This window comes from Kitasatospora indigofera, from assembly GCF_014655955.1.
GTDB lineage: Bacteria > Actinomycetota > Actinomycetes > Streptomycetales > Streptomycetaceae > Kitasatospora > Kitasatospora indigofera.
In genome coordinates this window covers 171,349-228,849 of record NZ_BNBO01000005.1, presented here as the reverse complement: position 1 = coordinate 228,849, position 57,501 = coordinate 171,349, and the positions used below count along the sequence as shown (strand labels likewise).

The 57,501-nt window shown below is 73.4% G+C and carries 51 protein-coding genes and 2 tRNA genes (2 of these 53 cut by a window edge); 40 read left to right on the top strand and 13 right to left on the bottom strand.

The window, feature by feature from the left end:
• The 3 genes from IE329_RS07670 to IE329_RS07660 all read left to right on the top strand — a co-directional run.
• Window positions 1-96 carry the 3' portion of a ribose-5-phosphate isomerase gene (locus IE329_RS07670; protein WP_190210044.1) on the top strand. Its footprint begins 390 nt before the window's first position, so only the last 96 of its 486 coding nucleotides appear in the window; its start codon lies beyond the left edge, outside the window; its stop codon occupies window positions 94-96.
• A 502-nt stretch (window positions 97-598) separates the two neighbouring features.
• The gene (locus IE329_RS07665) at window positions 599-1,831 is read left to right on the top strand and encodes a PP2C family protein-serine/threonine phosphatase (RefSeq protein WP_190210043.1); all 1,233 of its coding nucleotides are present in this window, start codon (window positions 599-601) and stop codon (window positions 1,829-1,831) included.
• Window positions 1,832-2,480: 649 nt separating this feature from the next.
• Window positions 2,481-2,675: a hypothetical protein gene (locus tag IE329_RS07660; protein WP_073927841.1), complete on the top strand. Its 195-nt coding sequence runs from the start codon at window positions 2,481-2,483 to the stop codon at window positions 2,673-2,675.
• Between the two features lie 42 nt (window positions 2,676-2,717).
• Here IE329_RS07660 and IE329_RS07655 read toward each other — a convergent pair whose 3' ends face one another.
• Complete coding sequence (locus tag IE329_RS07655; RefSeq protein WP_190210042.1) at window positions 2,718-3,503, bottom strand: DUF6348 family protein; 786 nt, start codon at window positions 3,501-3,503, stop codon at window positions 2,718-2,720.
• A 121-nt stretch (window positions 3,504-3,624) separates the two neighbouring features.
• On the bottom strand, window positions 3,625-4,026 hold the full coding sequence (locus tag IE329_RS07650) for a VOC family protein (protein ID WP_190210041.1): 402 nt from the start codon (window positions 4,024-4,026) through the stop codon (window positions 3,625-3,627).
• A gap of 192 nt (window positions 4,027-4,218) precedes the next feature.
• Here IE329_RS07650 and IE329_RS07645 point away from each other — a divergent pair, with 192 nt between their 5' ends.
• The gene (locus IE329_RS07645) at window positions 4,219-4,764 is read left to right on the top strand and encodes a DUF6197 family protein (RefSeq protein ID WP_190210040.1); all 546 of its coding nucleotides are present in this window, start codon (window positions 4,219-4,221) and stop codon (window positions 4,762-4,764) included.
• 165 nt (window positions 4,765-4,929) lie between these two features.
• Here IE329_RS07645 and IE329_RS07640 read toward each other — a convergent pair whose 3' ends face one another.
• A complete protein-coding gene (locus IE329_RS07640) occupies window positions 4,930-5,193 on the bottom strand; it encodes a hypothetical protein (protein ID WP_190210039.1) in 264 nt (87 codons plus the stop codon).
• 268 nt (window positions 5,194-5,461) lie between these two features.
• Window positions 5,462-5,532: transfer RNA gene (locus IE329_RS07635), tRNA-Gly, on the bottom strand.
• Between the two features lie 163 nt (window positions 5,533-5,695).
• Here IE329_RS07635 and IE329_RS07630 point away from each other — a divergent pair.
• The 6 genes from IE329_RS07630 (at window position 5,696) to clpX (ending at window position 12,415) form a co-directional block, all read left to right on the top strand.
• A tRNA-Pro gene (locus IE329_RS07630) sits at window positions 5,696-5,769 on the top strand.
• A gap of 242 nt (window positions 5,770-6,011) precedes the next feature.
• The gene (locus IE329_RS07625) at window positions 6,012-7,502 is read left to right on the top strand and encodes an MDR family MFS transporter (RefSeq protein WP_190210038.1); all 1,491 of its coding nucleotides are present in this window, start codon (window positions 6,012-6,014) and stop codon (window positions 7,500-7,502) included.
• A gap of 249 nt (window positions 7,503-7,751) precedes the next feature.
• Window positions 7,752-9,158, top strand: a complete 1,407-nt coding sequence (gene tig / locus IE329_RS07620) for a trigger factor (RefSeq protein WP_190210037.1) — start codon at window positions 7,752-7,754, stop codon at window positions 9,156-9,158.
• Window positions 9,159-9,461: 303 nt separating this feature from the next.
• Window positions 9,462-10,079, top strand: coding sequence for an ATP-dependent Clp protease proteolytic subunit (locus IE329_RS07615; protein WP_286158465.1), 618 nt, complete (start codon window positions 9,462-9,464; stop codon window positions 10,077-10,079).
• Between the two features lie 59 nt (window positions 10,080-10,138).
• Window positions 10,139-10,831 (top strand): ATP-dependent Clp protease proteolytic subunit, encoded by a 693-nt coding sequence (locus IE329_RS07610; protein WP_073927835.1) that lies wholly within the window; start codon window positions 10,139-10,141, stop codon window positions 10,829-10,831.
• Window positions 10,832-11,125: 294 nt separating this feature from the next.
• Window positions 11,126-12,415, top strand: coding sequence for an ATP-dependent Clp protease ATP-binding subunit ClpX (clpX, locus tag IE329_RS07605; protein WP_073927834.1), 1,290 nt, complete (start codon window positions 11,126-11,128; stop codon window positions 12,413-12,415).
• Between the two features lie 74 nt (window positions 12,416-12,489).
• Here the strand turns inward: clpX and IE329_RS07600 are convergent, their stop codons facing one another.
• Window positions 12,490-13,251, bottom strand: coding sequence for a hypothetical protein (locus IE329_RS07600; protein WP_190210036.1), 762 nt, complete (start codon window positions 13,249-13,251; stop codon window positions 12,490-12,492).
• Window positions 13,252-13,462: 211 nt separating this feature from the next.
• On the opposite strand from IE329_RS07600, the gene IE329_RS07595 reads away from it, so the two are divergent.
• Entirely contained in the window at window positions 13,463-16,123 is a 2,661-nt protein-coding gene (locus tag IE329_RS07595; protein ID WP_190210035.1) for a valine--tRNA ligase, read from the top strand.
• 576 nt (window positions 16,124-16,699) lie between these two features.
• Window positions 16,700-17,227: a hypothetical protein gene (locus tag IE329_RS07590; protein WP_190210034.1), complete on the top strand. Its 528-nt coding sequence runs from the start codon at window positions 16,700-16,702 to the stop codon at window positions 17,225-17,227.
• 131 nt (window positions 17,228-17,358) lie between these two features.
• Here IE329_RS07590 and IE329_RS07585 read toward each other — a convergent pair whose 3' ends face one another.
• Window positions 17,359-18,915, bottom strand: coding sequence for a chitinase (locus IE329_RS07585; RefSeq protein ID WP_190210033.1), 1,557 nt, complete (start codon window positions 18,913-18,915; stop codon window positions 17,359-17,361).
• A gap of 510 nt (window positions 18,916-19,425) precedes the next feature.
• On the opposite strand from IE329_RS07585, the gene folC reads away from it, so the two are divergent.
• From folC to rodA, 8 genes are all read left to right on the top strand, one after another.
• Window positions 19,426-20,817: a bifunctional tetrahydrofolate synthase/dihydrofolate synthase gene (gene folC / locus IE329_RS07580; protein WP_190210032.1), complete on the top strand. Its 1,392-nt coding sequence runs from the start codon at window positions 19,426-19,428 to the stop codon at window positions 20,815-20,817.
• A 1-nt stretch (window position 20,818) separates the two neighbouring features.
• Complete coding sequence (locus tag IE329_RS07575) at window positions 20,819-21,172, top strand: DUF4233 domain-containing protein (RefSeq protein WP_073927830.1); 354 nt, start codon at window positions 20,819-20,821, stop codon at window positions 21,170-21,172.
• A 172-nt stretch (window positions 21,173-21,344) separates the two neighbouring features.
• Complete coding sequence (ndk, locus tag IE329_RS07570; RefSeq protein WP_190210031.1) at window positions 21,345-21,758, top strand: nucleoside-diphosphate kinase; 414 nt, start codon at window positions 21,345-21,347, stop codon at window positions 21,756-21,758.
• A 295-nt stretch (window positions 21,759-22,053) separates the two neighbouring features.
• Window positions 22,054-23,079, top strand: a complete 1,026-nt coding sequence (locus IE329_RS07565) for a rod shape-determining protein (RefSeq protein WP_073927935.1) — start codon at window positions 22,054-22,056, stop codon at window positions 23,077-23,079.
• Between the two features lie 125 nt (window positions 23,080-23,204).
• On the top strand, window positions 23,205-24,137 hold the full coding sequence (mreC, locus tag IE329_RS07560) for a rod shape-determining protein MreC (protein ID WP_190210030.1): 933 nt from the start codon (window positions 23,205-23,207) through the stop codon (window positions 24,135-24,137).
• Between the two features lie 3 nt (window positions 24,138-24,140).
• Window positions 24,141-24,788: a rod shape-determining protein MreD gene (gene mreD / locus IE329_RS07555; RefSeq protein ID WP_190210029.1), complete on the top strand. Its 648-nt coding sequence runs from the start codon at window positions 24,141-24,143 to the stop codon at window positions 24,786-24,788.
• Window positions 24,789-24,858: 70 nt separating this feature from the next.
• On the top strand, window positions 24,859-27,099 hold the full coding sequence (gene mrdA / locus IE329_RS07550; RefSeq protein ID WP_190210028.1) for a penicillin-binding protein 2: 2,241 nt from the start codon (window positions 24,859-24,861) through the stop codon (window positions 27,097-27,099).
• On the top strand, window positions 27,099-28,298 hold the full coding sequence (gene rodA, locus IE329_RS07545; RefSeq protein ID WP_190210027.1) for a rod shape-determining protein RodA: 1,200 nt from the start codon (window positions 27,099-27,101) through the stop codon (window positions 28,296-28,298). Before mrdA ends, rodA begins: the two co-directional genes overlap by 1 nt.
• 187 nt (window positions 28,299-28,485) lie before the next feature.
• Here the strand turns inward: rodA and IE329_RS07540 are convergent, their stop codons facing one another.
• The gene (locus IE329_RS07540) at window positions 28,486-29,784 is read right to left on the bottom strand and encodes a M14 family zinc carboxypeptidase (RefSeq protein WP_190210026.1); all 1,299 of its coding nucleotides are present in this window, start codon (window positions 29,782-29,784) and stop codon (window positions 28,486-28,488) included.
• A 104-nt stretch (window positions 29,785-29,888) separates the two neighbouring features.
• Window positions 29,889-30,032 carry a hypothetical protein gene (locus IE329_RS07535; protein WP_190210025.1) on the bottom strand — a complete coding sequence of 48 codons (144 nt, stop codon included), beginning with the start codon at window positions 30,030-30,032 and terminating at the stop codon, window positions 29,889-29,891.
• A 142-nt stretch (window positions 30,033-30,174) separates the two neighbouring features.
• Here IE329_RS07535 and IE329_RS07530 point away from each other — a divergent pair, with 142 nt between their 5' ends.
• Both IE329_RS07530 and IE329_RS07525 read left to right on the top strand, forming a co-directional pair.
• Window positions 30,175-31,299: a HesA/MoeB/ThiF family protein gene (locus tag IE329_RS07530; RefSeq protein WP_229927241.1), complete on the top strand. Its 1,125-nt coding sequence runs from the start codon at window positions 30,175-30,177 to the stop codon at window positions 31,297-31,299.
• Between the two features lie 56 nt (window positions 31,300-31,355).
• Window positions 31,356-32,639: a hypothetical protein gene (locus IE329_RS07525; RefSeq protein WP_190210024.1), complete on the top strand. Its 1,284-nt coding sequence runs from the start codon at window positions 31,356-31,358 to the stop codon at window positions 32,637-32,639.
• On the opposite strand, the gene IE329_RS07520 is transcribed toward IE329_RS07525, so the two are convergent.
• Window positions 32,636-32,956 carry an ArsR/SmtB family transcription factor gene (locus tag IE329_RS07520; protein WP_190210023.1) on the bottom strand — a complete coding sequence of 107 codons (321 nt, stop codon included), beginning with the start codon at window positions 32,954-32,956 and terminating at the stop codon, window positions 32,636-32,638. The genes IE329_RS07525 and IE329_RS07520 overlap by 4 nt on opposite strands.
• Before the next feature lie 174 nt (window positions 32,957-33,130).
• The gene (locus IE329_RS07515) at window positions 33,131-33,784 is read right to left on the bottom strand and encodes a nitroreductase family protein (protein ID WP_190210022.1); all 654 of its coding nucleotides are present in this window, start codon (window positions 33,782-33,784) and stop codon (window positions 33,131-33,133) included.
• Between the two features lie 116 nt (window positions 33,785-33,900).
• On the opposite strand from IE329_RS07515, the gene IE329_RS07510 reads away from it, so the two are divergent.
• The 14 genes from IE329_RS07510 (at window position 33,901) to IE329_RS07450 (ending at window position 51,314) form a co-directional block, all read left to right on the top strand.
• On the top strand, window positions 33,901-34,626 hold the full coding sequence (locus IE329_RS07510; protein ID WP_229927240.1) for an SGNH/GDSL hydrolase family protein: 726 nt from the start codon (window positions 33,901-33,903) through the stop codon (window positions 34,624-34,626).
• Window positions 34,581-34,943, top strand: coding sequence for an SGNH/GDSL hydrolase family protein (locus tag IE329_RS40350; RefSeq protein WP_229927239.1), 363 nt, complete (start codon window positions 34,581-34,583; stop codon window positions 34,941-34,943). The genes IE329_RS07510 and IE329_RS40350 overlap by 46 nt, the downstream gene beginning before the upstream one ends.
• A gap of 114 nt (window positions 34,944-35,057) precedes the next feature.
• Window positions 35,058-36,986, top strand: coding sequence for a TIGR03960 family B12-binding radical SAM protein (locus IE329_RS07505; protein ID WP_190210021.1), 1,929 nt, complete (start codon window positions 35,058-35,060; stop codon window positions 36,984-36,986).
• Window positions 36,987-37,180: 194 nt separating this feature from the next.
• Window positions 37,181-38,479, top strand: a complete 1,299-nt coding sequence (locus tag IE329_RS07500; protein ID WP_190210020.1) for a hypothetical protein — start codon at window positions 37,181-37,183, stop codon at window positions 38,477-38,479.
• Window positions 38,480-38,693: 214 nt separating this feature from the next.
• Entirely contained in the window at window positions 38,694-39,494 is an 801-nt protein-coding gene (locus tag IE329_RS07495) for a TIGR03936 family radical SAM-associated protein (RefSeq protein WP_190210019.1), read from the top strand.
• Window positions 39,495-39,888: 394 nt separating this feature from the next.
• Window positions 39,889-43,497 (top strand): Rne/Rng family ribonuclease, encoded by a 3,609-nt coding sequence (locus IE329_RS07490; protein WP_190210018.1) that lies wholly within the window; start codon window positions 39,889-39,891, stop codon window positions 43,495-43,497.
• Window positions 43,498-43,756: 259 nt separating this feature from the next.
• Window positions 43,757-44,071, top strand: a complete 315-nt coding sequence (gene rplU / locus IE329_RS07485; RefSeq protein WP_073927817.1) for a 50S ribosomal protein L21 — start codon at window positions 43,757-43,759, stop codon at window positions 44,069-44,071.
• A 16-nt stretch (window positions 44,072-44,087) separates the two neighbouring features.
• Window positions 44,088-44,345 carry a 50S ribosomal protein L27 gene (gene rpmA / locus IE329_RS07480; RefSeq protein WP_057238555.1) on the top strand — a complete coding sequence of 86 codons (258 nt, stop codon included), beginning with the start codon at window positions 44,088-44,090 and terminating at the stop codon, window positions 44,343-44,345.
• A gap of 143 nt (window positions 44,346-44,488) precedes the next feature.
• A complete protein-coding gene (gene obgE, locus IE329_RS07475) occupies window positions 44,489-45,970 on the top strand; it encodes a GTPase ObgE (RefSeq protein WP_190210017.1) in 1,482 nt (493 codons plus the stop codon).
• Between the two features lie 221 nt (window positions 45,971-46,191).
• Entirely contained in the window at window positions 46,192-47,328 is a 1,137-nt protein-coding gene (proB, locus tag IE329_RS07470; RefSeq protein WP_190210016.1) for a glutamate 5-kinase, read from the top strand.
• Window positions 47,329-47,456: 128 nt separating this feature from the next.
• A complete protein-coding gene (locus IE329_RS07465; RefSeq protein WP_190210015.1) occupies window positions 47,457-48,002 on the top strand; it encodes a hypothetical protein in 546 nt (181 codons plus the stop codon).
• A 152-nt stretch (window positions 48,003-48,154) separates the two neighbouring features.
• The gene (locus tag IE329_RS07460; RefSeq protein ID WP_190210014.1) at window positions 48,155-49,477 is read left to right on the top strand and encodes a glutamate-5-semialdehyde dehydrogenase; all 1,323 of its coding nucleotides are present in this window, start codon (window positions 48,155-48,157) and stop codon (window positions 49,475-49,477) included.
• Between the two features lie 78 nt (window positions 49,478-49,555).
• Window positions 49,556-50,167, top strand: coding sequence for an SCO2584 family spore wall biosynthesis protein (locus IE329_RS07455; RefSeq protein WP_190210013.1), 612 nt, complete (start codon window positions 49,556-49,558; stop codon window positions 50,165-50,167).
• 85 nt (window positions 50,168-50,252) lie between these two features.
• Window positions 50,253-51,314 carry an SCO2583 family membrane protein gene (locus tag IE329_RS07450; protein ID WP_190210012.1) on the top strand — a complete coding sequence of 354 codons (1,062 nt, stop codon included), beginning with the start codon at window positions 50,253-50,255 and terminating at the stop codon, window positions 51,312-51,314.
• 26 nt (window positions 51,315-51,340) lie between these two features.
• Here the strand turns inward: IE329_RS07450 and IE329_RS07445 are convergent, their stop codons facing one another.
• From IE329_RS07445 to IE329_RS07435, 3 genes are all read right to left on the bottom strand, one after another.
• Window positions 51,341-52,981 carry an ATP-binding protein gene (locus tag IE329_RS07445; protein ID WP_190210011.1) on the bottom strand — a complete coding sequence of 547 codons (1,641 nt, stop codon included), beginning with the start codon at window positions 52,979-52,981 and terminating at the stop codon, window positions 51,341-51,343.
• 4 nt (window positions 52,982-52,985) lie between these two features.
• Window positions 52,986-53,663, bottom strand: coding sequence for a response regulator transcription factor (locus IE329_RS07440; protein ID WP_190210010.1), 678 nt, complete (start codon window positions 53,661-53,663; stop codon window positions 52,986-52,988).
• A 228-nt stretch (window positions 53,664-53,891) separates the two neighbouring features.
• The gene (locus IE329_RS07435; RefSeq protein ID WP_190210009.1) at window positions 53,892-54,977 is read right to left on the bottom strand and encodes a M48 family metallopeptidase; all 1,086 of its coding nucleotides are present in this window, start codon (window positions 54,975-54,977) and stop codon (window positions 53,892-53,894) included.
• A gap of 277 nt (window positions 54,978-55,254) precedes the next feature.
• On the opposite strand from IE329_RS07435, the gene IE329_RS07430 reads away from it, so the two are divergent.
• The 4 genes from IE329_RS07430 to IE329_RS07415 form a co-directional block, all read left to right on the top strand.
• Window positions 55,255-55,401 (top strand): hypothetical protein, encoded by a 147-nt coding sequence (locus tag IE329_RS07430; protein ID WP_190210008.1) that lies wholly within the window; start codon window positions 55,255-55,257, stop codon window positions 55,399-55,401.
• 150 nt (window positions 55,402-55,551) lie between these two features.
• Window positions 55,552-55,707, top strand: a complete 156-nt coding sequence (locus tag IE329_RS07425) for a hypothetical protein (protein WP_190210007.1) — start codon at window positions 55,552-55,554, stop codon at window positions 55,705-55,707.
• Window positions 55,708-55,855: 148 nt separating this feature from the next.
• Entirely contained in the window at window positions 55,856-56,488 is a 633-nt protein-coding gene (nadD, locus tag IE329_RS07420; RefSeq protein WP_190210006.1) for a nicotinate-nucleotide adenylyltransferase, read from the top strand.
• Window positions 56,489-56,504: 16 nt separating this feature from the next.
• On the top strand, window positions 56,505-57,501 hold the 5' portion of the coding sequence (locus tag IE329_RS07415; RefSeq protein ID WP_190210005.1) for an LCP family protein. 971 nt of this gene lie beyond the right edge of the window; the window shows 997 of its 1,968 coding nt (coding positions 1-997); its start codon is at window positions 56,505-56,507; its stop codon lies off the right edge, out of view.

The window sequence follows — 57,501 nt, the reverse complement described above, 5'->3', positions numbered from 1 at the left end:
GGCGCCGACCGGCACACCCGCCGGATCGAGATGCTCAGCGACTACGAGATCACCGGCGAGCTGCCCCCCGTCCCGGCGCACCACCCGCAGGGCTGATCCCCCCTCACGACCACGTACGTACGGCCGGCCGCTCGTCCGCAGCGGCCGGCCGTCGCCGTTCCCGGCCGGCGCGGTGGCCGGGGCCGTCGCGCCCGACCGCCGCGCCCGCCGCGCCCATCCGTCCGGCCGCCGGCGCTCCGCTCCGCCGCCCGCCCGTCCGGCTGCCCCGGTGTCGCCCGGTGGCCCGTCCGGGCAGCCGGAGCTGCCCTTCCGTCCGCCCGGCCCTGCCCTTCCGTCCACCGCCCGGAGCTGGCACGGCAGGGCGTGACTGTGGCGTGCGACACAGCAGCGGCAGCGCCCGGGGGGCGTGCGGGTAACAACGCGCGCGTCCCGCGCACACCGTGCTCCTGTTCCGCCGGCCCACCCGTCCAAGCCTGTTGACGGAACGGTTGGCCGGTGCGGCACTCGGCCGAAACCGGTTGGAGCCCGGCAGGAACTCCCGACGGCACTCGCGCACCCCGTCGACGGCGGCCAGTGCCGGTGGATATGGTCGGACCCCATGGCTGGCAGACCTCCGGGCGCACCGCCCCAGACGACCGCGACGAGGCCCGACGCCGCCCAGGTGGCCACGGACCCCGTCGCGGCCCGGCTGCGCAAATGGCAGCGCAAGGTCCGTCGGAAGCTCCGCACGGCCGGCGTCGACTACTTCCGCGGCGGCGCCGCCGACTGGCCCGTCCTCGGCGCGCTCGCCCTGCTCGTCCCGGTGCTGGTGATGCTCAACGTCTGGGCCCCGGCCTGGGCCCCGCCCACCGCGCTGGTGCTGCCGATCCTGGCCGCCGCGCTGCTGCTGCGCCCCGGCTCCCTGGTGGTCCTCTACGCGCTGGCCGCGGTCGGGCTCTCCGCCGAGTCCGTCATCCACACCGGCGAGCGGGTCGCCAGCGAGAACCCCGACGCCTACACCTACGGCGTCACCCCGGGCGCCGCCCTGGTGGTCGGCGCGGCCGGGGTGGCCGGCCTGCTGCTGGCACAGTTCCGCAGCCGGGTCGGCGTGCCCTGGTGGGGCGGGTCCACGATGCTCTTCGACCTCCGGGAGCGCCTGCGGGTGCAGAGCAGGGTCCCCGAGCTGCCGGCCGGCTGGCACGCCGACATGGCGCTGCGCCCGGCCGGCGGTCAGTCCTTCTCGGGGGACTTCGTGGTCGCCTCCCGCACCGGCTCCGCGCAGCGCGTGCTGGAGGTGGTGCTGGCGGACGTCTCGGGCAAGGGCATGGACGCCGGCTCCCGGGCCCTGCTGCTCTCGGGCGCCTTCGGCGGCCTGCTCGGCTCGCTGCCCGCGCACGAGTTCCTGCCCGCGGCCAACGGCTACCTGCTGCGGCAGTCCTGGGAGGAGGGCTTCGCCACCGCCGTCCACCTGGTTCTGGACCTGGACACCGGCGAGTACGAGCTGCTCTCGGCCGGGCACCTGCCCGGCATGCAGCGGCTCTCCGGCGCCGGGCGCTGGGAGGTCAAGGAGACCACCGAGGGCCCGCTGCTCGGGATCTACGACGGCGCCAAGTTCGAGGGCGTCCGGGGCCGGCTGAACCGTGGCGACGTGCTGATGCTCTGCACCGACGGCATGGTCGAGGCGCCCGGCCGGGACCTCTCCGAGGGCATGGACCGGCTGATGGGGGAGGCGGACCGGCTGGTGCCGGGCGCCGGCCCGGCCAGCCGGCACGGCGCTGCCGCCCGCCTGATCGAGACGGTGGCCAAGGACATCAACGACGACCGCGCGGTCCTGCTGCTCTGGCGCGACTGACCCGGGCGGCGGCCGGCCCGGCGCGGCCGTGCGCGGGACGGGGCCGCCCCGGCCCGCGTCACCGGCCCGCCCGCTCGCGGCGCCGCATCGCCGGTGGCGCTCCGCGGGCCCTCCGACCTGGCCGGACGGGTGTCGTCGAGGCGCCGCCGGCCGCCCCTCGCGGGCCGTTCGCCCCGCTGCATGTGCCGCTGTCAACCCCTGTTCGCCGGCGCAGCTGATCTTCGGCCATTCCTGGTCGGCGGTCAGGGGCGCGCCCGCGCCCGGCGCGCGCTCCTGCGGACCGGCGCCGGGCGGTGCCCCCGCACCGTTCAGCGCCGCCCCGCCGACGATCCGTCAGCACCGCTCCGCTATCGTCTCGGTCGGCGGAAATTCGTCTCACATCGCAGGATCTCGGGCTCCTGCTGCCGGTAACACCTTTACGCAACCCGCACGGTCGACCACACTGAGTCCGGGCGGGACTGGTTGTGACTCGGGGACTCGGGGGATTGGGGGCGTCAGGTGCGGCGCGGTATGCACCGTAGGGCCGCCGGGCGCGCCGACCGCGATGCGATCGACCGACTTCCGCCTCGGGACCGTCGGACAGACCGGGGTCCGGCTTCGCACGGAGCTTCTCGGCGAGGCTCCCAATGAAACGAGGAAGTGAGTCCGGGTGGCACTCTCCGTCTCCGCGCTGGTCCTGTTCGGCGTCATCTGCATCATCTTCATCCGCAACAAGCAGCTGAAGATCGGTCACGCGATCCTGGCCGCGCTCTTCGGCTTCATGCTCAACCAGAGCACGGCTGCCAAGCCGATCCAGGACTTCCTCAGCCAGTTGGCCAAGACCATCTCCGGCGTGGCCAGCTGACGGGTCCGCAGGCCCCGGCGGCCTGGACGGGGCCCGACAGGGCTACTGGCCGGCCCGCCGGGCCTGGCGCCACCGGCTGAGCAGTCCGCGCGGGCGCACCCGCGCCGGTCCCGTCACGGGCACCGGCGTCGCTCCGTCATGCCCGGGGGCGGCGGGGGAGAGGCCTTCCGCCGTGCTGAGCAGGACGAACAGGCGGGCCCAGCACAGCCGTTCGCCGCGCGGCCAGTCCAGCGCGCGCAGGGCCGCCGACGCGGCCTCGGAGACCTCACCGTCGACCCGGACCTCGGCCACGTCGTCGCCCGCCTTGCCGCCCAGGAACAGCTTGACGCCGTGGACCGGCGGACCGGTCAGCGCCGGCAGCAGCGCGGGGGCGAGCGCCGGCAGCACCTGGTGCTCCGACAGCCACTGGGCCAGCCGCTCGTTGCCGAAGCCGAACACCGCCGCCGGGCCCTGGACGGCCTGCCAGCCGGGCAGTTCCCGGGGTTCGTAGTGGTCGCCGTGCTCCCCGCGTCTCTCCTGCACCTCGACCAGCGTGGCGGCGGTGGTGGTCGCCCACATCCGGACGGCGTTGGCGAGCTTCTCCTCCTCGGTCTGCCCGAGCCCCGCCGCGCAGTCCCAGACGACGGGGGCGTCCGCCCGGCCGAGCCGCAGGACGAAGCCGAGGTCGACGTGCCCGGCGCCGTCCTGGCCGGGGTGCTCGCGGACGGCCACCGCCGTCCTCCCGGGGCCGCGGACGACGCTGCCCTCGACCGTGAACTCCTGCCCGAGCCGTGCCATCTCCCGGACCACGCTGCGCTGTATGACGTCCAGTCGCTCCTGGGGACGCACGGGACACTCCTCACCCTTGAGGCTCGAACGCCCGGGTGGGGCTCGAACGTACGGTCCGGCGTCGAACTGACGTCGGACGCCAGCGAGGCTATCGGCCGTGGCCCCGGCCGGGAAACCGTCCTCACACGGGCGGCGTCAGCCACTCCTGGAGTTCCACCAGGTTCCCCTCGGGGTCGGTGAGGTACGCCACCCGGAGGCGTCCCCACTGCACCTGGGGCTCGGCCAGCAGCCCGTGCCCCCGGGAGGCGATCCGGGCGGCCGCCTCGTCCACGCTGTCGACCTTGAGCACCACCAGGGCCCGCGGGCCGCCCGGGGCGCCGGCGGCGAGCGCCCCGGCGGGCAGGGCCCGGGCGAAGTGCTCCCGCTGCTGCAGGGTCACGGCCGCCGCCCCGGCCGGCGGGCTGAGCTTGCCGTACGGGCCGCTCTCGTCGTCCTGCTGCGGGGTCAGCCCCAGCACGTCCCGGTAGAAGCGGAAGCAGCTGCCGAAGTCGTCCACGAGCAGCCGTACTTGTGTCAGTTCCATGCTGTCCTCCCCGAGTCCGGCGGCGGCCGGCCGCCGGACGGGAGCCTACGCCCGGGGCGCGGGCCCGGCAGGGGCGGCCCGGGGCCGGGGAGGGCCGGGGAGGGCCGGGGTGGGGCGCCCCGGCTAGCGGGATGCCCCTGTATGCACCATTTTGGGTAGTAATACCCGCCGGCCCGCGCAGGAGCAGACGCCATGACCCGCACCACCCTGAGGCCCCCGCCCCCGCCGTTCGTCCTCACTCCGGACGGCTCCGGCCTCGCCGAGGAGATCGAGGCCTACCTCGCCACGCTCCCCGCCCCGGCCCGGCACCCGGTCGTCCCCTACGTCGCGCCGCTCGGCAGCGTCGTCCAGCCGTGGAACGCCGCCCACCCACTGCCCCGGCCGACTCTCCTGGACCGGATCACCCGCCGCCCGCCCCGGCCCGTCCGCCTGACCGCGGCCGGCCACCTGCGGCTGACCTCCCGCTACATCGGCGCCTTCGGCTGGCTCCAGGGCGCCATGTGGGACGCGGACGGCCGGGTCTGCCTGCTCGGCGCCCAGGCGGCGGTCCTCGCCCACGGCTACGGCACCCCGGCGACCGTCCAGACCGCCCGCGTCCAGGTGATGGAGATCCTGCACGCCACCGGACGCCCGGTCAGCTCGCCCGACGAGTACAACGACCGCCCCACCACCCGCCAGGCCGACATCCACCAGCTGCTCGACCGGGCCGCCGCCCGCGCCCAGTCGCTCGGTCTCTGACCGGCCTGCGGCGAAGGCGCCCGGCCGGACTCCCGCCCGGTGCGCCGGTGGCGGGTGCGAGGGCTCCGGTCGGCTCGTGGCGGCGGCTCCGGGTGTCCGCGGACCGGTGGGGCGCTCGGCTGCTCCCGGTCTCTCGCCGGCCGCTGCGGGAGCTCTTCCCGGCGCTCAGTGCCCCTGCGCGCGGGAGAGCGCGACGACGAAGATCCCGACGGTCGCGAGTGCCGCGAATCCGCCGCCGATGATGCGCACCGTCCTCGGCGTGGCCCCGGAGACCAGGGAGAAGCCGTCGAGAACATCGAAGATCCTCTCCGCCGACCCCCCGACGTTGCACGCGACGAGGAGCCCACCGCCGATGGCGACGGCGAAGGCGAGAACCGCGAGAACCAGCGTGGCCACTTCTGTCTCCAACTGTTCGCCGGGGTCGGTCATTTGTCTGCGGGGGAGGGTACCGCGCCGGTGGCGTGGTGGTCCCCGGCCGGTGTCTCTCGGGGTCCGGGGGCGAAGAGCTGTCCACCGGTACGCGGTCGCCGAGCGGGCCCGTTCGGCGACCGGGGGCGCCGGTGACCTGCCGAGGAGGGGCCGGCCGGAAGGAGATCGACCGAACGGGCACGGCGCGGGCACGCAGCCCTGACCGACCGTGGGAACGCCAGAGGCCCAGGTCGGGGAACGATCCCCTGACCTGGGCCTCTGTCAGCTGAGCGGGCGACGAGAATCGAACTCGCGTGGCTAGTTTGGAAGACTAGGGCTCTACCATTGAGCTACGCCCGCACGCGTGCCCGGGAGCACGCACCCCGCGCCCGTTGCCGGTCGCGAGGACGGGGGCCAGCCTACCTGGTCCGGTCGGGTGTGTGCACACTCCTTTCGCCGTGGCGGCCTCGGAGAATGTCGGCGAGCCGTGAGGGCCCGGCGTGTACGCTTCCTCTCGGCACCACGGGGTGTGGCGCAGTTTGGTAGCGCGTCCGCTTTGGGAGCGGAAGGCCGTCGGTTCGAATCCGGTCACCCCGACAGTGCGGCAGGGTCTCGTCGGACAGGCGGGGCCCTGTTGTCGTTCCCCGGTGCGGGCGCCGTCCGGCGGGGTGTTCCGGGGGCGGTTCCAGGTGCGAACCCGGGGGTGGCCGCGTCCCCCGTGAGGCATTCTCCGCACCGGGTCGAACGTGCACGTCCAGCCGGTCCGGTCGCGGACTCGCGTTTCCGGCGCCGGTCGGGCAAGGTGGAATGTTGATTGTTCACCAAAAGCTGGAGACCGGATGCCCGCCCCCGACCCCACCGCCCCACCGCGCCGGGGGATCAGCCCGAAGACCGCCGTCGGCGTCGTCTTCGTGGCCTCGCTGTTCATGTCGATCATGGACACCACCATCGTCAACGTGGCGCTGCCCTCGATCGGGCGGCAGTTCGGCGTGGACCCGGCGGGCGTCGGCATCGTCAACGTCGGGTACCTGGTCAGCCTCGCGGTCTTCGTGCCGCTGTCCGGCTGGCTGGCCGACCGCTACGGCACCCGCCGGGTCTTCCTGGTCTCGCTCACCCTGTTCACGGTCGCCTCGCTGCTCTGCGGCGCCGCCGACTCGATGGCGCAGCTCACCCTCTACCGGATCTTCCAGGGCGCGGCCGGCGGCATGCTCACCCCGGTCGGGATGACCATGCTCTTCCGGGCCTTCCCGCAGGAGGAGCGGATGCGGGCCACCCGGGTGCTGATGCTGCCGACCGCCGTCGCGCCCGCGCTCGGGCCGGTGCTGGGCGGCTGGCTGGTGGACGGCTGGTCCTGGCACTGGGTGTTCATCGTGAACATCCCGGTCGGCGTCGCGGCCCTGGTCTTCGGTCTCCTCTTCCTGCCCGACTACCGCGTCGAGCGGGCCGGGCGCTTCGACGCGGCCGGGTTCCTGCTCTCCGGGGCCGGCTTCGGCCTGCTGATGTACGCCCTCGCGGAGGGCGCCGGCCAGGGCTGGGCGAGCGCCCGGATCCTGGTGTCCGGCGTGACCGGGGCCCTGGCCCTGGCCGCACTGGTGCTGGTCGAGCTGCGCCGGCCGGAGCCGATGCTGGACCTGCGACTGCTGCGCGACCGGATCTTCCGGACGATGAACCTGCTCTCCCTCTTCTCCGGGGCGGCCTTCCTCGGGATGCTCTACCTCTTCCCGCTGCTGATGCAGGACGCGCTGGGGATGGACGCCCTGCACAGCGGCCTGATGGTGTTCCCCGAGGCGATCGGCGTGATGATCGCCTCACAGGCGGCCGGCCGGCTGTACCCGAGGATCGGCCCGCGCCGGATCCTCGTCGCCGGCGCCACCGTGGTGGCGCTCTGCCTGGCGGCGATGACGGCGATCACGCCGGACAGCAACCTGTGGGCGGTGCGCGGGCTGATGTTCGTCACCGGGTTCGCGATGTCGCACGTCTTCATGCCGTCGCAGACCGCCGCCTTCGCCACCGTCCCGGCCCGCGCGACCGGGGCGGCCTCCACCCTGTACAACGCCCAGCGGCAGCTGGGCTCGGCGCTCGGGGTGGCGGTCCTCGGCACCGTCCTGACCGCGGCCGGGACGGTCACCGTGGACGCCGCGGGTACGCCCGTGGCGAACCTGGCCGCGTACCGGGCGGCTTTCCTGGTGGCCTCCGGGCTGGCCCTGGTGGCGGCCGTCATCGCGTTGTCCGTGCGGGATTCCGATGCGGCGGCGACGATGCGCAGGGTTCCCGGGCCTGCCGCGGAGCCCGCCGGGGAGGCCCTCCAGGACGCCCCGCGGGGGGTCTGAGAGCGCTTTGGCGGCGGCGTCCTGGCGTCCGCCTTTCGTGGTACCGGTAGGATGGGCCGCTGGTGGTAGTGCCTGTGGTGTATACCCAGGTCAGCCACCCGAGGGCGAGGAGTCACTCTCAGCGTCCACCCCCACGGGAGATGCAGCCCCAACCGCCCATCGCCCGTCTCGCCCGACCTGACCGGCCCATGCCGGCCGCCGGGAACGGCGGAGACAACCCTGACCGCAAGCCCAATAGGAGACCCAACCGTGAAGAGCGCCGTCGAGACTCTGAACCCGACCCGGGTTCGACTCACCGTCGAGGTGCCCTTCGAGGAGCTCAAGCCCAGCCTCGACGCGGCGTACAAGAAGATCAACCAGCAGGTCTCGGTCCCGGGCTTCCGCAAGGGCAAGATCCCGAACCGTGTCATCGACCAGCGCTTCGGCCGTGCGGCCGTGCTGGAAGAGGCCGTCAACGACGCCCTGCCGCGCTTCTACACGCAGGCCGTCGACGAGGGCAAGATCGAGGTCCTCGGCCAGCCCGACATCACCGACATCGAGGGTGTCGAGAAGATCGCCGACGGTGGTGACCTCAAGTTCACCGCCGAGGTCGACATCCGCCCCGAGGTCACCCTCCCCGACTTCACCGAGATCTCGGTGACCGTCGACCCGATCGTCGTCTCCGACGAGGACGTCGACAAGTCCCTGGAGCAGCTGCGCGAGCGCTTCTCCTCGGTCAAGGACGTCGAGCGCGAGGCGGCCGCCGGCGACATCGTCGTCGTCGACCTGGAGGCCAAGGTCGACGGTGAGGTGCCGGACGACGGCCTCGCCTCCGGCGTCAGCTACGAGATCGGCTCCGGCCGGCTCATCGACGGCATCGACGACGCCGTCGTCGGCCTGGCGGCCGGTGGCACCGCGACCTTCAGCACCGAGCTCAAGGGCGGCACCCAGGCGGGCAAGACCTCCGAGGTCACCGTCACCGTCACCGCGGTCCAGGAGAAGGAGCTCCCCGAGCTGGACGACGAGTTCGCCCAGCTGGCGAGCGAGTTCGACACCCTGGACGAGCTGCGTGCCGACTCCCGCAAGCGCCTTGAGCGCATGAAGGAGTTCGACCAGGCCACCCAGGCCCAGGAGAAGGTCCTGGACGAGCTGCTCTCCAAGGTCGAGATGGACTACCCGGAGAAGCTCCTCAAGGACGAGATCGAGACCCGTCGCCACAACCTTGAGCACCACCAGCTGGAGCCGATGGGCCTGACCCTGGAGGCCTACCTGGCCACCCAGGACAAGTCCCTGGAGGACTTCCTGGCGGAGACCGAGGAGCAGGCCAAGAAGGGCATCAAGACCCAGTTCGTCCTCGACCAGATCGTGGGCAACGAGGAGCTGGGTGTCAACCAGGAGGAGCTCACCGAGCACCTCATCCGCCGTGCCGCCGGCTCGGGCCTGACCCCGGACCAGTTCGCGCAGCAGGTCGTCCAGGGTGGCCAGGTGCCGCTGCTGGTCGGCGAGGTCGCCCGCGGCAAGGCGCTGGCGCTGGTCGTCGAGGCCGCCAAGGTGGTCGACACCGAGGGCAACGAGATCAACTTCGACGACGACGAGACCGACGAGTCGGCCGAGACCGTCGAGACCGTCGAGGCCGTCGCCGCGGACGAGACCGCGGACAAGTCGACCGAGGCCTGATCACCCCGGTAGACGCCTGACCGAGCAGTGGGCCCGGACGCCGTGCAGCGGCGCCCGGGCCCACTGCCGTCTGTGTGCGGGGCGTGTGCGCACGGCACTCCGGTGCCCTCCGGGGGCCGCCGGACCCTGCGCTCACAGCGAACAGTTCTGCGTGGGGGATTCTGCGGCCCGGCCTGCGCGTTAGGGTCCTTGGACAGCGACATTCACGCAGTGATATCTCAAGCTGTGCGACAAAGTGACGGCCGTGGAGCGACCGTCCAAATCGACTGAGCAGGTGGCTAAGTGACGTTCCCGCAGATGCAGATGCCTGGCCTGATGGCGCCGCACGCCGCCGGTGGTGACGTGCTCGGCGGCCTGGGCGACCAGGTCTACAACCGGCTGCTCAACGAGCGGATCATCTTCCTCGGCCAGGCGGTCGACGACGACATCGCGAACAAGATCACCGCGCAGCTGCTGCTTCTGGCGGCTGACCCCGAGAAGGACATCTACCTCTACATCAACTCTCCGGGCGGCTCGATCACGGCCGGCATGGCGATCTACGACACCATGCAGTACATCAAGAACGACGTGGTCACCATCGCGATGGGCATGGCCGCCTCGATGGGCCAGTTCCTGCTGACGGCCGGCGCCAAGGGCAAGCGCTTCTCGCTGCCGAACGCCAACATCCTGATGCACCAGCCCTCGGCCGGCCTCGGCGGCTCCGCCACCGACATCCGGATCCAGGCCGAGCAGCTGCTCCGCACCAAGAAGCGGATGTCCGAGCTGATCGCGCACCACAGCGGCCAGACCTTCGAGCGCGTCACCGCGGACTCCGACCGCGACCGCTGGTTCACCCCGGAGCAGGCCAAGGAGTACGGCCTGATCGACTCGATCATGCACAGTGCCGCGGATGTCCCCGGCGGCGGCGGCACCGGCGCCTGAGCGCCCCCTCCCGCACCCCACACACAACGGCACGCACGCATTCGGAGGACGGAACTCCCATGGCCAGCAACACTCCCTTCGGCCCCAACACGCCGCGCGCCGAATACTTCGGCGCCCGCTCCGAGTCCACTGCCCCGCGGGCAGAGGGCCGTTACATCGTCCCGCGCTTCGTCGAGCGCACCTCGCAGGGCGTTCGCGAGTACGACCCGTACGCCAAGCTGTTCGAGGAGCGCATCATCTTCCTCGGCTCGCAGGTGGACGACGTCTCCGCGAACGACATCATGGCCCAGCTGCTCTGCCTGGAGTCGATGGACCCGGACCGCGAGATCCAGATGTACATCAACTCGCCCGGTGGCTCCTTCACGGCACTGACCGCGATCTACGACACCATGCAGTACGTCAAGCCGGACATCACCACCGTCTGCATGGGCCAGGCGGCCTCCGCCGCGGCCGTGCTGCTGGCGGCCGGCACCCCCGGCAAGCGGATGGCGCTGCCGAACGCCCGGATCCTGATCCACCAGCCGTACACCGAGACCGGCCGCGGCCAGGTGTCGGACCTGGAGATCCAGGCCAAGGAGATCTTCCGGATGCGCGAGCAGCTGGAGGAGATGCTCTCCAAGCACTCCAAGAAGCCGGTGGAGCAGGTGCGCGACGACATCGAGCGCGACAAGATCCTGACGGCCGAGGAGGCCCTGGAGTACGGGCTGATCGACCAGATCATCTCCACCCGCAAGACCTCGCTGACCGACTGAGGTCACCGGCGGTCCGGGCGGGGCGCACATCCGTGTTCGTACGAGCACCGTGCGTCCCGCTCCGGCGGTCGCGGCACTGCCCGCCCGGCCGCCCCCAGCACGGCCCACGCCTGCCGGACGGCATCTGTTCGGTATCAATTCGCCCAGGGCGTAGGGCAGACCTGCCGAAGACAGCGGAATCAGCGGCCCGGCAGAGTACCGTCGGATAGCGAGACCGAGCGCCATCGGCGTTGACGGTCCACAGCACCAGGCCCCGGAACCCCCGCGGGGCCCCTGGCGAAGGGGAAGCACCTCGTGGCACGCATCGGAGACGGTGGCGACCTGCTCAAGTGCTCGTTCTGCGGCAAGTCCCAGAAGCAGGTGAAGAAGCTCATCGCCGGGCCTGGCGTGTACATCTGCGACGAGTGCATCGACCTCTGCAACGAGATCATCGAGGAGGAGCTCGCCGAGACCTCCGAGGTGCGTTTCGAGGAGCTTCCGAAGCCGCGCGAGATCTACGAGTTCCTCGACCAGTACGTGGTCGGCCAGGACACGGCGAAGAAGTCGCTGTCGGTGGCCGTGTACAACCACTACAAGCGCGTCCAGGCCGGCGAGGCCGGCCGCAGCGGCGGCAACGGCCGTGAGGACGCGATCGAGCTCGCGAAGTCCAACATCCTGCTGCTGGGCCCCACCGGCTCCGGCAAGACGCTGCTCGCCCAGACCCTGGCCCGGATGCTCAACGTGCCGTTCGCGATCGCGGACGCCACGGCGCTGACCGAGGCCGGGTACGTCGGCGAGGACGTCGAGAACATCCTGCTCAAGCTGATCCAGGCGGCCGACTACGACGTCAAGAAGGCCGAGACCGGGATCATCTACATCGACGAGATCGACAAGGTCGCCCGCAAGAGCGAGAACCCGTCGATCACCCGCGACGTCTCGGGCGAGGGCGTCCAGCAGGCGCTGCTGAAGATCCTGGAGGGCACCACCGCCTCGGTGCCGCCGCAGGGCGGGCGCAAGCACCCGCACCAGGAGTTCATCCAGATCGACACCACCAACGTGCTGTTCATCGTGGGCGGTGCCTTCGCGGGCCTGGAGCGGATCATCGAGGGCCGGGCGGGTGCCAAGGGCATCGGCTTCGGCGCCAACATCCGCTCCAAGCGGGAGAGCGACTCCAGCGACCACTTCCGTCAGGTGATGCCGGAGGACCTGGTCAAGTTCGGCATGATCCCCGAGTTCATCGGCCGTCTGCCCGTGATCACCAGCGTGCACAACCTGGACCGCGAGGCGCTGCTGCAGATCCTCACCGAGCCGAAGAACGCGCTGGTCAAGCAGTACCGCAAGCTCTTCGAGCTGGACGGCGTCGAGCTGGAGTTCTCCCGCGACGCGCTGGAGGCGATCGCCGACCAGGCGATCCTGCGCGGGACGGGCGCACGCGGCCTGCGCGCCATCATGGAGGAGGTGCTGATGTCCGTGATGTACGAAGTGCCCTCGCGTCAGGACGTCGCCCGCGTGGTGGTGACCGGGGACGTCGTCTCCAAGCACGCCATCCCGACCCTGGTGCCGCGCGACATGATCAAGCGGGAGCGGCGCGACAAGAGCGCCTGACCCGGTACCTGAAGGGGCCCCGCACACCGTCCGGTGTCGCGGGGCCCCTTCACGTGCGGCGGGCCGTCAGCCGGTCACTTGGCGACCTCGGCGGCCGCGCGCAGTTCACGGGTGGCGGCCGCGGCCCGGTCCAGGTCGGGCTCGACGTCCGGCCCGCCGCTCAGCACCATCACCACGGAGCTGTTGTCGGCCCAGACGCAGACGCTGTCCGTCTCCTCGGGGGCCTTCATGGTCTCGCAGGTCAGGTAGCCGCCGAGCGGACCGGGGTCGAAGGTCCGGCGCGGGCCGAAGGTGGTCCCCTGGGCCTTGCCGCTGGACTCGAAGCCCTCCAGGAACTTCCGCAGTTCCGACTCCGGCATCACGACCTTGCCGTACCCGCCGGCCACGATCACCCCGGTGCCGTGCTCCTGGTCGGGGTACACGCCGGCCACGGCGGTGGGCTTCCAGGCGTTGCTGCCGCTGGAGTACACGTCGGCCAGGCCGCTCTGCAGGGTCCGGGCGGTCGGGTTGTCGTCGTCCCGCTCGACCCCCTGGAAGGTCTGCGGCAGCACCACCTTGTGGGTGCCGGTCCTCGACGCGAGGTCCCAGAGGAACCAGCCGAGCGTGCCGCCGCCGAGCAGCAGCGCGCCGGCCACGCAGCCGAGCACGATCCACAGCGTCCGGCGGGACTTCGCCGGCGGCACGGGCTGCGGGTGGCCGTAGGCGTAGCCCGGCGGGACCGGCCCGCCCTGCGGCGGTACCGCGCCGTACTGCTGCGGGGCGGCGCCGTAGGGCTGGGCCGGGGGCGGGCCGTACGGCTGGGCGGGCGGCGCGCCGAACGGGTTCTGGTCGGACAAGGGGGGCCCTCTCTGCTGAGCGCTCGCACGGCGATCGGTGGTGGTCCGGCCGGGCAGGGACTGCACCCGGACGAAAGCTCGTGCGAGTGCGGCGCACGCTATCGCAGGACGCTCGCGCCGTGCTCGGAATACCGGCCCGGCCGGCCCGCCCGCGCGGCCGGACGGGAAAGCGGTTCGTAACCCGCGTCCGCTGTTACGTAAACTGTGCGTCGTGACCGACACCACGAACCAGCGCCCCGAGAACTCCCACGGGGACGACGCAGCAGCGACCACCGCCAACGGCGGCGGCATCCCCACGACCTACGCCCCGGCGGAGGTAGAGGGCGCGCTGTACGAGCGCTGGGTGGAGCGCGGCTACTTCACCGCCGACGCCAAGAGCGACAAGCCCGCGTACACCATCGTCATCCCGCCGCCGAACGTCACCGGTGCCCTGCACCTGGGCCACGCCTTCCAGCACACGCTGATGGACGCCCTGACCCGCCGCAAGCGCATGCAGGGCTTCGAGGCCCTCTGGCTGCCCGGCATGGACCACGCGGGCATCGCCACCCAGAACAAGGTCGAGCAGCAGCTCGCCGAGTCCGGCCTCTCCCGCCACGACCTGGGCCGCGAGGCCTTCGTCGAGAAGGTCTGGGAGTGGAAGGAGCAGTACGGCGGCAAGATCCTCGGCCAGATGCGCCGCCTCGGCGACGGCGTCGACTGGTCGCGCGAGCGCTTCACCATGGACGAGGGCCTCTCGCAGGCCGTCCAGACCATCTTCAAGAAGCTCTTCGACGACGGTCTGATCTACCGTGCCGAGCGCATCATCAACTGGTGCCCGCGCTGCCTCACCGCGCTCTCGGACATCGAGGTCGAGCACGAGGACAGCGCCGGCGAGCTGGTCTCCATCCGCTACGGCGAGGGCGAGGACTCCATCGTCGTCGCCACCACCCGGGCCGAGACGCTGCTCGGTGACACCGCCATCGCGGTCCACCCCGAGGACGAGCGCTACGCCCACCTGGTCGGGCGCACCATCGCGCTGCCGCTGACGGACCGCCGCATCCCGGTCGTCGCCGACGAGCACGTCGACCCGGAGTTCGGCACCGGCGCCGTCAAGGTGACCCCGGCGCACGACCCGAACGACTTCGCCATCGGCCAGCGGCACAACCTGCCGAACCTGACCGTGATGGACGAGCACGGCGTGATCACCGTGCACGGCCCCTTCCTCGGCCTGGACCGGCTGGAGGCCCGCTCGGCCGTCGTCGGCGCCCTGCGCGAGCAGGGGCGCATCGTCGCCGAGAAGCGCCCCTACATGCACGCCGTGGGCCACTGCTCGCGCTGCCACACCATCGTCGAGCCGCGCCTGTCGCTGCAGTGGTGGGTCAAGGTCGAGCCGCTGGCCGCCGCCGCCGGCGACGCCGTCCGGGACGGCCGGGTCGCCATCCACCCGAAGGAGCTGGAGGGCCGCTACTTCAGCTGGGTCGACAACATGCACGACTGGTGCATCTCGCGCCAGCTCTGGTGGGGCCACCGGATCCCGGTCTGGTACGGCCCCGAGGGCCAGGTCGTCTGCGTCGGTCCCGACGAGGAGCCGCCGGCCGGCGAGGGCTGGCACCAGGACCCGGACGTCCTGGACACCTGGTTCTCCAGCGCGCTGTGGCCGTTCTCCACCCTGGGCTGGCCCGAGCGGACCCCGGACCTGGAGAAGTTCTACGCCACCGACGTCCTGCTCACCGGCCACGACATCATCTTCTTCTGGGTCGCCCGGATGATGATGTTCGGCCTGTACGCGATGGACGGTCAGGCGCCGTTCCACACCATCGCGCTGACCGGCCTGGTCCGCGACCAGTTCGGCAAGAAGATGTCCAAGTCCTCCGGCACCGCCGTGGACCCGCTGGACTGGATGAACGAGTACGGCGCCGACGCCGTCCGCTTCACCCTGGCCCGCGGCGCCAACCCCGGCGCCGACGTGCCGATCGGCGAGGACTGGGTCAAGGGCTCGCGCAACTTCTGCAACAAGATCTGGAACGCCACCCGCTTCGCGCTGATGAACGGCGCCACCGTCGAGGGCCCGCTGCCGGCCCCCGAGGAGCTGACGGCCGTCGACCGCTGGATCCTGTCCCGCCTCAACGCCACCGTGGCCGAGGTCGACGGGCTCTACGACGACTACCAGTTCGCCAAGGTCGCCGACACCCTGTTCCACTTCGCCTGGGACGAGGTCTTCGACTGGTACGTCGAGCTCTCCAAGACCACCCTGGCCAAGGGCGGCCCGCAGGCCGACGCCGCGCGCCGGGTGCTCGGCGAGGTCCTGGACGTGACGCTGCGCCTGCTGCACCCGGTCGTCCCGTTCGTCACCGAGGCCCTCTGGACCACCCTCACCGGTGCCGAGTCGCTGGTCGTCACCGAGTGGCCGACCGCCGACCCGTCCCGCCGGGACGCCGCGGCCGAGGCCGAGGTCGCCACGCTGCAGCAGGTGGTCACCGAGGTCCGCCGGTTCCGTTCGGACCAGGGCCTGCAGCCCGCGCAGAAGGTGCCGGCCACGCTCGACCTGGCCGGGACGGTGCTGCCCCCGCACGAGGACGCGATCCGCTCGCTGCTGAGGCTGACCGCCCCCGAGGAGGGCTTCGCGGCCACCGCCTCGCTGCCGGTCGCGGGTGCCACGGTGGCCCTGGACCTCTCCGGCACCATCGACGTCGCGGCGGAGCGCAAGCGCCTCGCCAAGGACCTCGCGGCGGCCGAGAAGGACAAGGCGCAGACCACCGCCAAGCTCGGCAACGAGGGCTTCCTCGCGAAGGCGCCGGACGACGTGGTGGCCAAGATCCGGGCCCGCCAGGAGGCCGCCGAGGCCGACATCACCCGGATCACCGCCCAGCTCGCGGCGCTGCCGCAGGCCTGATCCACGGCGCCCGGGCCCGCCACGGCGGGCCCGGGCCACCGGACGGTCCCCGAGGGCCGCACCCCGTCACCCGGGGTGCGGCCCTCGGGCGTTCCCGGCGCATTCCCGCGGATTCCGCGGCGAGCCGGCCGCCGGCCGCAGCGCCGTCGCCCCCGGAAGTCCGGACGGAATTCACCCGGACGGCCCGGTTCACCCCCGGGCCTTGCGCTGTTCCGGCGAATATTCATCACGGCTGCCACCGGAAACCCGTTCGGCGGTATTCCGGGAGCAGCGGCAATCGCGAGCGGCGGCATTCGGCCGCATCCGCCCGACGGCGGCCTCGGGAGGCCGGGCCCTGCCGGGCGGGCCGGCCCGTCCCGGGTGAATTCTGCTTCCCGTACGACTGATTCCTGCGGCCATTCGCGGGTGATCGGCCTGCTCCTGGGGGAAGGTGGGGAAATCCGTGCCGCACTCTGGTCAAAACCCGGTCGATTTCCTTCCGGTCTTGTACGGGCGGGTTCGGCGAAGTTCGCAGGTCGGCTGTGTACGGTGGGCAGGAGTTTCTGCGGAGCCGGCTGGCTGACGGGAGGGCATGGCGTGGTGGTGACCGAGGAGTTGGCCGACGAACTGCCTGCGGAAGCGGTGGAGGAGGCCAAGGCCCGCGCGGCCACCCTGCTTCTCGCCTTCCGGCACGGCAACCAGCTGGCGTACGACCACGCCCTGGACCGGCTCTTCGCGGAGCACGCCGAACGCGAGGTGACCACGCTGCTGGTCTGGATCGCGGCCGAGGCGGTGCGCAAGGCCTACGCGCCGGAGGTCGGCGACCGGGTGCTGCGCGGGCTGGCCCGCCGGGCGCCGGCCGACACCTCCCGGGTCGCGATCGACGAGGAGACCGCGGACGCGGCCCGGCTGCTGGAGGCGGTCGGGGCCGGCGAGGTGGGCGTGGTGCGCGCGCTGGTGGCCGCCACCGCCGACACCACCTTCCTGCTCGGCGGGCTGCTGCAGGCGGTGGCGATGATGCTCCCGCTGCTCCCGGAGGGGGAGGCCGGCGAGGTGGTGGCCGAACTGCGCCGCCGCCACTGCGGCCCCGTCCCGGAGATCCCGGAGGCCCGGGGCGAGGCCTAGGACCGGCCCGGTGGGCCCGAACGGCCGTACCGGCCGGCCCAGGGGTGCGGGCCGGCCGGTACGGATCGGTACGGACCGATCGGGACGGTACGGGGTGACACGGCCGCTGCGGCCGGGTCAGCGCCGCCCGGTCAGGGCATCGCGTGCAGGTGGCTGCCGACGGTGCCCGCGATCGGCCCGCCGGCCTTGGCGTCGTGGTTGGTCGACCAGGTCATCGCGCCACCGATGTCGGGCCACTTGGTGTCGGGCTTGAAGGTGCCGCAGTTGGTGCCCGCCGCCAGGCAGTCCAGTGCGTTGTTCACCACGGCGGCGCTGACGTAACCGCCGCCCGCCGCACTGGTGGAGGCCGGCACGCCGAGGCCGACCTGGCTGGGCTTGAGGCCGCCCTTGAGCTGGATGCAGGCCAGCGCGGTCAGGAAGTTCACGGTGCCCTGCGAGTAGACCTGGCCGTCGCAGCCGAGCATCGCACCGGAGTTGTAGTACTGCATGTTGACGATGGTCAGGATGTCCTTGACGTTCAGCGCCAGCTTGAAGTACTCCGCGCCCGTCGACTGCATGTCGATGGTCTGCGGTGCCATGGTGAGCACGAAGCCGGCCCCGACCTTGCCCGCCAGGGTGTGCAGCGCCTGGCCCATGTAGGTGGCGCTGACGCCGTTCTCCAGGTCGATGTCGATCCCGTCGAAGCCGTACTGCTGGATCAGCGTGTACGCGCTGTTGGCGAAGTTGGTCGCGGAGGCCGAACTGCTCACCGAGATGGTGCCGTTCTGGCCGCCGATCGACAGCACCACCTTCTTGCCCGCCGCGTGCTTGGCCGCGATGTCGGCCTTGAACTGGGCGTCGGTGTAACCGCCGAGGCGGCTGGAGAGGGTGCTGTCCAGGGTGAAGCTGATCGCGCCGGGCGTGCTGGTCGCGTCGGCGAAGGACACCGCGATGATGTCGTAGGCCGCCGGGACGTCACTGATCCGCTGGACGGTGGCGCCGTTGTCGAAGTTCTGCCAGTAGCCGGTCAGCTTGTGCTTGGGCAGGCCGGGGCCCGTCGAAGTGGCCGTCGGCGTCGGGGTGGTGGCGGTCGGGGTGGGGGTGGTGGCCGTCGGCGACGGGCTGGTGCTGACGGTCGGGGTGGGGGTGGCCGGCCCGGTCGTGCTGCCCGTCGGGGAGGGCGACGGGGTGCCGGGCCCGATCAGCGAGACGTTGTCCACCAGGTAGGCGCCCTGGCCGTACCAGCCGTGGACGTAGACGGTGACGCTGGTGGTGCTCGCCCCGGTGGTGAAGGTGGTGCTCAGGTTGTTCCAACTGGTGCTGCTGGACCAGGTGCTGGGGTCCGCGCCGCCGGTGCCCCGGGCGCCGAGGTAGACGTACGGGCCCTGCACCTCGGAGCGCAGGGTGTAGGTCGAGGACGGCTTCACCGTGACGGTCTGGGTGCACTCGCCGCTGTCGCTGCTGGTCGGGGTGACCCGCAGCGCGATCGAGGGGTGGTCCGCCGGGGTGGTGGGCGTGGTGCCGGCCGGGCAGTTCCAGTTGGTCAGGTGATTGCCGTACTCGAAGCCGCCGTTGGCGATGAGTTCGACGTCGGCGGCCTGGGCGCCGCCGGTCGACAGGACCAGGCTGGTCAGGCCGAGGGCGACCGCCGCGGTGCCGGCGATCACGGTGTGGACGCCGCGGGCGCGGCGGTGTCGGGCAGGTGGCATGACTCCATCTCCAGTGGGGGAGGCCGGCCGACCCGGTGGGGACGGGTCGTGCCGGGTGTCGATGGTGCGCGTGCGGGAGCGTCCGACAGTTCAAGTCACCGGTAGGTCCGGATACTTGCCTCACAAGGTGGAGTAGACCAATCCGGCTGTCAAGAGCGCGGGGCGCCGCAGCCGGTCCGGGGACGGCCCGCGCGATCCGTTCCGGCCCGGCCCTCCCCGGCCGGGCCGGCCGCGAGGGCCGGAGGCGGGAGCGCGCCGTCCCGGGCTCGGCGCTCTGCGGAGAGCGGAGAGCGGAGGGCGGAGGGCGGAGGGCGGAGAGCGAGAGGGATGGAGAGCGAGCGGGGTGAGGAGCGGGGGAACGGGGACAGGGGAGCGGGGACAGGGGAGCGGCGGGCCGGGAAGGCCGGGTAAGCGCTCCTTTCGCCCCAAAGCGGACAAAGCGGAAAACGGGCCGGTGCGCCCTCCCTCCCAGCGGCGGCCGGCCCCCGGGCGGCTCCGTAGACTGACCCCGTGAGCGACAAGGCCGAGCAGAACCCGTACACCATCCGCCCCGACGGCGCCGAGCCCGCGGAGACCCTGCGCGACGTCGAGCAGGAACTCGCCAAGCGCTGGCCGGAGAACAAGCTGGAGCCCTCGCTCGACCGGATCGAAGCGCTGATGGACATCCTCGGCCAGCCCCAGCGGGCCTTCCCGTCGATCCACATCACCGGCACCAACGGCAAGACCTCCACCGCCCGGATGGTCGAGCAGCTGCTCAACACCTTCGAGCTGCGCACCGGCCGCTACACCAGCCCGCACGTGGAGTCCGTCACCGAGCGGATCAGCCTGGACGGCAACCCGATCAGCGTCGAGCGCTTCGTCGAGACCTACCGCGACATCGAGCCGTACGTGCGGATGGTCGACGAGGGCCAGCCGGTGGCGATGTCCTTCTTCGAGGTGCTGACCGGCATGGCGTACGCCGCCTTCGCCGACACCCCGGTGGACGTCGCGGTGGTCGAGGTCGGCATGGGCGGCTCCTGGGACGCCACCAACGTGATCGACGCGGCCGTCTCGGTGATCACCCCGATCTCGCTGGACCACACCGACAAGCTCGGCTCCACCACCGGCGAGATCGCCGTCGAGAAGTCCGGGATCATCAAGCCGGGGGCGATCGCGGTGGTGGCCCAGCAGCAGCTGGACGCCGCGCAGACGATCCTCAAGCGTGCCGTCGAGGTCGACGCCACGGTCGCCCGCGAGGGCATGGAGTTCGGCGTGCGCCATCGCGAGGTCGCCATCGGCGGCCAGCTGATCACGCTGCGCGGGCTCGGCGGCGAGGACTACGAGGACGTCTTCATCCCGCTGCACGGGGAGCACCAGGCCCAGAACGCCTCGCTGGCGCTGGCCGCCGTGGAGGCCTTCTTCGGCGTCGGCGGCGCCCGCGGCGGCAAGCTCGACATCGACAAGGTCCGCCAGGCCTTCGCGGGCGTCAGTTCGCCCGGCCGCCTGGAGGTCGTCCGGCGCAGCCCCACGATCCTGCTGGACGCCGCCCACAACCCGGCCGGCGCCGAGGCGACGGTCGCCGCGATCAGCGAGTCCTTCGGCTTCACCAAGCTGGTCGGCGTGATCGCCACCAGCGGGGACAAGGACGTCTCGGGCCTGCTCTCGGCCTTCGAGCCGCTGCTCTCCGAGGTCGTCGTCACCGAGAACTCGACCCACCGCCGGATGCCGGTCGACGAGCTGGCGGCGGTCGCGGTCGAGATCTTCGGCGAGGACCGGGTCCAGGTCGAGCCCCGGCTGGACGAGGCCATCGACGCCGCCGTCACCCTGGCGGAGGAGGAGGGTGACCTGGGCGGCTGCGGCGTGCTGGTCACCGGTTCGGTCATCACGGTGGGCGAGGCGCGCCTGCTGCTCGGAAGGAAGTGACATGAGGACGCTCTGTTCCTCGACCCTGATCGGCGAGGTGCTGCTGATCATGTTCGCCGGGCTGGTGGCCACCCGGCTCACCGACGTCTCCGGCGCCACCGTCTGGACGGTCAGCGCCGTGGCGATGGTGCTCTGCGTGCTGCTCTGCGGCATGATCACCCGCCCCGGCGCGGTGGCGGTCGGCTGGGTGCTGCAGATCGGCCTGATCGCCAGCGGCTTCGTGCTGCCGACGATGTTCGGCCTCGGGCTGGTCTTCGCCGGCCTGTGGTGGTGCTCGGTGCACTACGGCCGGAAGATCGACGAGATCAAGGCCGCCCGGGCCGCGCAGAGTGCCGGGCCGGCGGTAGTAGCCTGACGCCGGGCCCCGCTCGCACGGGGCACGCCGACGCTCTCCGACGCCTCGCCGGTGAGGGCAGGGCCGTTCCCGCCGGCCGGCGGGGCGGGCCGATGAGCTGCGGCGCTCACGCAAGGTAACCTTCGGAGCAGCCGCATACACCATGCCGAACCGATTCCCCTGGAGCCGCACCGTGTCCCAGCGCACTCTCGTCCTGCTCAAGCCCGACGCCGTCAAGCGCGGCCTGGCCGGCGAGATCATCAGCCGCGTCGAGCGCAAGGCCGGCTGGCGGCTCGCCGCCGTCGAGCTGCGGACCTTCGACCGGGCGACGCTGGAGCAGCACTACGCGGAGCACGTCGGCCGCCCGTTCTACGAGCCGCTGCTCGACTTCATGACCTCCGGCCCGTCGATCGCGCTGATCGTCGAGGGCGAGAACGTCGTCCCCGGCATCCGCGCGCTGGCCGGTGCGACCGACCCGCTGCAGGCCGGTCCGGGCACGATCCGTGGCGATTTCGCCACCATCACCCGCGAGAACCTGATCCACGCCTCCGACTCCGAGGCCTCCGCCGAGCGCGAGATCAAGATCTTCTTCCCCTCGCACGCGTGAGCGGACACCCCGGTCGGCCGCCCTTGGGCCGGCCGGGGCATTCTTATCGTCAAATACGGAACTCCGGGCTCCGACACGGCGTCCCAATCCTCGAAGAAGCGATCACGCCCCGGACAATGGGTGCTGTCCCGTCCACCTCCGCCCACCCCGGACGGGCGTGGCTACGATGGACACAACTCATGGGCCCGGTACGGCTGCTCAGCTGGTGTCCGCCCTGTCACGGGCGTGCGCGATCGGTCCACCCCCGCCATTGACTCCGAGCCCGGGAAGGCACACCAACCCCATGGCCAACAACCTGTCGTTCATCGGCCGTGACATGGCGATCGACCTCGGCACTGCCAACACGCTGGTGTACGTCAGGGGCAAGGGGATCGTCCTCAACGAGCCGTCCGTGGTCGCGGTGAACACCAACACCGGCGGCATCCTCGCGGTCGGCTCCGAGGCCAAGAAGATGATCGGCCGGACCCCCGGCAACATCGTCGCCATCCGCCCGCTCAAGGACGGCGTGATCGCCGACTTCGAGATCACCGAGCGGATGCTCCGCTACTTCATCCTGAAGATCCACCGTCGCCGCTACCTGGCCCGCCCCCGGGTCGTGGTCTGCGTGCCCTCCGGCATCACGGGGGTCGAGCGCCGCGCCGTGATCGAGGCCAGCTCGCAGGCCGGCGCGCGCCAGGTGCACATCATCGAGGAGCCGATGGCGGCCGCGATCGGTGCGGGCCTGCCCGTGCACGAGGCCACCGGCAACATGGTCGTCGACATCGGCGGCGGCACCACCGAGGTCGCCGTCATCTCGCTCGGCGGCATCGTCACGGCCCAGTCGATCCGGGTGGCCGGCGACGAGCTGGACAACGCGATCGTGCAGCACATCAAGAAGGAGTACTCGCTCCTGCTCGGTGAGCGCAGCGCGGAGCAGATCAAGATGAGCATCGGCTCCGCCTTCGCGCTGGAGGGCGAGAAGGACGAGCACGCCGAGATCCGCGGCCGGGACCTGGTCAGTGGCCTGCCCAAGACCGTGGTGATCTCCGCGGCCGAGGTGCGCGAGGCCATCGACGAGCCGGTGAACTCCATCATCGACGCCGTCAAGACCACCCTGGACCAGTGCCCGCCGGAGCTCGCCGGCGACGTGATGGACCGCGGCATCGTGCTCACCGGCGGCGGCGCCCTGCTGCGCGGCCTGGACGAGCGGCTGCGCCGGGAGACCGGCATGCCGATCCACATCGCCGAGAACCCGCTCGACTCGGTCGCGCTCGGCTCCGGCAAGTGCGTCGAGGAGTTCGAGGCGCTCCAGCAGGTGCTGGACGCCCAGCCGCGGCGCTGAGCGGCCGCACACCGCACACCGGCCCCCGTTCGACACGGACGGCCGGTCAACTGAAGGGCCCTCACCCGCCCACAGCCCGGTGGGGGTCCGGCACAGGACTCGGACGAAGGGGCAGCTCCAGCACCGTGAGGGACACACGAGAGAGCCGCTTGTTGCTCATCCTGCTGGTGGCTGTCGCCTTCGCCCTGATCACCGTGGACATCAAGGGCGGCGAGAGCTCCCCGCTCGGCGGGGCCCGGCGGGCCGCCGCGGGTGTCCTCGGACCGGTCGAGCGGGGCGCGGCCACGGCGGTCGACCCGGTCGCGGACACCGTCCGCGCGTTCCGCGAGGCCGCCACCCACCGCGGCCGGACCGACCAGCTCAACCAGGACAACACCGAGCTGCGCCAGAAGCTGGCCTCCTCGGACGCCGCCGCCGGGCGCACCAAGCAGCTCGACGACATGCTCAGGACGGCCGGCGCCGGCGGCTACACCGTCAAGGCCGCCCAGGTGATCGCGATCGGCCCCGCCCAGGGCTTCTCCTGGACGATCACCATCGACGCCGGCAGCGACGACGGCCTCACCCGGGACATGACCGTCATCAACGGCCAGGGCCTGGTCGGCCGGATCACCACGGTGGCGCCGACCACCGCGACCGTGCTGCTCGCCTCCGACCCCGGCTTCAGCGCCGGCGCCCGGCTGGAGGGCAGCGGCGAGATCGGCTTCGCCTCCGGGCAGGGCACCGGACCGATGAAGGTCTCGCTGCTCAACGGCCGGGCCCAGGTCAAGGAGGGCGACCGGATGGTCACCTTCGGGTCGCAGAGCGGGCGCCCCTTCGTGCCCGGCGTGCCGATCGGCAAGGTGGTGGAGGTCGAGGCGACCCCCGGCCAGCTCACCAAGACCGTCATGGTCGAGCCGTACGTCCAGTTCACCCGGCTGGACCTGGTCGGCGTGGTGGTGGTGCCGCCGCGCACCGACCCCCGCGACGCCGTCCTGCCGCCGGCCGGTGCCGCGGCCGCCCAGGCCCCCGCCGCCCCGGCCGCCGCCGCTCCGCCCGCCAGTCCCACAGGGGGGAACTGACCCATGCGTCTCACCCGGATCCCGGTCTCCGCCGTCCTGATCCTGCTCGGCCTGGTCCTCCAGGTCAGCGTCTTCGGCCGGCTCCAGCTGCCCGGGGCCACCCCGGACGTCCTGCTGCTCGTCGTGATCGGCCTCGCCATGGTCTACGGGCCGACCGGCGGCTGCCTGGTCGGCTTCGCGGCCGGCCTGCTGGCCGACCTCGCCCCGCCCTCGGACCACGCGATCGGCCGCTACGCGCTCGTCCTGTGCCTGATGGGGTACGCCGCCGGCCTGCTCCGGGGCGAGCACGGCCGCCAGCGCTCGGTCGGCGGGGCGCTGCTGGTGGTCGGAGCCGCGGCCGCGGTCTCCACCCTGCTGTACGCGATGGTCGGCGCCCTGGTCGGCGACACCGCCGCCCGGCACGTGGGCCTGGCCGGCCTGGTGGTCAGCGCCCTGCTGTACGACCTGCTGCTGGCCCCCTTCGTGGTGCCGGTGGTGATGCTGGTCGCCCGGCGCTTCGAGCACGACCCGGTCGCCGCCGCGAACGGCGACAGCGCCGGCAGCGGCGGGAACCTGGGCACCCTCGCCCGCTACCGCACCACCCGGGAGGCCTCGCCCGGCCCCGGGTACGGCAAGAAGCGGCGCGGCCTGGGCCTGGCCAAGCGCCCGTAGCGCCCCGCGCGGGAGCCCGCGGGCTCCTCGAACCACCGCCCGAACCCTCGCCCTCTGGAGCGCACGCGACGTGAGCAACATCCCCGAGACCGGACGAACCCGGCGGGTGACGATCCGTCTGGTGGTCCTGCAGATCCTGGTGCTGTCCCTGCTGGCGACGCTCGGCGGGCGGCTCTGGTACCTGCAGATCCGCAGCGCCAGCGAGTACACCGCCAAGGCGACCGGCAACCACATCCGCGAGGTGGTCGAACCGGCGGTCCGCGGCGAGATCCTGGACGCCTCCGGCCGCATCCTGGCCGCCAACGAGGCCCGCCTGGTGGTCTCGGTCAGCCGCACCTCGCTGCTCCAGCAGAAGGACGGCGGCAAGGGCGTGCTGGGCCGGCTCGCCGAGGTGCTCGGGATGCCCGCCAAGGACATCCAGGAGAAGGTCCGGCTCTGCGACGCCAAGACGCCGCAGCCCTGCTGGAACGGATCGCCCTACCAGCCGATCCCGGTCACCAAGGAGGCGACCACCCAGCAGGCGATGCAGATAATGGAACGCCGCGAGGACTTCCCCGGGGTGACCGCGCAGCCCACCGCCGTACGCCACTACACCGGGGTCGAGGGCGCCAACGCCGCCCAGGTGCTCGGCTACCTCTCCCCGGTCACCGACGAGGAGGTCACCAAGAGCGCCGACAAGACCGGCCGGGAGCGCTACCTGCCGGCCGACCAGATCGGCCGGGCCGGGCTGGAGTCGGTGTACGACAGCGACCTGCGCGGCACCGCCGGCATCACCAGCCTGGAGGTCGACAACCTCGGCCGGGTGATCGGCACCGCCGGCACCGTCGAGGCGCAGCCCGGGAACAACCTGGTCACCAGCATCGACGCCCGGGTCCAGAAGGTCACCGAGGACAACCTGCTGCAGGCCATGGCCGACGCCCGCAAGGTGCTCGACAAGAACACCAACCGCAATTACGAGGCCGATTCCGGCGCGGCCGTCGTGATGGACGTGCACACCGGGCGGATCGTCGCGATGGCCAGTGCGCCGTCCTACGACCCGAACCTCTGGCAGGGCGGCATCACCGGCAAGGACTACCAGGCCCTGACCAGCAAGGAGTCCAACTTCCCGCTGCTGAACCGGGCCATACAGGGTCAGTCCGCCCCCGGCTCCACCTTCAAGGTGGTCTCCACCGCCGCCGCCGCGCAGGCCGGCTACTCGCTCACCGGCAACTACCCCTGCCCGAGCAGCCTGACCATCGGCGGCCGCGAGTTCAAGAACTACGAGAGCCAGGGCTACGGCTCGATCACCCTGGAACGCGCCCTGGAGGTCTCCTGCGACACCGTGTTCTACGGCCTCGCCTACGACCAGTGGATGAAGGACGGCGGCATCAAGCCGAAGAAGGACCCGGGCGACTGGTTCTTCAAGACCGCCCACCAGTTCGGCCTCGGCGCCAAGACCGGCATCGACCTCCCCGCCGAGGCCCCCGGCCGGGTGCCCGACCGGCAGTGGAAGCAGTCCTTCTACGACAACAACAAGGACGCGTGGTGCCGGCAGGCCGAGAAGGGCGGCAAGGAGTACAGCGACCTGATCGCCAAGGAGAACTGCGTCGACGGCAACGTGCTGCGCGCCGGTGACGCGGTCAACTACGCGATCGGGCAGGGCGACACGCTGGTCACCCCGCTCCAGATGGCCCGGATCTACTCGGCCCTCGCCAACGGCGGCACGCTCTACCGCCCGACCATCGGCAAGGCCGTGATGAGCCCGGGCGGCGAGCTCGTCCGGGAGATCGCCCCGCACGAGGACGGCAAGCTGCCGACCGAGGCCAAGACCCTGGAGTACATCGACCAGGCCACCGCCGGCGTCGTCGCGACCGGTACCGCCGCCTGGAAGTTCACCGGCGCCGGCTGGCCGCAGGGCAAGATCGAGCTGCACGCCAAGACCGGTACCGCCGAGGTCGAGGGCAAGCAGACCACCTCGTACCTGACCACCTACAGCCGCGACTACGCGATCGTGATGACGATAAGCCAGGGCGGCACCGGCTCCGGCGGTTCGGGTGACGCCGTCCGGCGCATCTACCAGGCGCTGTACGGCGTGGACGACAAGGGCAACGTGGACACCGCGAAGGCGCTGCTGACCAAGCCGCAGGCCGAGCTGCCCAAGTTCGGCCCCGACGGCACCGCGATCGTCAAGCCCGCCGCCTACACCTACGAGCGTCCCGCCTTCGCGGACCCGGCGCAGCCCACCGGCAGCGCCGCGTACTGGACGGCGGCCGGCCCGGCCCTCGAACCCACCCGCAGTACCTGGAACGGCAGCTCCGGAAGGGGGCGGTGATGACCTCCTACGGCTCGTACCGTCAGGTCCGGCTCTCCCCGCAGCGCGGGGCGGTGTCCAAGGCGCTCGCCAAGGACTCCCCGCTGCGCAAGCTCGACTGGATACTGATACTGGCCGCACTGGTGCTGTCGCTCGGCAGCGCCCTGCTGGTCTGGTCGGCCACCCGCGGCCGCGACAACCTGACCCACGGCGACCCGCAGTACTTCCTCTACCGCCACCTCACCAACCTGGTGATCGGGCTGGCGCTCTGCGCGGTGGTGATCGGGATAGGGAGCCGGCGGTTCCGCACCCTGGTGCCGTTCGTCTACGTCGCCGTGATGCTGATGCTGGTGGCCACGCTCAGCCCGCTGGGCTCGACCATCAACGGGCAGCACTCCTGGATCCAGTTCGGCGGCGGGTTCTCGATGCAGCCGGCCGAGTTCGCCAAGCTGGCCATCGTGCTCGGGATGGCGGTGATCCTGTCCGCCCGGGTGGACGCCGGCGACCGGGAGTTCCCCCCGGACCGCAGTGTCTTCCAGGGCCTGGTCGCGGCGACGGTCCCGATGGCGATCGTGATGCTGATGCCGGACGCCGGGTCGGTGATGGTGATGGCCGTCATCGTGCTGGGCATCCTGCTGGCCTCCGGCGCCGCCAACCGCTGGACCTTCGGGCTGCTGCTGGCCGGCATCGGCGGCTGCATCGCGATCTGGAAGCTCGGCGTGCTGAGCAAGTACCAGATCGACCGCTTCGCGGCCTTCGCCAACCCCGCGCTGGACCCGTCCGGCGTGGGATACAACACCGCGCAGGCCCGGATCGCGATCGGCTCCGGCGGGCTGACCGGCAAGGGCCTGTTCCACGGCACCCAGACCACCGGCCAGTTCGTCCCCGAGCAGCAGACCGACTTCGTCTTCACGGTGGCGGGCGAGGAGCTCGGCTTCCTCGGCGCCGCCGCGATACTGCTGCTGCTCGGCGTCGTCCTCTGGCGCGCCTGCCGGATCGCCCGGCACGCCACCGACCTGTACGGCACCATCGTGGTCGCGGGCGTCGTCGCCTGGTTCGCCTTCCAGGCCTTCGAGAACATCGGGATGTGCCTGGGCATCATGCCGGTGGCGGGCATCCCGCTGCCGTTCGTCAGCTACGGCGGATCGTCCATGTTCGCGGTCTGGGTCGCGATCGGGCTGATGCAGGCCGTGCACAGCCAGCGGCCGATAGGGGTCTGACCCCACGCACGGCGCCGTCGGCCCGGACCGGGCCGGCGGCGCCGTTCGCCGTCCCGGGCCCGGTCCGCCCGTGCTTCCTCCCGGCATCCCGCCCGTGCTTCCCCGGGTGCTCCCGCCCGTTCTTCTTCCGAGGGGCGTTCCCGGCCGGTCCGGCCGCCGGGGGAGCGGGCCACGCCGGCGGGGGCGTTCAGACCAGGCACTCGAAGGCCGCGACCGCGCTCCGGGCGTGATGGTCCACCTGGTCACGGACCGGCACCCAGCGGGCCCCGAAGCCCGACCGCAGCAGCTTGCAGTGCTCCTCCACCAACTGCCGGACCCGTGCCCGCAGCCGCTCGGCCCCCGCGCCGCCCGCCGCCGCCAGCAGCCGCAGCAGCGCCGCGGAGACCCGCAGCGGAATCCGCTCGGCGACGATCTCCAGCCCGGTCACCCGCGACACCGACAGCCCGCCCCCGGCCGGGGCGTCCACCACGGCCCGCCACTCCTCGGCCATCCCCGGGCAGACCCCGAGATTGAACTCCACGAACCGCACGGCGGGCCCGTCCGGCTCCGCCGCGTACCGCCGGACCCGCTCCAGCAGGCCGGCCAGCTCCTCCGTGCCGTCCAGCAGCGACCGCGCGGCCGCGTGCACGGCCCGCCGCGGGTCGGCGTGCGGCGCACCGTCCCCGACCGCGTCCACGGCCCACATCGGCGCCTCCAGCAGCGCGGTGACACCGCCGTACCGACCCGGGTAGGACCAGGTCGACCGGGCCGGGTCGTCCGGCAGCGGGGAAGGCCCGCCCCGGCCCTCCGGCGGCGGCATCAGGTACGTCCCCGGCGCCGGACTCGGCCAGCCGAGGGCGTCGTACGTCCCCACGTCCAGCGGGACGCCGGCCCGGGCCGCCGAGCCGGCGAAGCGCGCCGCCAGCCCCGGCACCCCCCGGGTCAGCTGGAGGAAGGTGCCGCCGAAGTCCACCCCGTGCAGCGAGACCTGGAGGAACGGCCGCAACTCGTCGATCACCCGCAGCAGCGCGCGGGTCTCCGGCATCGGCTCCCGGCCCGACCCGGCCGGCGGCAGCCACTCCGGCTGCTCCTCGAAGGCCGGGCGGTGGAAGTGCTCGAAGTGCCGGGCCATCGTCGGCGGGCCGTGCAGCCAGCCGACGTTCAGCGCCGCGCCGTCCGGGTCCAGGCAGAGCAGGAAGTGCCAGCCGACCCCCCGGCCGTCGGCCAGCTCCGGCCGCCCCAGCACCTCCCGGGCGATCCGCAGCGCTCCCGCCACCCCGGACGGCTCGTTCGGGTGCGGCCCGCCGACCACCAGCACGTGCCGGGGGCCGTGGCCGACCGAGAGCAGCACCAGCGGCCGGCCGCCGCGCGACACCCCGACCTGCCGCAGCCGGCAGCGGCCGGGGTGGCGCCGGACCAGCCGGCGGGCGGCCGCGACCGCCTGGGCGACGGTCGGAAAGCGGTCGGCGCCGGGCCGCGGACGGGCCGGCCGGTCGGTGTCGCTCATGACTCTCCCCGGGGACGGGCGCGGACGGCCCGTCGGACGCCCGCACGACATCGCCGCGCGGGTCCGGCCGCGCCGGGCGGGGCCCGCGCGGCCGGACCACCGGCTCAGTTGCCGGTGGAGTTGCTCGCGTTGGTGGTCTCCTTCTTCTCCAGCCGGCGGATCACGATCGCCACCGGCGCACCCGCGGGCTCGTCCACCTCCGGCCCGTACTCGCTCGCTGCGGCGGCCTGGTCGGGCTGTTCCGTCATCTCTGCTCCCGGGACTCGGCGGTGCCTCCGGCAGCCGGCCGGGCTGCTGCGCCGGACGGCCTTGCCAGTACCGCACGCCCCGGAAGAGCATGTCAACATCGCCAACCAGAAGGGATGTTGGGGAATGCCAGAGGTGACGCCGATGCGACGGCCGAAGATCAAACCCGAGCACACCGCCTATCGCACCACCGCCGGGAACGTCCGGATCGGCGGACTGGTGCACGGGATCGGCGCGGAGATCGAGGACCCGGCCGGCTGGGTCTGGACCCTCACGACGCTGACCGACGGCACCCGCCCGCCCGACCGGATCGCGCAGGCCGTCACCGCCCGGCACCCCGCCGTCGGGTCCGCCCAGGTCGCCGACGCCCTGGCCCGGTTGACCGAAGCCGGCTTCCTGGAGGAGGCCGACGCCCCGCCCCCGCCCGCCCTCGGCCCCCGGGAGCGGGAGCGCTACAGCCGTGGCGTCGGCCTGCTCCGCTGGATGGACAGCACGCCCCGGAGCAGCAGCTGGGACGTCCAACTGCTGCTCCGGGAGGCCGCCGTCCTCGTCGTCGGCCTCGGCGGCACCGGCGGCACCCTCGCCCTGGCCCTCGCCGCCTCCGGCGTCGGCCGGCTGCACTGCGTCGACTTCGACACCGTGGACCTCTCCAACCTCAACCGGCAGATCCTCTTCACCGAGGCCGACCTCGGCAGACCCAAGGCCGGGGCGGCGGCCGCCAGGCTGCGCGCGGCCAACACCGACATCACCGTCACCGCCGAGAACCGCCGGATCACCGGCCCCGCCGACCTCACCGCCCTGCTCGGCGCCGGCCCGGCCCGCTACGGCCTGCTGGCCCTCTGCGCCGACCGGCCCGCCGGCATCCGCCGCTGGGCCAACCAGGCCTGCCTGGCCACCGGCGTCCCCTGGGTGGACGGCGGCTACCACGGCCCGCTGGCCACCGCCGCGCTCTACCGGCCCGGCGACGGCGCCTGCTGGGAGTGCCTGCACACCGCCGAGCGGGCGGACCGCGACCTCGGACTCGCCCCCGGCGCCGACACCCCCGGCCTGCCCGCCAGCCCCTGGAACCCGGTCAACGCCGTCACCGCCGGCCTCTCCGGCAGTCTGATGGCGCACGCCGCCCTCTCCCTGCTCACCGGGGTCCCCCGGCCGGTGCCCGGCCGCCGCTTCGGGATCAACCTGATGCTGCCCGGCGAACCCGTGCTGGAGGAGGCCCCGCGCCGCCCGGACTGCCCCGCCTGCGGGGACCACCCGGGCCCCGGCCGGTGACCGCCGGGTGGTCCCCGCAGGCGGCCCCGCCCCCGGACCGCCCGGCCCGTCCGGCCGTGCCACCCGCGACCACGCTCACCCCCGCCAGCACCCTGCGCCTGCACCGGCTCACCACCCGCCAGGACGGCGACGAATGGCTCGTCGGCCGGCTCGACACCGGCGAGGTGGTCGCCCTGCCCGCCACCGGCGAACAGGCCCTGCGGCTGCTCGGACAGGGCCGCACCCTCGCCGAGACCGAGCGGGCCCTCACCGCCGGCACCGGCCGGCGCCCCGACCTGACCGGCTTCGTGCACACCCTGCTCGACCTCGGATTCGTCCGCGAACTCGACGGCCGTCCCGTCCGCACCCCCGCCCCACCCCGCCCGACCCTGCCCCGGCTGCGGCCCCGGCACGTCCGCTGGGTGCTGAGCCCGGCACTCCCGCCGCTGCTCGCCGCACTGACCGCCGCCGCGGCCGCCGCCGTACTGCTCGGCCCCCGGCCGCTGCCCGGCTACCGCGACCTGCTGTGGAGTCCGCACGGCAGCCTGGTCCTGGGCTCCGCCCTGCTGGTCTCCTGGCTGCTCGTCCTGCTGCACGAGGCCGGGCACCTCGCGGCGGCCCGCGCGGCCGGTGTGCCGGCCCGGATCGGATTCGGCACCCGGCTGCACCTCCTCGTCCTGCAGACCGACCTGAGCGGCATCGAACTCGCCCCCCGGCGGCACCGGTTGACCGCCTACCTGGCCGGCATCGGCGTCAACCTCACGGTCGCCGCCACCGCCCTGCTGCCGGCCGCGCTGCTGCCCGCGGACCCGGCCGGCGGCCCGGCCCGGGCACTCACCGCGCTGGCCCTGCTCTCCCTGCTGCAGATCCCGTTCCAGGCCATGGTCTTCCTGCGCACCGACCTCTACTTCGTCCTCCAGGACCTCGCGCACTGCCGTGACCTGCACGGCGACGGCGCCGCCTACGCCCGCCACCTCGCCGGGCGCACCGCCCACCGGCTGCGCCGCCGGACCGGACCGGGCCCGGCCGACCCCAGCCGTGGCCTGCCGGCCGGGGAACGCCGCGTCGTCCGGGCGTACAGCGCCGTGCTCGCCCTCGGCTGCGTCCTGGCCCTCGCCGGACTGCTCGGCGTCACCCTCCCCGCCGACCTCGCGCTGCTCGCGCACGCCGCGGCCGGCCTCGGCCCCGGCCGGCCGCTCACCAGCAGGCTCGACGCCGCCGTGGTCCTGCTGGTGCTGGGCGGCACCCAGGTGCTCTGGCTGCTCACCCGCCGCCGCGAGCGCCGGCGCTCCCGCGGCAGCCCCGCTCGTCGCCGCTCCCGCCCCCGCCCCGGCTCGCAACCGCCGCCGGGCAGGCCCTAAGCGCCGCCGGCCGGCTGCGCGGCGGCCCCGAGGACGGCCGGCAGCAGGCCGGGGAACAGGGCGTCCAGGTCGTCCCGGCGCAGTGCCGTCAGCCGCCTGGTGCCGTCGATCCTGGTCCAGGTCACCCCGGCCTCGCGCAGCACCTTGAGATGGTGCGACAGGGTCGACTTGGAGAGCCGGACGTCCAGTTCGCTGCAGTACCGCTCGCCGTCCGCGCCGAGCTGCGCCACGATGGCCAGCCTGGCCGGGTCGCTCAGGGCGTGGAAGACGCCGGAGAGCTGGATGTCCCGGCGGGCCGGATGGCTGGGGATGCGCACTGCGGTCTCCTGTCCTGCCCCGGTCGTGCCGACGGTCCGGTCGTGCCGACGGTCCGGTCATGCCGCCGGCCGCGGGTGGCCGGCCGTGCTGGCCTTCCGAGGTGGCCGGCGGGCGGCCGCCCGGCGCGGGTGATTCTACGGCCCGGCCCCGGGGTCCCTCCGGCCGCCCGGCGGCTACCAGGAGTCCCAGTGCGCGATCTGCTCGGTGCCGACCCTGGGCCCCCGCCGGAAGTCGGTGCCGATGGTGTGGGCCAGCGGGACCAACGCCGCCTGCACGGTGGTCTCGTACGGGATGCCGAGGAGTGCGGCGGCCTCCCGTTCGTAGTGCAGGTGCGGGGTGGTCCAGGCGGTGCCGAGCCCGCGCGAGCGCGCGGCCAGCATGAACTGCCAGACGGCCGGGAGGACGGACCCCCAGGTGTTGGCCTGGCCGACCGGCGTCGCCGTCTCCTGCCGGTCCTCGACCCGTACGCAGGGCACCACCAGGACCGGCACCTCGTGCAGGTGGTCGAAGAGGTGCTGGGCGCTGTCCGCCATCCGCAGCCGCCGGGCGGTGTCGTGCGCGGTCCGGTCGACGCCGGTGCGGGCGACCCGCTGGCGGGGGCTGACCAGCCCCAGGCGGTACAGGTCGGCGAGGGCGGCCCGCCGGGCGGGGTCGGTGACGATCACGAAGTCCCACCGCTGCCGGTTCCGGCCGGTGGGTGCCTGGGTGGCCAACTCCAGGCATTCCTCGATGAGTTCACGTGCCACCGGCCGGCCGAGGTCGAGCCGTCGGCGCACCGCGCGGGTGGTGGTCAGCAGGTCGTCGGCGGACAGTTCGAGACCGCTCAAGGATCGTCTCCCCCGGTGAGTCAGCGTCAGAAGCCGTTGTTGTCAAAGCGGTTGTGCATTTTCTATGGTTCGAAAACCATAGAACACTCGAAACAGACTGTGAAGGGCGTGACGAGATGCACCCCGACGACCCCCGGCTCTCCTGGGACGGCATCAGCGGCTGGGAGCGCGGACCGGCCGGCCTGCTGCCCCTGCGCATCCCCCAGCAGCGGATCGCGACCACACTGTCCGCCAACTTCGCGCGGCTCGCCCGGCTGCCCGCCGGTGCCCGGTTCGCCGTCCGCACCGACGCCCCCGAACTGGTGCTGGAACTGGACGCCGGGACCGGCCCGGCGCCGCTCGACGTCCGGCGGGACGGCGAACTGCTGCACCGCACCCACCTCGCCGGCGGGCCGCAGCGCCTCACCCTGCCGCTGCGGCCCGCCGGGGCGGCCCACGAGATCGAGGTCTGGCTCCCGCACCTGAGCGAGACCAGGCTCCGCGCCGTCGGCCTGCCCGGCCACCGCGTCCTGGAGCCGGTCGCCCGCACCGGCCCGCGCTGGATCGCCTACGGCAGCTCACTCACCCACGCGATGTTCCCGCACGGCCCCTCCGAGAGCTGGACCGCGCTGATCGCCGCCCGGGAGGGCTGGCGGCTGCGCAACCTCGGCTTCGCCGGCGAGGCCTACCTCGACCCGGTGGTCGCCCGCGCCGTCCGGGACACCCCCGCCGACCTGATCACCCTGGAGATCGGCACCAACGCCTACATCCGCGGCGTCTTCACCGCCCGCAGCTGGGCTCCGCGCTCTGCGGATTCGTGGAGACCGTCCGGGACGGGCAGCCGGACACCGCGATCGCGGTGATCACCGCCCTCCCCTCGGTGGAACGCGAGCACCTGGTGAACACCGCCGGCCTCACCCTGGCCGGGATCCGCCGGCTCACCGCGGACGCCGTCCGGGTCCTCCAGTCGCTCGGTGACACCCGGCTGCACCTGGTGGACGGCCTCGCCGTGCTGCCGGCCGCCGACGCCGACGGCCTCTACGCCGACGGACTGCACCCCACCCCCGAGGGCGAGCACCGGCTCGCCGACCGGGTCACCCCGCACCTGCGGGCGGTCCCGCTCGGCCGGCAGGGCGCCGCGGGTGCCGGGCCGGGACCGCGGCCACGGCCGGGACGGTGACCGGGCCCCCGGCGGCGGGCGCCGGTGGACGGGAGTTCGGCCCGTTCGGACGCCCCGGCGGTTCGGCTACCCTTGAGGGTCACCCCAGTTCCTGTCGTAAGGGTTCCTAGTTACATGACTGTCGAATCGGTCTTCCCACGCCTGGAGGCCCTCCTCCCGCACGTCCAGAAGCCGATCCAGTACGTCGGCGGCGAGCTCAACTCGACCGTCAAGGACTGGGACGCCTGCGACGTCCGCTGGGCACTGATGTACCCCGACGCCTACGAGGTCGGCCTGCCGAACCAGGGCGTCATGATCCTCTACGAGGTGCTCAACGAGCGCGAGGGCGTGCTCGCCGAGCGGACCTACAGCGTCTGGCCGGACCTCGAAGCGCTGATGCGCGAGCACCGGGTGCCGCAGTTCACCGTCGACGCGCACCGCCCGGTCAAGGCCTTCGACGTGTTCGGGCTCTCCTTCTCCACCGAGCTCGGCTACACCAACATGCTCACCGCCCTCGACCTCGCCGGCATCCCGCTGGAGGCCAAGGACCGCACCCTCGACGACCCGATCGTGCTCGCCGGCGGCCACGCCGCCTTCAACCCCGAGCCGATCGCGGACTTCATCGACTGCGCCGTCGTCGGCGACGGCGAGCAGGCCGTCCTCGACATGACCGAGATCATCCGCACCTGGAAGGCCGAGGGCCGCCCCGGCGGCCGCGACGAGGTGCTGCTGCGCCTGGCGAAGACCGGCGGGTTCTACGTGCCGCGCTTCTACGACGTCGAGTACCTGGCCGACGGCCGGATCGCCCGGGTCGTGCCCAACCGGGCCGGCGTGCCGTGGCGGGTCTCCAAGCACACCGTCATGGACCTCGACGAGTGGCCCTACCCGAAGCAGCCGCTCGTCCCGCTCGCCGAGACGGTGCACGAGCGGATGTCCGTCGAGATCTTCCGGGGCTGCACCCGCGGGTGCCGCTTCTGCCAGGCCGGCATGATCACGCGCCCCGTGCGGGAGCGAAGCATCACCGGCATCGGCGAGATGGTCGAGCGCGGGCTGAAGGCCACCGGCTTCGAGGAGGTGGGCCTGCTCTCGCTGTCGAGCGCCGACCACACCGAGATCGGCGACATCGCCAAGGGCCTGGCCGACCGCTACACCGACGACAAGATCGGCCTGTCGCTGCCGTCCACCCGGGTCGACGCCTTCAACATCGACCTCGCCAACGAGCTGACCCGCAACGGCCGTCGCTCGGGTCTCACCTTCGCCCCCGAGGGCGGCAGCGAGCGGATCCGCAAGGTGATCAACAAGATGGTGTCGGAGGAGGACCTGATCCGCACCGTCTCCACCGCCTACGGCAACGGCTGGCGCCAGGTGAAGCTGTACTTCATGTGCGGCCTGCCCACCGAGACCGACGAGGACGTGCTGCAGATCGGCGAGATGGCGAAGAACGTCATCCAGAAGGGCCGCGAGGTCACCGGCCAGAACGACATCCGCTGCACCGTCTCGATCGGCGGGTTCGTGCCCAAGCCGCACACGCCCTTCCAGTGGGCCCCGCAGCTCTCCGCCGAGGACACCGACGCCCGGCTGACCAAGCTGCGCGACTCCATCCGCGGCGACCGCAAGTACGGCAAGAACATCGGCTACCGCTACCACGACGGCAAGCCCGGCATCGTCGAGGGCCTGCTCTCGCGCGGCGACCGCCGCATCGGCGCCGTGATCCGCGCCGTCTACGAGGACGGCGGCCGCTTCGACGGCTGGCGCGAGCACTTCAGCTACGACCGCTGGATGGCCTCCGCCGAGAAGGGCCTGGCCGGCACCGGCGTCGACGTCGACTGGTACACCACCCGCGAGCGCACCTACGAGGAGGTGCTGCCCTGGGACCACCTGGACAGCGGCCTCGACAAGGACTGGCTCTGGGAGGACTGGCAGGACGCCCTCGAAGAGGTCGAGGTCGACGACTGCCGCTGGACGCCGTGCTTCGATTGTGGCGTGTGTCCTCAGATGAGCACCGAGATCCAGATCGGTCCCACCGGCGTGAAGCTCCTGCCGCTGACCGTGGTCAACAAGTAGGCAGCACCGGGCGGGCGGTACCGCCCGCCCCGGCAGGCCCCGTCGTTCCCGACGGGGCCTGCCGCCGTTCCGGGACGTTCCGGTGACGGCCCCCTGCACTACGATCACCCTCTCGAAACCACCGTGGCGCGCGCCGGGCTGATGACCTGTCGGCGGACGACGGGCCGGTTCGGGCTACGGGGGGCGGGCGGAAGATGACGGGATCCGAGAGACCGGAACCGGCGGTGGGCCTGGTGAAGGGCGCGGCCGGGCCGGCGGCCGTGGGGGAGGGCGACCGGCAGGCGCAGGCCGGGTGCCTGGTCGCGGTGGTCCGGGTGCCGGTGCGGGTGTTCGCGTTCGCGGTGGTCCTGCCGCTGCGGTTCCTCTGGGAGCTGCTCGTGCTGGTGGCCCGCCCGGTCGGGGCGGCGCTCGGGTGGACCGGGCGGGCGGCGGGCCGGGGCCTGCACCGGCTGCTGGTGCAGCCGTTCGTCGCGCTCCACCGGTACCTGCTGGCACCGCTGGGCCGGGGGCTGGCCCGGGGCGGACGGCTGGCGGCGCACCTGCTGCACCGGCTCTGCGCCGGTCTCTGGCGGACGGCTCTGCTGCCCGCGCTGACCTTCCTCGGGCGCTTCCTGCTGCGCCCGCTCGGACGGGCCGTGGAGTGGCTCCTGCTGGGGCTGGTCCGGCTGGTGATCGGCGCCTTCAAGCTGCTGTTCCGCCTCTTCGACCTGGTGGTGGTGCTGCCCGCCGGCTGGCTGGTGCGGGCGGTGCTGGTGCCGTCCGGCAAGGCCCTCGGCCGGCTCGGCCTCGCACTGGGGCGGCGGCTGGGGAGCCTGGTCGAGCTGCTGGTGGTCCGGACCGCCCGTCGGCTGTGGCGGTACGTGCTGCGCCCGTCCGGCGCGGCCCTGCGCCGGCTCCTGGCCGGGCTGGTCCGGCTGGCCGTCGACGGGGTGGGGCTGGCGGCGCGGCTGCTGGTGGCCACGGCCCGGCTGGCGGCCCGGCTGTTCGTCCTGCTGCTGGTCCGGCCCGCGGCCTGGCTGGTCCGGTCCGTGCTGGCCCCGGCCGGGTGGTGGCTGATCGTGGCGGACGTCGCGGTGGGACGGGGGCTGGTGCTGCTCGTCCGCCTGCTGCTGACGGCGGCCGCCCGGCTGGCCGAGTACCTGGTGCTGCAGCCGTTGTCGCTGCTGGGCCGGTACGTGCTGCGCCCGGCGGCCGCCGCGCTGGTGTGGCTGGTCGAGCACCTGCTGCTGATCCCGCTCGGGTGGCTCTGGCGGGTCCTGCTGTTCCCGCTGCTGCGGGAGCTGGGCCGGGCCGCCCTGCGGGCCTGGCGCCTCGGCGGGCGGATCTGGCGGTTCGCGGTGGTGCGGCCGTGCCGGTGGGTCCGGCGGGAGGTGTGGTGGCCGGTCAAGGAGGAGCTGCGCCGGGCCCTGCGGACGGCGCGCGAGACGATCGGGGAGGTCCGGCGCTCGGTGCGCGAGACGATCCGTGAGGTCCGGCGCTCGTTGACCGGCTGACGGCTGACGGCTGACGGCTGACGGCTTCCGGCCTGCGGCTTCGCTCCCGGTCAGGCTTCTGACCAGGGGCGGAGCACGAGGGCCCGCCGGGCGCGTACCCTTTGGTACGACAGAGTCCGGGCCGGGCCAGCGCGCGCGGCCGGACGGGGACACTGACTAAGGACTGAGCGACCTGGCACGCCGTACGCCCGACGGTCCGCCGCCCGCGCCGACGGTGCAGCGCATCCGTCTCCGCTACACCAAGCGCGGCCGGCTGCGCTTCACCAGCCACCGTGACTTCCAGCGCGCCTTCGAGCGCGCGCTGCGCCGCTCGGCCGTCCCGATGGCCTACTCGGCCGGCTTCACGCCGCACCCCAAGGTCTCGTACGCCAACGCCGCCCCCACCGGGGTGGCCAGCGAGGCGGAGTACCTGGAGATCGGCCTGGCCGCCGTCCGCGACCCGGAGCAGCTGCGTGCGCAGCTCGACGACTCGCTGCCGGCCGGGCTGGACATCATCGACGCCGTCGAGGTCCGCACCCCGAACTTCGTGGAGCGCCTGGAGGCCTCCGAGTGGCTGGTCCGGCTGGACGGGGTGGAGCAGGACGAGGCCGCCCGCGCGGTCGCGCTGTTCCTCGCCGCCGAGCAGGTCGAGGTCGAACGCCTGACCAAGAACGGGGTCCGCCGCTTCGACGCGCGCGGCCCGGTGGCGGCGCTCGAAATCGTCGCGCCGCAGGTGGGAAATGGTCCGGACGGGCACCTGGAGGGGGAGTCCGATGTTCGGACGGCCCGTCCCTGTGCGATACTGCGCCTGGTAGTACGACACGCCACACCCGCCGTACGACCCGACGACGTTTTGTCCGGTCTCCGTGCGACGGCCGACCTGGCGCCGCCGGTCCCCGCTGAGGTGACCAGGCTGGCGCAGGGGCCGCTCGACGAGGGGACCGGCACGGTGACCGACCCGCTGGCGCTCGACCGCGCCGCGGCCCCGGCCGGCCCTGTAGAGGCTGCTGGGCCGCGCGCAACCGCGTCCGCCTAGCGGGCGGAGGCCGGGTCCAGGACAACTGGACCGTCTGGCGCTCCAGGCCCCCGCGGCTCCCCAGGGGAGCGAGCGTCGTCGAAGCACAGGCCGGCCCCTTGCGGCCCGCCGACCCCGATGGTCGGCGGGCCCGAGGACCCCTTCCGGGAGCCACCCGGGGTTGGGGGACGGCGCAGCTTGGGAACACCTGAGAAGACTGGTCAGACCAGAAGACTTTCGACACCCCGCAACTGTGCGGGGCGCCGAGCGAGACTACGAGCTCCTGTGCGGCCTCGCGTCCGCACGGTGGCACCGAGGAAGGTCCGGCAGGGGCATCCGTGAGGATGCCGGCCGGCCACCGGTGCCGCACCGTGCCCGATGCGGAGCCCGGGGGCCTGACGGGAGATCCACCCGCATGCTCGATAACACCGATCCGCAGCAGCCCGCTGCCGCGGGAGACAACGAAGCCGGCACCGAGGGGACGTCCGCGGCGCCGCCGCGTCGCCGTCGCCGTGCCGTGTCCCGCCCGGCGGGCGCACCGCAGAGCACGGCCGGCGAGGGCGCCGAGACCGTGGTTCCGGCCGCCGAGGCCGCCGCTCCGGCCGCCGAGCCGGTCGCCGAGGCGCCGGCCGAGGCCGCGCCCGCCGAGAAGCCGGTCCGGGCCCGCCGGACCCGTAAGCGTGCCGAGGCCCCGGCCGGGGCGCCGGAGGCCGCTGAGATCATCGTCACACCGGTGGCCGAGGCCGCCGCTCCGGCCGCCGAGCCGGTCGTCGAGGCGCCGGCCGAGGCCGCGCCCGCCGAGAAGCCGGTCCGGGCCCGCCGGACCCGCAAGCGTGCCGAGGCCCCGGCCGGGGCGCCCGCCGCCGAGGCCGCCCCCGTGGCGGAGCCCGTCGCCGAGCCGGTCGCCGAGCCCGTCGCGGAGCAGCCCGCCGCCGAGCAGCCCGTGGAGGAGGCCCCGGCCGCCCGCCGCCCCCGCCGCCGTCGCGTGGTGGAGAGCGCCCCCGTGGTCGAGGAGACCCCGGCCGCGGTCGAGGAGCCGGTGGAGGAAGAGGTCGTCGAGGAGCCGGTCGCCGCCGCCCCGGTGGCCGAGCCGACGCCCGTGGCCGCCCCGCCGGCGGAGGCCGAGCCCGCGCCGCGGGCCCGTCGCCGGGCCGTGCGCCCGTCCACCGCGATCTTCCAGGCGCCGGTCTTCCAGGAGCCCGCCCCGTTCGTCGCGCCGGCCCAGGCCGCCGCGCCCGCCGCCGCTCCGGCGGCCGCACCGGCCGCCAAGCAGGCCCCCGTCGCCGCGCCCGCCGCGAAGCAGGCCCCGGCCGCTCCGGCCGCCGAGGACGAGGACGAGTTCGAGTACAGCGGCGTCGGCCGTCGTCGCCGGACCCGGACCCAGGTCCGGGTGCAGACGCCGTCCCGCCAGCGCCCGGCCGCCGCCGAGCGGCAGGCCCAGCAGCCCGTCCAGCAGGCCGCCCCGGCCGCGCCGGCCCCCGCCCCCGTGGAGGCTCCCGCGCCGGCCCGGGCCGTCGAGCCCGAGCCCGTCGCCGCCGGCCCCGAGCAGGACAGCGAGTGGGAGGACGACCGTCCGTCCCGTCGCCGCCGCCGGGGTGGCCGTCGCCGCCGCCGTGGCGAGGCCGAGGAGTTCGAGCCGGAGACGCAGGAGTCGGCCGAGCAGCCCGCCGAGGAGCCGGCCGTCGCCGAGGAGGAGGACGAGGACGACGACCTGGCCTCGGGCCTGGCCTCCTCGCGCCGTCGCCGCCGTCGCCGTCGCCGCAGTGGCGAGAGCGGCGCCGAGCCCGCCGAGAGCGACTCCGCCGAGGACGGCGTGCGCACGGTCGTGAAGGTCCGCGAGCCGCGCCGCCGTTCCACCGAGCCGTCGTTCGACCCGGACGAGGTGCAGTCCATCAAGGGCTCCACCCGCCTGGAGGCGAAGAAGCAGCGCCGCCGTGAGGGCCGCGAGCTGGGCCGCCGCCGGGTGCCGATCATCACCGAGGCCGAGTTCCTGGCCCGCCGCGAGTCGGTCGAGCGGGTGATGGTCGTGCGTCAGAACGGCCAGCGCACCCAGATCGGCGTGCTGGAGGACGGCGTGCTCGTCGAGCACTACGTCAACAAGGAGCAGGCCACCTCGTACGTCGGCAACGTCTACCTGGGCAAGGTCCAGAACGTGCTGCCGTCGATGGAGGCCGCCTTCGTCGACATCGGCAAGGGCCGCAACGCGGTGCTGTACGCCGGTGAGGTCAACTTCGGTTCGCTGGGCGGCCACGGCGGCCCGCGCCGGATCGAGTCGGTGCTGAAGTCCGGCCAGTCCGTGCTGGTGCAGGTCTCCAAGGACCCGATCGGCCACAAGGGCGCCCGCCTGACCAGCCAGATCTCCCTCCCGGGCCGCTACCTGGTGTACGTCCCCGAGGGCTCGATGACCGGGATCAGCCGCAAGCTGCCCGAGAACGAGCGGGCCCGCCTGAAGCAGATCCTCAAGCGGATCGTCCCCGAGGACGCGGGCGTCATCGTGCGCACCGCCGCCGAGGGCGCCAGCGAGGACGAGCTGACGCGTGACGTGCAGCGCCTGCAGGCGCAGTGGGAGGAGATCCAGAAGAAGGCCGCCACCGGCAACGCCCCGGCGCTGCTCTACGGCGAGCCGGACATGACCGTCCGGGTCGTCCGCGACATCTTCAACGAGGACTTCACCAAGGTCATCGTCTCCGGCGACGAGGCGTGGAAGACCATCCACGAGTACGTCGGCGGGGTCGCCCCCGACCTGGCCGAGCGGCTCCAGCGCTGGACGTCCGACGTGGACGTCTTCGCGACCTACCGGATCGACGAGCAGCTGATGAAGGCGCTGGACCGCAAGGTCTGGCTGCCCAGCGGCGGTTCGCTGGTGATCGACCGGACCGAGGCGATGATCGTCGTCGACGTCAACACCGGCAAGTTCGTGGGCCAGGGCGGCAACCTCGAGGAGACCGTCACCCGCAACAACATCGAGGCGGCCGAGGAGATCGTGCGCCAGCTGCGGCTGCGCGACCTCGGCGGCATCATCGTGATCGACTTCATCGACATGGTGCTGGAGTCCAACCGGGACCTGGTGCTGCGCCGTCTGCTGGAGTGCCTGGGCCGTGACCGGACCAAGCACCAGGTGGCCGAGGTCACCTCGCTGGGCCTGGTCCAGATGACCCGCAAGCGGGTCGGCCAGGGCCTGCTGGAGTCCTTCTCCGAGCCGTGCGTGCACTGCAACGGCCGCGGCGTCATCGTGCACATGGAGCAGCCGACCGCCCCCGGTGGCGGCGGCGGCCCGGTGGGCACCTCGGGCGAGGCCGGCTCCGCCGGCGGCAAGCGCCGCCGCCGGGGCAAGGGCGGCGCGGGCCACGAGGAGCCGCAGCCGCACCTGCTGGACGAGGAGACGGCCGACGAGGCCGCCGACCACGACCACGAGCACGAGGAGTTCGAGATCATCTCGGGCGGCGAGCAGCTCGTGATCGACGTTCCGCAGGGCCCGGCGGCCGAGGTCACCGAGCCGGCCGCCCCCGTCGAGGCCGAGCCGGCCGCGCAGGAGCGTCCGAGCCTGGTCGAGATCCCGGCCACCCCGCCGGCCGGCGGCCGTACCCGCCGCCGGGCGGTCCGCAAGGCCACCGCTCCGGCCGGCGCTCCCGCCGAGGCCGAGATCGTGGTGCTGCAGGCCCGGGCCGACGCGGCGATGGAGGCGGCGCTCGCCGCCGCCGAGACCGCCCCGCAGGCCGAGCCCGAGGCGCCCGCCGCCCCGGTGGAGGCCGAGCCGGTGGCCGAGGCCCCCGTCGAGGTCCCCGCCGAGCCGGTGGAGGCCGTCGAGGCCGAGGCCGAGGCCGCTGCCGAGGACGGGGTCGCCGAGGAGGCGCCCGCGCCGAAGAAGCGGGCCCCGCGCAAGGCCGCCGCGAAGAAGACCGCCGCCAAGAAGACCACCACGGCAGCGGCGAAGAAGACCACCGCCCGCAAGACCGCCACCAAGCGGACGAGCGCGGCGGCCAAGAAGGCCGCGGCCGCCGAGGGTGATTCGGCAGCCGAGTAGTCCGCCGCCCGGCGGGGTGGGCGTTCGCCGCCCGCCCCGCCGGGCGTTGTACGGGTCCGTCGCGCGTCCGCCCTCCGGGGCGGCGGGGCCGGTTTGCTCCAGCGGCGGCGGATCCGTATTCTTGACATTCGGCGTGTCTACGCCATGCTCCCGAGCAGATCACCTCCCAGACCCTTCGGGGGACGGGGGAGGCCGCCTGTGTCCGTACCCAGGCGGCTGGCATCGAGAGTTCCGACCGAGTAAAGAAAGCAGGTACCGCATGTACGCGATCGTTCGCGCCGGCGGCCGCCAGCACAAGGTCGCCATCGGCGACGTGCTGGAGATTGACCGCGTTGACGTCAAGCCGGGTGACTCGGTCGAGCTCTCGACCATCCTGCTTGTCGACGGCGAGGCCGTCACCTCCGACCCGTGGGTCCTCGCCGGTGTGAAGGTTCACGCCGAGGTCGTCGACCACACCAAGGGTGAGAAGATCGTCATCCTCCGCTACAAGAACAAGACCGGCTACCGTCGGCGCCAGGGTCACCGCCAGCGCCACACCGCCGTCCGCATCACGAGCATCGACTCCGCGAAGTAAGTAAGGGGATTGCGAGATGGCACACAAGAAGGGCGCAAGCTCTACCCGTAACGGCCGCGACTCGAACGCCCAGCGCCTCGGCGTCAAGCGCTTCGGCGGCCAGGTCGTCAGCGCCGGCGAGATCCTCGTCCGCCAGCGTGGCACCCACTTCCACCCGGGTGCGGGCGTCGGTCGCGGTGGCGACGACACCCTGTTCGCGCTGAACGCCGGTGCGGTCCAGTTCGGCACCCACCGTGGCCGTCGCGTCGTGAACATCGTGGCCGTCGAGGCCTGATCTTCCTGACGCCACGTCACCGTGGTGCAAGGTAGGACATTCTGGAGGGTGGACCGGAAATTTCCGGTCCACCCTCTGGGTTTTGACCCCAGGGCGGTTCATCCGTTCTGACCCGATTTTTCTCCTAGCTGGAAGGCACACCGATGACCACCTTCGTGGACCGCGTCGAACTGCACGTCGCCGCGGGTAACGGAGGCCACGGCTGCGCCTCCGTGCACCGGGAGAAGTTCAAGCCGCTCGGCGGCCCCGACGGCGGCAACGGCGGGGAGGGCGGCAGCGTCATCCTCACCGTGGACGCCAGCATCACCACCCTGCTGGAGTACCACCACTCGCCCAAGCGCAAGGCGACCAACGGCAAGCCGGGCGCGGGCGGCCACCGCACCGGCTCCACCGGCGGCGACCTGGTCCTGCCGGTGCCGGACGGCACCGTGGTGATGGACCGCGAGGGCAACGTGCTCGCCGACCTGGTCGGCCACGGCACCAGCTTCATCGCCGCCGCCGGCGGCCGCGGCGGCCTCGGCAACTCCTCGCTCGCCTCCGCCCGCCGCAAGGCCCCCGGCTTCGCGCTGCTGGGCGAGCCCGGCGAGGCCCGTGACATCGTCATGGAGCTCAAGTCCGTCGCCGACGTGGCCCTGGTCGGGTACCCGAGCGCCGGCAAGTCCTCGCTGATCTCGGTGATCTCCGCCGCCAAGCCGAAGATCGCGGACTACCCCTTCACCACCCTGATCCCCAACCTCGGCGTGGTCACCGCCGGCGACACCGTCTACACCGTCGCCGACGTCCCCGGGCTGATCCCGGGCGCCAGCCAGGGCAAGGGCCTGGGCCTGGAGTTCCTGCGCCACGTCGAGCGCTGCACCGTCCTGGTGCACGTGCTGGACTGCGCGACCCTGGAGCCGGGCCGCGACCCGCTCACCGACCTGGAGACCATCGAGGCCGAGCTGTCCCAGTACGGCGGGCTGGACGACCGGCCGCGGCTGGTCGCCCTCAACAAGGTGGACGTGCCGGACGGGCAGGACCTCGCCGACATCACCCGCGCCTCCCTGGAGGAGGCCGGCTACCGCGTCTTCGAGGTGTCCGCCGCCTCCCGCCAGGGCCTGCGCGAGCTGAACTTCGCGATGGCGCAGATCGTCGCCGAGGCCCGGGCCGCCAAGCCGATCGAGGAGAACACCCGGATCGTGCTGCGGCCGACCGCCGTCGACGACGCCGGCTTCACCGTCACCGAGGAGGACGGCGCCTACCGCGTGCGGGGCCTCAAGCCCGAGCGCTGGGTCCGCCAGACCGACTTCTCCAACGACGAGGCCGTCGGCTACCTCGCGGACCGGCTGGCCCGCCTCGGTGTCGAGGACAAGCTCTGGAAGGTCGGCGCCCAGGAGGGCGACACCGTCATCATCGGCGCCGAGGAGAACGCGGTCGTCTTCGACTGGGAGCCGACCATGGCCGCCGGCGCCGAGATGCTCGGCCGCCGTGGCGAGGACCACCGCTTCGAGAGCCCGCGCCCGGCCGTCGACCGCCGCCGCGAGAAGGCCAAGGGCCGGGACGCCGCCGAGTCCGAGTACCTGGCCTTCGAGGCGCTGTCCAGCGGCCGCCCGGGCGCCATCGACGAGGGCGACGACGACGACCACTGACCGGCCCGTCCGACGGCCGGTCAACACCGAGGCGCCCGCCACCCGTTGAGGGGGGCGGGCGCCTCGGCGCGAGTGCGCCGCCCGCCCCGCCCGGCCCCGGGCCCGGGCGGCTCGTCCAGCCGGTGAAATGGCGTTCGGGCCGCTCCCGCCGATCGCGTAGATTGCGGGGAGCGGCAGGCTCGGGCGCCTGTCGCCCGGCAACGGCGAAGGGCACCAGCGCGATGAGCGAGCAGTCACTCCGTGAGGAGGTCCTGACCGCGCGGCGGATCGTCGTCAAGGTCGGCTCCTCCTCACTCACCACCGCCGCCGGCGGCCTGGACGCCGACCGGGTCGACGCCCTGGTGGACGCGATCGCCAAGGTGCGCAGCCAGCCCGACGCCCCCGAGGTGGTGCTGGTCTCCTCCGGCGCCATCGCCGCCGGGCTCGCCCCGCTCGGACTGGAGCGCCGCCCGCCGGACCTCGCCCGTCAGCAGGCCGCCGCCAGTGTCGGCCAGGGCCTGCTGGTGGCCCGCTACACCGCCTCCTTCGCCCGGTACGGCATCCGGGTCGGCCAGGTGCTGCTGACCGCCGAGGACGCCAGCCGCCGCGCCCACTACCGCAACGCCTACCGCACCCTGGACCAGCTGCTGGCGATGGGCGCGATGCCGGTCGTCAACGAGAACGACACCGTCGCCACCGCCGAGATCAAGTTCGGCGACAACGACCGGCTGGCCGCCCTGGTCGCCCACCTGGTCCGGGCCGACCTGCTGATCCTGCTCTCCGACGTGGACGGCCTCTACGACGGCGACCCGGCCCGCCCCGGCACCAGCCGGATCGCCGAGGTGCGCGGCCGGCAGGACCTGGAGGGCATCGAGATCGGCAGCGCCGGCAAGGCCGGGGTCGGCACCGGCGGCATGGTCACCAAGGTCGAGGCCGCCCGGATCGCCACCGGGGCGGGCATCCCGGTGGTGCTGACCGCCGCCAGCCAGGCCGCCGACGCGCTCGCCGGACGGCCCACCGGCACGCTGTTCCTGCGCACCGGCAGCCGCACCGCCGACCGGCTGCTCTGGCTCGCCCACGCCAGCAGCCCGCGCGGCGCCCTGCACCTGGACGCGGGCGCGGTCCAGGCGGTGGTCTCGGGCGGCGCCTCGCTGCTCCCGGCCGGGGTGACCAAGGTCGACGGTGATTTCGCCGCCGGCGATCCGGTGGACCTTCTTGGTGAAAACGGCCACATCGTCGCGCGCGGGCTGGTCAACTTTGATGCGAGGGAGTTGCCCCGCCTGCTCGGCCGGTCCACGCGTGACCTGGCCCAGGAGTTCGGTGCCGCGTACGAGCGCGAGGTCGTCCACCGCGACGACCTGGTGGTCCTGCGCGGCTGACGGGCCGCTCCGCACGGGGTGGGCGGGCGCACTGCGCCCGGTCCCGGGCGAGGGAGGGGCAGCCGTACGCGCCGGGCCGGCGCCGCGGCCCGCACGACGACACGACATCGCCGAACAGGAGGCCGCCGGTGGGACGCAGGCGCGACGGAGCGCTGCCCGGCGCAACGGCCGAGCGCAGGCTCAGCAGCATCACGGGCGGGCGCGGCTCCGCGGAGCCGGCCGAGGGGCCGGCCGCGACCGGCCGCCCGGCGCCGGCGGAACCGCTGGAGACGGTGCGGGAGCTGCGCCCGGACACCGGCGACGGCGCCGCCCCGGCCGGGACACCGGACCAGGCCCGGCTCTGGCACGTGGTGCTGAGCGTGGCCGGCGAGCCCATCGGGCTGTCCGAGCTGCGGGCCGGGCTGGAGCGCCTCGCGTACGACCACTCGTTCTTCCTCACCGCCCGCTACGCCGCCGACCACGCCGAGATCCGCTACTGGGAGCAGGCCCGCGACCTGCACGACGCGGCGGCCATCGCGCTGCGGCTGTGGGGCGAGCACAAGGCGACCGCCAACCTGCCGCCCTGGGAGATCGTCGGGCTGGAGGTGGTGGACCGGCCGACGTACCACAAGCGGGTGGCCGAGGGCTTCGGGGAGCCGCCGCAGCGGCCCGGTGGCGGCGTGCAGCCGTACTGAGGCGCGCAGCCGTGCTGAGGCGCGCGGCCGCCGGCCGGGCCGTCCCCGCAGACCCGCGCCCGGGGCGTGGGAGGAAGCACGCCGCGGCGCGGCCCGTCTCATCGGACGGTACGGCGCCCGGCGGCCGGCCCGCAGTCGTTAGGCTCTACGCCATGACCAGCGACCTCGCCACCGCAGACAGTCCCGTCATCGCCGCAGCCCGCCGGGCCCGGGAGGCCGCGGCCGCTCTGGCCCCGCTGCCGCGCCGGGCCAAGGACACTGCCCTGCTGGCGATCGCGGACGCCCTGGTCGCGCGCAGCGCCGAGATCACCGCCGCCAACGCCGAGGACGTCGCCCGGGCCCGTGCGGCCGGCACCGCCGAGTCGGTGGTCGACCGCCTCACCCTCGACGACGCCCGGATCGCGGCCATCGCCTCCGACGTCCGGGACGTGGCCGGCCTGCCCGACCCGGTCGGCGAGGTGGTCCGCGGCTACACCCTGCCCAACGGGCTGGACGTGCGCCAGGTGCGGGTGCCGCTCGGCGTGGTCGGCATCATCTACGAGGCCCGCCCCAACGTGACCGTGGACGCCGCCGCGCTCTGCCTGAAGTCCGGCAACGCCGTCCTGCTGCGCGGCTCGGCCTCCGCGTACCGCTCCAACACCGCGCTGACCACCGTGCTGCGCGACGCGGTGGCCGCGGCCGGCCTGCCCGCCGACGTGATCCAGCTGGTGCCGGGCGAGGGCCGCGAGTCGGTGACCGAGCTGATGCGGGCCCGCGGCCTGGTGGACGTGCTGATCCCGCGCGGCGGCGCCTCGCTGATCCGCACCGTGGTCGAGGGCTCGACCGTCCCCGTGATCGAGACCGGCACCGGCAACTGCCACGTCTACGTCGACGCCCGGGCGGACCTGGCGATGGCCGTCGGCATCCTGCTGAACTCCAAGGCCCAGCGGGTCAGCGTCTGCAACTCGGCCGAGACGCTGCTGGTCCACCAGGACATCGCCGACAGCTTCCTGCCGCTCGCGCTGGCCGCGCTGGCCGGGGCCGGGGTCACCGTGCACGGGGACGACGCGGTGCTGAAGGCCGCGGAGGGCACGGGGGCCACCGTGGTGCCCGCCACCGACGCCGACTGGGAGGCCGAGTACCTCTCCTACGACATCGCGGCCGCCGTGGTGCCCTCGCTGGACGACGCCGTGGCGCACATCCGCCGCTGGTCCTCGGGCCACACCGAGGCCATCGTCACCGCCTCGCAGGGTGCCGCCCGCCGCTTCACCCAGCTGGTCGACGCGGCCACCGTCGCGGTCAACGCCTCCACCCGGTTCACCGACGGGGGTGAGTTCGGCTTCGGCGCCGAGATCGGCATCTCCACCCAGAAGCTGCACTCCCGTGGTCCGATGGGCCTGCCCGAGCTGACCTCCACCAAGTACATCGTCACTGGTGACGGCCATGTCCGGGGCGAGGCCACGCAGACCGTGGGCGGCTCCGACGCCGCCGTCTGAGCGCCGTCCGTCACACGTGTGACGGACCAACTGCGAGGAGCCACAGACAAAACGGCCGACCGGTAATACGCTGAATCCGTGGCTGAGGATGTGGGGGGCTCTCCGTACCCTGACGGCGCCGACCACGGTGGTGCGGACGACGAGTTCGCCACCGTGGTGTTCGACGAGGCCTTCGTCCGTTCCGCGGCCGTGCACGAGCCGAGCGCCAAGGAGCGGCAGCTGGCCGCGGCCGAGGCCCGCTTCGAGCCGGAGACCGCCGGACCGGGCTGGGCCTACGAGCTGCCGGCCGGCGACGGACTGCCGTTGGAGCTGAGACCGTACCCGGGCGCGCTGGACGACGACCGGCTCTATCCGGACCCGTGGTCGGGCCCCGGCCGGGCCTCCGGGCGCCGGGCGGGCCGCTGGGGCCGCACCGGCCGCTGGGGCCGCCACGCGGGCTACGACCCGGCGCGGGCCGCCCGCGGCCGCTCGGTGGCCCAGCAGCGCTGGCACCGGCCGGTGGCCTGGATCCTCGCCGTGATCATGGGGGTCGGCCTGGTCGCGGTCGCGGTGGCCGCCGTCTACCAGGGCGTCGACGCGGCCGGCGGCGGTTCGCAGCGGCGCCCCGACAGCGGCAGCAGCAGTCCGGGCAGCGCCTCGCTGCCGCCCTCCGCCGAGCCCTCGCTCGCGGTGATCGCCCCGGCCGGCTGACCCGGTTTGTCCCGGTCGCCGAGCGTCACGCAGAAGTTGTCCGCCAGCCCTCGTGGCGCGCGGCGCAGCGCCTTACCCTGGTTGTATGGGTGACCCGCGAGAGCCTCCTGAGGGTGTACCCGAGGGCGGTTCTGGGAACGAGGACGAGTACCGATCCGTCGTCTTCGACGAGTCGTTCGTCCGGGCTGCCCGGATCCAGGAGCTCTCGGCGCGCGAGCGGCTCAGCGGTGGTTTCGGCCGCGCGACCCGGCCCCGGATCGGCTTCGGCGGGCTGGGCACGGTGCCGCGCCAGGCGGTCGCCCTGCTGCTGCTGATCGTGGTGGCCTTCGCGGCCGCCGTCTACTTCGGCATCAGTTCACCGGGCAGGCCGGGCGCGGAGCCGGCCGGCAGTCAACTCACCGTCAGCCTGGTCGCGCTCAGTCCGACTTCGCCGGTGCAGCCGGTCGCCGACCCGGCCGCGCCGTTCGCCGGGCTGCCCGCGGGGTACGCGGACGGCAGTGCCGGCCTGGGCGTCCCGGCCGGGGCCGCCACGGCGCACTACACCCGGGTCGAGGTGACCCGGGCGCTGGACACCGCGCAGCGGTACCTGGTGGCCTCCGCGCTCGCCCCCAGGACGCTGGTGCAGGGGGTGACCACGGACGTCCGCGCCTTCGTCACGACCGGTGAGCAGGTGCAGTTCGACCAGAGCGTGACCACTCCGCGCGACGACCAGCACCACGCGGCCACCGGCTGGATGGTCAGGTTCGACCCGTCGAAGATCGCGCTCGCCGCCGACACGGTCAAGGTGGCCGGCAGCATGCGGATCGACGAGGCGGAGAACGGCGCCCTGCAGATCACCACCGACCACACCTTCGTCTACGCGCTGCGGGCGGCGGACGGGCCGGCCACCGGCCCGGTCACCCTGCTGAGCGTCCGCCGGGAGCTGCGGATGGAGTTCGACCGCGGTGACATCGCGGTCGCGCAGCTGAGGCTGGTCGACGCGGTCGTGCAGACCGGCCCGACGGCCTGCGGCACCCCGCAGACCACCTTCCTCCAGCCGGTCATGGCCACCCCCGGCGGCACCGCGCCGCCCGCCCCGCCCGCCGTGGACCCGGCCGACCGGGCCGCCCCGGCCTGGCAGCAGTGCGGCGTCCTCGCCGCACCCTGAGCGACGGCCCGGCCGGGCGGACGTGGTCAGCCGCTCCGCCCGGCGACCTGCCGGGCGCCGTCCGCGCCTCCCTCGTCCTCCTCGCCGTCCCCCCGGGCCGCCGGAAGGCGGACCACCACCCGGGCACCGGTGCCGGCCGGCGGGTCGGTGAAGGCCACCGTCCCGCCCAGGTTGCCGGTGATCGAGCGCACCAGCGACAGGCCGAGGCCACCACCTCCGTCGGCCCGGTCACGGGCGGCGTCGAGCCGCACGAATCGGTCGAAGACCCGCTCGCGGTCCTCGGGCGCGATCCCCGGCCCGTCGTCGGTCACCGTCAGTTCGACCCGGTCGCCGGCCCGGACGACGGAGGCCGCGACGGCACCGGCGGCGTGCCGGGACGCGTTGTCGAGCAGGTTTCGCACCAGCCGGCCGAGCAGGATCTCACTGCCTTCGACGAGTGCCTGGTCCAGCGTGCCGGCGGTGTACGCGGGGCCGCCGGCGGCCAGGTGCGCCAGCTCGGCCAGCTGTTCCGCCACCACGTCGGAGAGGTCCACCCGAGGCCGCGGGCCGGCGGGGTGCCGCTCGTCGGTGGCGGCGAGCAGCAGCAGGTCGTCGGTGAGCAGTTGCAGCCGGCCGGTGTCCGCCAGCGCCTCCCGCACCACCTGCGGCCAGTCGGCCCCCGCCGGGTGCGCGAGCGGGACCTCCAGCGAGCTGCGCAGGGCGGCGAGCGGGCTGCGCAGCTCGTGGGAGGCGTCGGAGACCAGCCGGCGCTGCTCGTTCAGCGCGAGTTCCAGGCGGTCCAGGGTGGCGTTGGTGGTGACCGCCAGCCGGGTGATGCCGTCCCCGGCGGGCGGCACCGGCACCCGCTCGTGAAAAGCACCGTCCCCGATCCGGGCCATCCGGCGGCGGATGCTTTCCACCGGCCGCAGGGCCAGGCCGGTGACCCACCAGGCGACCAGCGCGGTGAACAGTACGGCGCCCGGGGCGACGTACCGGACGAAGATGGTGGTGATCCGGGCGGCTGCCTGGTCGGCGGCGGTCGGGTCGACCAGCAGGAAGACGGTGACCCGCTGCTCAGGCAGCCCGCCGATGCCGGTGAAGTGCTCCAGGGCCTCGGTGGAGGCGGGGTCGGTCACCCGCTTCAGCAGGGTGACCCGGCGGCCGTCGAGGGCGGGGCCGTTCAGTTCGTCGTGCGGGGAGCGGGGCCGGTCGGGGAGCCGGACGGTGAGGGTCTCGCCGTGCCCCGCGGAGACGTCCTGGGGGTAGGGGGTGAGCCCGGGGAACGGGAGGGCCGGTGTGCCGGTGTACTCCTCCAGCAGGGTGTTCTGGTGGAACCAGCGCTCGCTGTGCATCTGGACGACCTTGCCCTCGTCGGGTGGCCGGACCGGCCGGACCAGGGTGCCGTCGGCCAGCATCAGCAGGATCGACGCCTTGGTCTCCTCGCCCTCCCCGGGCAGGCTGAGCGTGATGTCGTTGGTCAGGGTGACGATGTCCTGCTCGGCCTGCTTCCGGGCGAGCGCCGTCCACTGGTCGTGGACGGCGCCGCCGACCCAGACGCCGGCCAGGCCGAAGGCCGCCAGCGAGGCCAGGGCGGCCCCGGCCGCCGCCCTCGTCCGGACGGAGGTGCGGTGCCACGGTCGCGACGGACCGTCGCGGCCCGGGCCGGTGCGGCTCCGGCCGGTGTGCATCCGGTCAGTGTGCATCGGGCACCAGCCGGTATCCGGCGCCGCGCACCGTCCGGATGCCGCACCGCGCGCCCGGCCGGTCGAGCTTGCGCCGCAGCGCGGCCACGTAGACCTCGACGATGTTGGCGTCGCTCCGGAAGGCGCTCTCCCAGACCGAGTCCAGGATGTCGCTCTTCGCGACCGGCTCACCGGGCCGGCGGGCCAGGCACTCCAGCACCGCGAACTCCTTGGCGGTCAGCCGGACGCGCTCCCCTGCCACGGTGCAGCGGCGGGCGGCGGGTTCGACCAGCAGGTCACCGACCACCAGCACGGGCGGCCGGCCGGCCGCCCCCCGGCGCAGCAGCGCACGCAGGCGGGCGGTGAGGACCAGGTACGAGAAGGGTTTGCGCAGGAAGTCGTCGGCGCCGCAGTCCAGCGCCCCGGCCTCGTCGTACTCGCCGCTCTTCGCGGTGAGCATCAGGACCGGTACGGAGTTCTCGGCCCGGCGCAGTTCCCGGCAGACCCCGTAGCCGTCGACGACCGGGAGCATCAGGTCGAGCACCACGGCCGCGTAGGGGCGGGAAAGGGCCATGTCCAGCCCGCTGCGGCCGTCGTCGGCCAGGTCGACGGTGTATCCCTCTGCGCGCAGGCCCCGGCCGAGCGACTGCGCGAGGCTTTTCTCGTCCTCGACGATCAGTAGACGCATTCGGTCAGCATAGGTGAATTACTTTATGGTGCAATGCCGTTGACTGAATTGTCGGCGATATCCGAACTGAGGAAATCCTCAGATTCATTCGATTGTCCCGGCCGGTGAATTCATGCCGGCCGGACGTGCCGGGAAATGCGTCGGGCGGCCTTCCGGCGGGCCGCCCGGGCGCCGGGAAAACAGCCGGCCCCGGACGCCGAGGAGCGTCCGGGGCCGGCAGCGGGCCGCTCAGCCGCGCGGGGCGTCGTCCGCGGTGGCGCCGGGCTCGCCGCCCCCGGCCGGCGCTCCGCTGCGGGCGCCGGTGAAGGTGTCACGGAGCTTGCCGCCGACCGTGCCGACGCCGCCGGCCACGTCGCGCAGCAGGCCGATCAGCGGGTCCTTGCTCTCCTTGACGGAGGTCGAGTAGTGGTCGGCGGCGGCCTTCCACTGGTCGCTGACCGAGGCGTTGGCGTCGCCGTCGCGGCGCGGGTAGGCACCGGCCAGGACGGAGCGGTACTCGTCGCTCTCCGACCACTTCTTCAGCTGGGCGACCCGGACCACCGCGAAGGGGTGGGTCTGCGGCAGCACCTGGAGCAGCTTGAGGACGCCGTCGCGCAGGTCGCCGGCCTTCTCGTACTCCTCGGCCTGCTCCAGGAACGCGTCCACGTTCATCTCGCCGAGGTTGTGGCCGCCGGCGAGCTTCATCAGGCCGCGCATGGACGCCTGGAGGTCCTGCCCGGCGAGCAGCCCGGCGCGGTCGCAGGAGAGTTCGGCCTTGCGGAACCACTCCTTGAGCGCGGTGATCAGCGCCATGATGGCGAGGTTGCCGAGCGGGATCCAGGCGATCCGGGTGGCGATGTTGGTGAGGATCAGCAGCATCGTCCGGTAGACGGCGTGGCCGGACATGGCGTGGCCGACCTCGTGGCCGACGACCGCGCGCAGCTCCTCCTCGTCGAGCAGCTCGACCAGGCCGCTGGTCAGCACGATGATCGGGGTGTCCATGCCGATGCACATGGCGTTGACGGCCGGGTCCTGGGTGACGTAGAGGTCCGGGACCTTCTCCAGGTCCAGGACGTACGCGGCGTCGCGCACCATGTTGTACAGCTCGGGGAACTGCCGCTCGGAGGTCTTCACGGCGGTGGCCAGGAACATCAGCCGGATCGAGCGCTCGGAGACCAGCCCGGCGAGCTTCTTCAGCACGTCGTCGAAGCCGGTGAGCTTGCGCAGCGCCACCAGCGCGGAGCGGTCGGCGGGGTGCTCCCAGGCCCGGGTGGAGATCTCCGGGAAGCGCTGGCGGCGCCGGCTCGGGCTCTTCGCCTGGTTGGTATCGGTCATGGTCTGAGTACCTCCTGGTCGACGCCGGTCCCGGCCGGTGGCCGGCCCCCGCTCTTCTTCGCCTGCAACGACAGTCTGTGCAACGCGTGCGGTTGCGTACTCGTCCCCGCGGTCACCCTACGCGCTGCCCGGCCCGGCTCCGAGGGCCCCGGCGGGACCGGATCCGGAGCACGCCGGGGGTGGTGGCGGGCCGGCGGACCGGCCCGGTCTACGCTGGGTTCCTGGAGAACCGGGACCGGACCTGGCCGCGGTGCAGAGCAGACCGAGGAGCCCGTAGATGTCCCCCGACACCCTTGTCACCCTGGCCGCCCCGATCTCCACGGAGGCCGGCCCCGGGCTGTTCCTGCGCGTGGTCGTGGTGGCCTCCTTCGTCGGCGTCGGCCTGCTGGCCTGGGTCCTGCTGCGGGCCGGCCGCAAGAGCTGAGCCGCGCTCCGCGCGCGGCGCGGGCTCACGCGGGCTCAGACGCGGTGGGCCGCCGCGCGGTTGCGCCGGGGCCACCCGTACGATGACCCGGTGGGCCCTCACCGGCCCAGACCCCTGGTCCGTCACCCGAGCCGAGAAGGTCCTGCGACCATGAGCACTGCCGCTGCACTCCCCGTTCTCAACCTGATCGCCGAGGGCGAGGGTGGCAACCACGACAGCCTCAGCCCCTACCTCACCGGTGGCGCCGGGCTGTTCATCCTGCTGCTGCTGCTCTTCATCACCACCCGGTTCAACCGCGACCGCTGAGCGTCCGCGGTGCCGGGCGTCGTGACGCCGGGCGGACAGGCCCAGGGAGCGCCCTGCCGAGCGGCGGACGCTCCCTTTGCCATGTCCGCGCCCGCGCGTGCGCCGGGGGGACGCGCGGGCCGACAGGCGTCGCGTAAGGTGTGGCGGCATGGGACAGCAGGCCGAGACCCCCGGCGGACTCCAACCGGCGAAGAAGCGCCTCGGCGTGATGGGTGGCACCTTCGACCCGATCCACCACGGGCACCTGGTCGCCGCCAGCGAGGTGGCGAGCGCGTTCCACCTCGATGAGGTGATCTTCGTGCCGACCGGGCAGCCGTGGCAGAAGGACGACCGCCGGGTGACACCGGCGGAGGACCGCTACCTGATGACGGTCATCGCCACCGCCGAGAACCCGCAGTTCTCGGTGAGCCGGATCGACATCGACCGCCAGGGCCCGACGTACACCGTCGACACCCTGCGCGACCTGCGGAGCCTGCACCCGGACTCCGACCTCTTCTTCATCACCGGGGCCGACGCGCTCGCCCAGATCCTCTCCTGGCGCGACTCCGAGGAGCTCTTCTCGCTCGCCCACTTCATCGGGTGCACCCGGCCGGGACACACCCTGACCGACGCCGGACTCCCGGTGGGCGGGGTCTCCCTGGTGGAGGTCCCCGCGCTGGCCATCTCGTCCACGGACTGCCGCGACCGGGTCGCCAAGGGCGAACCGGTCTGGTACCTCGTCCCGGACGGCGTGGTCCGTTACATCGACAAGCGGGCGCTCTACGCGCCGGCCCAGCCTTGATCCCAGGAGGGTCGGCGTGACCGGAACGGCAGACCGCAGGGGCCAGCAGGACGACGACTGGCCGGCCGGGCAGTACCAGCAGCAGTCCTACCAGCCGTACCGGCAGCAGCCGGGCTACGAGCAGTCCGGCTACGAGCAGCCGGGCTACGAGGCGGGCTACGAGCAGGCCGGGTACGAGCAGGCCGGGTACGAGGCGGGCGGCTACGAGCCGCAGTACGACCAGTACGGGCAGCCCTACCCGCCCCGCCGGCAGCAGCCGGCCCGGCCGCAGTCCGGCTACGCCCAGGACGGGTACGGCCGGCCGGAGCAGCCGCAGGCCTACCAGCCGCAGTACGACCAGTACGGGCAGCCGCAGCAGGCCTACCAGCAGCCGCAGGCCTACGAGGACTACCAGCAGCCCGGCTACGGGCAGCAGCCGTACCAGCCGTACCAGCAGCCGGCCCGGCCGCGGACCGGGTACGAGCAGCCCGGGTACGAGCAGCCGGGCCAGGAACAGCGGGTGTACGAGCAGCCGGTGTACGAGCAGCCCGGCCAGGAGCACTACGGCGCCGTGCCGCAGTCGCCCGCCGCCGCCGCGCCCGCCGCGGCACCGGTGGCCGCCGCACCCGCCGCACCGCCGCGTCCCCGCCCGGCCCGCCCCGCGCCGCAGGCCGCCCCGGCCAAGCCGGAGCAGCCCTCCGAGCAGGTCGGCGGCTCCCGCGCGGCCAAGGGCGCCAAGGCGCCCGCCGACGCCTACGCCACCGGCGAGTTCACCTTCGTCGAGGAGGAGGCGGAGGAGTCCGAGGACGTCATCGACTGGCTCAAGTTCGCGGAGTCGCGCAGCGAGCGCCGGGACGAGCGCCGCCGCAAGCTGCGCAGCCGGCTGATCGGCGCGGTCGTCGTGCTGGCCGTGCTCGGCGGCGCCGGCACCGGATACCTCTGGTACACCGGCAAGCTCGGCGGTGCGAGGACGGCGGCCGCCGCGGCCGGGCCGCGCCAGGTCAACGTGGTGCACCTGCGTGACCTGGAGGGCA

Excerpts from the sequence above, each read along its gene's own strand:
- IE329_RS07665 (WP_190210043.1), top strand. The coding sequence starts at position 599 with ATGGCTGGCAGACCTCCGGGCGCACCGCCCCAGACGACCGCGACGAGG.
- IE329_RS07650 (WP_190210041.1), bottom strand. The coding sequence starts at position 4,026 with ATGGAACTGACACAAGTACGGCTGCTCGTGGACGACTTCGGCAGCTGC.
- IE329_RS07645 (WP_190210040.1), top strand. The coding sequence starts at position 4,219 with ATGACCCGCACCACCCTGAGGCCCCCGCCCCCGCCGTTCGTCCTCACT.
- IE329_RS07640 (WP_190210039.1), bottom strand. The coding sequence starts at position 5,193 with ATGACCGACCCCGGCGAACAGTTGGAGACAGAAGTGGCCACGCTGGTT.
- IE329_RS07625 (WP_190210038.1), top strand. The coding sequence starts at position 6,012 with ATGCCCGCCCCCGACCCCACCGCCCCACCGCGCCGGGGGATCAGCCCG.
- IE329_RS07615 (WP_286158465.1), top strand. The coding sequence starts at position 9,462 with ATGCCTGGCCTGATGGCGCCGCACGCCGCCGGTGGTGACGTGCTCGGC.
- IE329_RS07610 (WP_073927835.1), top strand. The coding sequence starts at position 10,139 with ATGGCCAGCAACACTCCCTTCGGCCCCAACACGCCGCGCGCCGAATAC.
- IE329_RS07585 (WP_190210033.1), bottom strand. The coding sequence starts at position 18,915 with ATGCCACCTGCCCGACACCGCCGCGCCCGCGGCGTCCACACCGTGATC.
- IE329_RS07575 (WP_073927830.1), top strand. The coding sequence starts at position 20,819 with ATGAGGACGCTCTGTTCCTCGACCCTGATCGGCGAGGTGCTGCTGATC.
- mreD (WP_190210029.1), top strand. The coding sequence starts at position 24,141 with ATGCGTCTCACCCGGATCCCGGTCTCCGCCGTCCTGATCCTGCTCGGC.
- rodA (WP_190210027.1), top strand. The coding sequence starts at position 27,099 with ATGACCTCCTACGGCTCGTACCGTCAGGTCCGGCTCTCCCCGCAGCGC.
- IE329_RS07540 (WP_190210026.1), bottom strand. The coding sequence starts at position 29,784 with ATGAGCGACACCGACCGGCCGGCCCGTCCGCGGCCCGGCGCCGACCGC.
- IE329_RS07535 (WP_190210025.1), bottom strand. The coding sequence starts at position 30,032 with ATGACGGAACAGCCCGACCAGGCCGCCGCAGCGAGCGAGTACGGGCCG.
- IE329_RS07530 (WP_229927241.1), top strand. The coding sequence starts at position 30,175 with ATGCGACGGCCGAAGATCAAACCCGAGCACACCGCCTATCGCACCACC.
- IE329_RS07510 (WP_229927240.1), top strand. The coding sequence starts at position 33,901 with ATGCACCCCGACGACCCCCGGCTCTCCTGGGACGGCATCAGCGGCTGG.
- IE329_RS07505 (WP_190210021.1), top strand. The coding sequence starts at position 35,058 with ATGACTGTCGAATCGGTCTTCCCACGCCTGGAGGCCCTCCTCCCGCAC.
- IE329_RS07500 (WP_190210020.1), top strand. The coding sequence starts at position 37,181 with ATGACGGGATCCGAGAGACCGGAACCGGCGGTGGGCCTGGTGAAGGGC.
- IE329_RS07490 (WP_190210018.1), top strand. The coding sequence starts at position 39,889 with ATGCTCGATAACACCGATCCGCAGCAGCCCGCTGCCGCGGGAGACAAC.
- rplU (WP_073927817.1), top strand. The coding sequence starts at position 43,757 with ATGTACGCGATCGTTCGCGCCGGCGGCCGCCAGCACAAGGTCGCCATC.
- rpmA (WP_057238555.1), top strand. The coding sequence starts at position 44,088 with ATGGCACACAAGAAGGGCGCAAGCTCTACCCGTAACGGCCGCGACTCG.
- obgE (WP_190210017.1), top strand. The coding sequence starts at position 44,489 with ATGACCACCTTCGTGGACCGCGTCGAACTGCACGTCGCCGCGGGTAAC.
- proB (WP_190210016.1), top strand. The coding sequence starts at position 46,192 with ATGAGCGAGCAGTCACTCCGTGAGGAGGTCCTGACCGCGCGGCGGATC.
- IE329_RS07460 (WP_190210014.1), top strand. The coding sequence starts at position 48,155 with ATGACCAGCGACCTCGCCACCGCAGACAGTCCCGTCATCGCCGCAGCC.
- IE329_RS07450 (WP_190210012.1), top strand. The coding sequence starts at position 50,253 with ATGGGTGACCCGCGAGAGCCTCCTGAGGGTGTACCCGAGGGCGGTTCT.
- IE329_RS07445 (WP_190210011.1), bottom strand. The coding sequence starts at position 52,981 with ATGCACACCGGCCGGAGCCGCACCGGCCCGGGCCGCGACGGTCCGTCG.
- IE329_RS07440 (WP_190210010.1), bottom strand. The coding sequence starts at position 53,663 with ATGCGTCTACTGATCGTCGAGGACGAGAAAAGCCTCGCGCAGTCGCTC.
- IE329_RS07435 (WP_190210009.1), bottom strand. The coding sequence starts at position 54,977 with ATGACCGATACCAACCAGGCGAAGAGCCCGAGCCGGCGCCGCCAGCGC.
- IE329_RS07430 (WP_190210008.1), top strand. The coding sequence starts at position 55,255 with ATGTCCCCCGACACCCTTGTCACCCTGGCCGCCCCGATCTCCACGGAG.
- IE329_RS07425 (WP_190210007.1), top strand. The coding sequence starts at position 55,552 with ATGAGCACTGCCGCTGCACTCCCCGTTCTCAACCTGATCGCCGAGGGC.
- nadD (WP_190210006.1), top strand. The coding sequence starts at position 55,856 with ATGGGACAGCAGGCCGAGACCCCCGGCGGACTCCAACCGGCGAAGAAG.